Raw genomic sequence first — 57,671 nt, 5'->3', positions numbered from 1 at the left:
TTTGAAAGGTTTTTCTTCTTTAAAAAATGCTAATTATTATTAGAAAATCGTTTTCGTATTTCTGAATTTTCTATTAATTCATCTTATACTTTCGAAATTCGAAAAAATGCACATAACATTCTGATTGTTATTGTTTTATAGGGTTTTATTATTTTAATTTGAAGCATGAATTATTAAAAAAAGTAGTCATGCCAATTACAAAACAGTACCTAAAATCTAAACCGGAATGCAAGATCACATTTTGTGTACCTGCAAAAGACGCCAGCAAAGTTGAAGTTGCCGGTGATTTTAATGATTGGAATTCATCAGAATTGAAAAAATTTAAGAATGGTAATTTCAAGGCTCAGTTCAATTTACCTGTAGATCAGAAATATCAGTTCAAATATATAATAGACGGGAAGTGGGAAAATGAAATTGAAGCAGACGGATATCAATGGAATGATTTCGCAGCTGCCGAGAACAGCGTGCTGGAAGTTTAATTGAACTTCATGGTTGCTGAGGTTATTATAAATTGTATTTACTCAGTGACTTTTACACCGTTCCAAAAGGCAACATAGTTCTCGATGGGTTTCGCAGCATGGCTCGACTCTGGATAATACCAGGCAGCATCCTTATTGAGCTCCCCATCAATTTCTATATGAAGGTATGAAGCCTTGCCTTTCCATGGGCATCTGGTGTGTGAGTCACTGGGTTTAAAGAATTCCTCTTTAATATCCTCTCGTGGAAAATAATGGTTGTTCTCCACGATCTTTGTATTAGAACTTTCAGCGATAACTTTATCTTTCCAGATAGCTTTCATCTAATTTCTTATTTAGAATTTACTTTCTTCTAAATATATAATTTTTATAGGAGTTTTCCTTGTCGGCGAAAGACTTCTCTACGCTGAGGCCAGCCTCATCGGCAAGCCATTTTACGACAGAATCGTCATATTTCTGAGAGATCTCGGTGTGAATGGTTTCCCATGGAGCAAAATTGATCTTTAGATCGAGTTTCTGAATGCTCACCTGTTGTTGTTCCTTGCTTACCAAAAAGCTTTTAGCAGTACCGGTTTCAGGATCATAGGTTTCCCAGTGCAGAAATTTGTCAGGATCAAAATTGCCTTGTAGTTCAGAATTTATTCTAACCAGAAGATTTTTGTTGAATTCTTCGGTGATTCCTGCAGGATCATTATAGGCGTCCAGAATCTTCTGTGGATGTTTCTTTTGGTCGAATCCCATGAACAACATGTCTTCCTTGCTCATCGCCCGGGCAATATGTTCCAGAAAATCGACTGCTTCTTTATGAGAAAGATTACCAATATTACTTCCCAGCACCAGGATAACCTTTTTCCTGGTATTGTATTCTGAGAGCTTTTCCAGGGTTTTAAAGTAAGTTCCCTGTTGTACTCTAACCTTGGCCTCGGGGATTTCCTTTTCCAGAGATTCTTTGAGCTCGTCTAGTACATTCTGGCTTATATCTATTGGTAGATAATCAAATTTATGTCCTTTCTCAACTAATTTCTTCAGGAGTATCTTGGTCTTTTTTCCGTCTCCCGCACCAAGTTCAATAAGGTCTATACCTGATTCATTGCTGAAAGATGATACTATATCTTCAGCATTTAACTCTAAGATATTGAACTCGCTGGTAGTTAAATAATATTCGGGCATATCCATGATCTGTTGAAAAAGCTTATCGCCCTTTTTATCATAGATATACTTAGACAATAAATATTTAGGATCACTAGTAAGTCCTTTAAAAGTATCCTCAGCAAAGGCCGATTCAAACATGATTTCTGGTTGATTTTTCATTTAAATCTACTAATTATTTTACCAGTCTGAAGCCTGTGAATTGCCATCTGAGCTGTGGATGAAAGAAATTTCTATATGTTGGTCTGGTATGGTCTCGCGATGTGGCTACAGATCCCCCTCTAAGTACCTTTTGATTCACCATGAATTTACCGTTGTATTCGCCAAGGGCACCATCCGGTTTTTGATAATTAGGGTAGGGGGAGTAGGCGCTTTCTGTCCATTCCCATCGACTTCCCCATTGAAAATTTTTCTGAGCGGTTTCCCATTCTTCTTCTGTAGGAAGTCTCATTCCTTTCCATTGGGCATAGGCGAAAGCTTCATAATAGGAAATATGGGTGACCGGGGCTTCTGGAACTAATTTCACCAGTCCGTTTAGAGTATATTGGTGCCAATTTCCTTCAATTTTGTGCCAGTAACTGGGACGATCAATTTTATTCTCGTTGACCCAATCCCAGGCTTCTGCATGCCATAGAAGTACATCTTCATAGCCTCCAGCTTCAATAAATTCAATAAACTCTTTATTGGTGACCAGTTTACTTGAAATACTGAAATCACACAGATAAGTCTTATGCACACCCTTTTCATTGTCGTAACAAAAACCATCAGATTTATATCCAATTTCATAAACCCCTTCTGATATATCTATCCACTCCCGTTCAAAATCCTGAACAGGATTTTCTTCAAAATCATCATTGTACTTTGGCAATAACGGGTTGTTACCGAGGATATATTTAATGTCTGTATAAAGTAATTCTTGGTGCTGTTTCTCATGATGGCAACCAATTTCTATCACCTCCAAAGCTTCATTATCCAATTCTTTATTGGTCATGAGGTCTATGATCTTACCGGTGACATATTCTCTGAAATCATAGATCCAGGCAACCGTTGGGCGTGATAGGTTACCACGATTGGTCCGTATAACTTTTTCGCCTACACTTTCATAATAACTATTAAAAACATAAGCCGTATTCTTATCGAATAAGGTATGTTCTGAAGAGTATTTTTTTAATACGAATTCCTCAAAGAACCAGGTGGTATGGCCTAAATGCCATTTGGGAGGGGAAACATCTACGATTGGCTGAACCACATAATCTTCAGTTTCCAGAAAGGAACAGATCATTTCTGAATCTGCCCTGGTCTCTTTAAATAATTGTAGTAATTGATTTTGTGAAAGCATAAAAAAAGAGTGACACTTTTGGGTATCACTCAAATTTACAATTTTTTAAAAACGACGTAGATAATCAGTCGTTAAGGTGGAGTTAAAACTCCGCTCTTAGAACGTAAGAGGAATAGTATATTTGATAGCTTTAGCTTTGCCACCAAGTTTTCCTGGGGTCATAGGAGGTATGGATTCCATCAATCTTTGAGCTTCCTTTTTCAGTACAGGAGATTTACTTTCTACCGAGTTAACCACTACTTTGCCTTCTTCATTAACCTCCATAGAAACGGTTGCTTTACCTCTTATATACTCACCCTTTTCATTTTTGGAATATTTGATATTTTCTTTAATATGCTTTGATAGCATTTTATTGAAACAGGCTTTTTTGTCTGCACTATCCTCACAGCCTTGCCAAACCGGTGCTGTCTCTTTCATCGTGACCTTGTTACCTTTAACTTCAACATCATCCTGGGCGAAGCTGGTCATTCCGGTTAGCATTAAAGCTATTATCAGTAATTTTTTCATAATATTTATTCGTTAAGTATTCAATTAGAGATTAAAAGGAACGGTAAATGTTCTCGAATCGGGTTCTCCATTCAGTGTTCCAGGTTCCATTTTTGGTATTTTTATGATCATTTCCCTGGCAGCCTGATTTACCTGTGGTTCAGATCCTTCAATAGAATTTACAACAACCTCGCCATTTTTATTTATATCGAAAGAGATGGTCACTTTCCCCCGTATATATTCACCAGCATCGTTTTGAGGATACTCGTAGTTCTCACGAACGTGTTGAGATAGTTTCTGGTTGAAACATTTTTTTACATCTTCGGCATTTTCGCAGCCAGGCCAAACCGGGGAAGTTTGCTGAGCACTGGCCAGGCTAATTCCTCCAATCATAAAAATGGCTATAACTACTAACTTCTTCATAATTATTTAAATATTTTAAAGGTTAAACTATACCGCAACACGGGCTTTAATCCCCGGATACGGATCATAATCCTCTAAAATAAAATCTTCAAACTTAAAATCAAAAATATCTTTGATCTCTGGATTCAACTTCATGGTTGGAAGTCGTCTCGGTTCCCTGCTTAACTGAAGTTCTACCTGCTCCATGTGATTGCTGTAAATATGCGCATCACCAAGGGTGTGAATAAAATCTCCGGCTTCATAGCCACATACCTGGGCCATCATCATGGTAAGTAAGGCGTAGGAGGCGATATTAAAAGGCACTCCAAGGAAAATATCGGCACTTCGCTGGTATAGCTGGCAGGATAATTTACCATCTGCTACATAGAACTGAAAAAAGGCATGGCAGGGAGGAAGAGCCGCTTTACCATTGGCAACATTTTCTGAAAATGAAACCGAGGTGTCTGGTAACACTGAAGGATTCCATGCAGAAACTAGCATTCTTCTGCTGTTCGGGTTGGTTTTTAAGGTTTCCATGATCTCTTTGATCTGGTCTATTTCTTCACTATTCCAGTTTCTCCATTGGTGGCCGTATACCGGTCCCAGGTCGCCATTTTCATCTGCCCACTCGTTCCAGATGCGCACACCGTTTTCTTTAAGATACTCAATATTGGTATCACCTTTAAGAAACCAAAGCAATTCGTAAATTATAGACTTTAGATGTAGTTTTTTTGTGGTCACCATGGGGAAACCTTTGCTGAGGTCAAACCGCATCTGGTAGCCGAAGACACTCTTAGTGCCGGTTCCCGTACGGTCGCCTTTTTGGGCTCCGTTTTCTAATACATGTTTAAGAAGGTCGTGATACTGTTTCATTTTCGGGCACTTTTAAACTGGAATTGCTTCAATTTTAATTCCAATAAAAATAACAAAACAGGTAAAATTTGAGGTCTTATTTTAAACTGAATCGGGAATAGTTATCAACTTTGTATCAACGAAAAGGATCAGTCATCGCAATCTACGGCACAGCGGTCAGCATGATAAGCATTGCGTTCACCCATAGGTTTTTCCTGTCCTATCGTGGTGTCGTACCTGGTTTGATGTTCCATTTCTGAATTTATTTCGGCACCCATTAACACGATAAAGGCGGTTAAAAAGAGCCAAAGCATAAGAATGGCCACAGCAGCAAAACTGCCGTATAGGTCATCATAACTTCCAAAGTTGCCCACATACCACGAGAATAGCATAGATCCCGCCAACCATAAAATGGTTCCCAGGATCGCTCCCCAGCTAACCCACCTGAACCTTGGGCTTCTTCGGTTTGGAGCTATCTTATACACCATACTTAAAGTTGAAATTAGTATAAGCCCTAAAATTACCCAGCGAAACCAGGTAAGTGTCTTTTCAATTTGCGTGGGAAAGCCAATTTTATCTATCAGTAACGGGAAGAAGATCACGATTAACAGACTAATAAGTCCCAAGACCAATCCTCCTAATGTGAACAATAAAGTAATAAGGTTCTTTTTAACAATATTCCTGTTTTCCGGTTGATCATAGGCGATATTCACTCCTTGAAATAAAGCATTAGTTCCTTTGTTCGCACTCCAGATACTAATTAGGATACTTATTATCAAGCCCCAACCGATCTCTTTTCTTGTTTGTTGAATCACTGGATCCAGTATATCTGAGATCATTCCAAAAGCTTTTGGAGGCATGATGAGATCCAATCTTGATATCTGTGCTTCTATTTGAGAAGGATCCAGAACCAGGCTGTAGATAGAAATAGCAGCAACTATGGTTGGAAAAATAGAGAGAAAAAAATAAAAAGCGACTCCTGCAGAAACGATCTGGACATGATCCACCTTCATTTCGTGCCACACCCGTTTACCGATATCTATCCATCCCTTTAATGGGATCTGGTGAGGCCATTGAGCCTCTTCACCACGGTAAACTGTCTTTTTATTGTTGTTGTTCATTCTTTAAAATATAATAAACATCTGCTATGCTCTACTTTTTCAGTCTGGAAAAAGCTAAGGAGCAATTTAGAGCTTATCTATTACCTTAAAGAAAATCAAATTAGAAAGTTTTCTAAAAACTTAGGCTGACTTCAGTTTTTATCCAATGATCATACCGGCGATGGTAGCTGAAAGTAACGATGCTAAAGTACCACCAATTAAAGCTTTCATCCCAAATTCAGAAAGGGTTTTTCTCTGCCCTGGTGCCAGTGATCCAATTCCACCAATCTGAATACCTATGGAAGCGAAATTTGCAAATCCACAAAGCATGTAGGTTGCCATGATCACCGATTTCTCGTAATTAAGACTTAGCGCATTAGCTGGGTTTTTAAGGTCTGCCAGCTGCACGTAGCCTACGAACTCACTCGCTGCCAGTTTAATTCCCAGTAGTTGTCCCATGAGCATCATGTCTTCTTTGGCGACTCCAATAACCCACATCAATGGCGCGAAAATGATTCCCAGAATAGATTCAAGGGAGAATTTGGAATAGGGTGTATACTCGGCCATTACGCTATTCAATGTGGTTAGTCCGCCAATATATCCAAGGATATAATTGATCATGGCAATGAAAGCGATAAATACCAGGAGCATAGCCGCCACGTTAGCCGCAAGTTTCAAACCTTCAGTGGTTCCATTCGCGATTGCATCAAGGATATTAGAACCTATCTTTTCCGAGGAAACTTCCACATCTGTGTTCACAGCTTCCTGTTGCGGATATAAAATTTTTGAAATTACGATCGCCCCGGGAGCAGCCATTACAGATGCGGCAAGAAGGTGCTTCGCAAATTGCAGTCTTAATGCAGGGTCATCGCCTCCAAGAAATCCAATGTAAGCAGCGAGCACACCACCGGCTACAGTGGCCATACCTCCAACCATAACCAGAAGGATTTCAGACCTTGTCATCCTTTCCAGGTAAGCTTTGATCATTAATGGAGCTTCGGTTTGTCCAAGGAAAATATTACCTGCAACGCTTAAACTTTCAGGGCCCGAGATCCCGAGTAATTTTGTGAGTATCCACGCCATTCCTTTTACTACGATCTGGATCACGCCAAGATAGAAAAGGACAGAGGTTAATGCAGAAAAGAAAATGATGGTTGGTAATACCTGAAAAAGGAAAATAAATCCAAAACTGTCCACATCCATCATCCCGCCAAGCAGGAATTCACTACCTGCAGCGGTAAAGTCCAGGATTAGAACGAAAATATTTCCAACAAATTCGAAAACCTTCTGAACCACAGTGATCTTTAAAACTCCAATAGCTAGGATCAATTGTGCGGCTAGGCCCAGGCCAACGGTCTTCCAGTTAACTGCCTTTCGGTTACTGCTAAAAAGAAAAGCGATGATGATTAGAACCATCATTCCAATTATTCCACGAATCAGGCTTGAAGTGCTTATCCCTGCACTTGGGATCATTTTTTTGGCAGTTTTCGCCGGAATTACCTCTTTTGCAGATTGATCTGTAGCTTTTAAATTGAAAACCGAACCATTAGAGGAAATCGCCATAGTGGAATCTGTAAGAGCAGAAACCCTAAGGTTTTGAATGGTATCTTTAGGAGTGTTATAGAATAATACCAGAAGTTTATTCTGATATAAGTAGTCTCCAGAGGCAATAGTATCGTTGCCGGAGGCGTCTAAAAATTCAAATCTTCCTTCCTTGAAATTTAACTCTTTGGCGTTTCCAAAAGTCTGTTCCTGCAAGGAAACATCCTGAGTGGAGTCGAGTTGCCAGTTCTTTGAAATAGTTTGAGCGGAGGCTGATGTAATAGAAAATACAATCAGGAGTAGGCAACACCAGATTTTGTTCATTTCGGGTTATTTTCTTTTGGAAATTTCGTCCCTGATACGGGCCGCTTTTTCGTAATCTTCCTGATTAACAGCTTGAGAGAGTAGTTCATTTAATTCTTCCAGAGACATTTTCTTGTAATCTGAAGTGCCTTCTGAAGGTAGATCTATTTCTTCATTCAGAAGTTCTTCTTCGATGATCTCTTCTTCCTTCCCTTCCTTTTCACGCTGCTTTTCATCAGCCTTCAAATAAATTCCAGCTTTATCAAGAATGTTTTTATAGGTGAATATTGGTGCGTTAAATCTTAAGGCCAACGCAATAGCATCACTGGTACGCGCGTCAATAATTTCTTCAATCCCGTCCCTTTCGCAAATAAGGCTGGAGTAAAAAACACCATCAACCAGTTTATGAATGATGACCTGTTTCACCACGATCTCAAACCTATCTGAAAAGTTCTTGAAAAGGTCGTGGGTAAGCGGTCTTGGGGGTTTTATTTCTTTTTCCAGAGCGATGGCAATTGATTGTGCCTCAAATGCCCCTATCACAATAGGCAATTTACGCTCGCCCCCAACTTCGTTGAGGATCAATGCGTAAGCTCCGTTTTGTGTTTGACTATAAGATATTCCCTTAATATTCAGTCGCACTAAACTCATACTTAAGTAAATTAAAAAGGCTGTCTAAAATAAGGACATTCACCATATTTAGACAGCCCCTTTATGGGTCGCAATTTATGAAAATTATGCGTTTTTCTCTTTAAATTCCTTCAATTTTTCATTTAGCTTCGGTACCACCTCAAAGGCATCACCAACAATTCCGTAATCTGCGGCCTTAAAGAATGGCGCTTCCGGATCATTGTTGATCACAACTTTGGTTTTAGCAGCGTTAATTCCTGCTAAATGCTGGATAGCTCCTGAAATTCCAACAGCGATATATAAGTTTGAAGCTACCGGTTTACCGGTCTGGCCCACGTGTTCACTGTGAGGTCTCCATCCCATATCACTCACTGGCTTAGAGCATGCAGTTGCCGCACCAAGGATATCTGCCATTTCTTCGATCATTCCCCAGTTTTCTGGACCTTTAAGTCCACGACCTCCGGAAACAACAACTTCTGCATCTGCGATAGTTACCTTATTAGTAGCTTTATCAACAGATTCAACGTTTACAGAGAAATCCTCTTCAGATAGGCTTGGGCTAAAATCTTCAGCTGCAGCATCTCCCTGAACTTCCTTGATGCCGAAGGCATTCTTAGAAAGTCCAATTACCTTCACATCTGTATCGATCTTTGTGAAATTGAAAGCTTTATTGGTGAAAGCAGTTCTTTGAACTGTAAAAGGATCTGTACTTTCTGGTACTGCTACCACATTAGAAGCATAACCTGCTTCAAGTTGTACCGCCAATAATGGCGCAAGATATTTACTATTCGCGCTCTGGCTAAGAACAACAACTTTGCTTCCTTCTTTCTCTGCTGCCTGTTTGATGGCATCAGAATATGCTTCTGCGTTGAAATTCTTAAGTTTCTCGTTGCTTACTTTTAGAACCTTGTCTACTCCATAAGTACCAAGTTCTGAAACGTCTTCTGCATTAAAAGTGATCGCAGTAACCGATGTTCCCATCATTCCTGCAACTTCCTTCGCATAAGAAGCAACTTCGTAAGAAGCTTTTTTAAATTTTCCTTCTTCTGATTCTATATATACTAAAACTGACATTTTCTTCTGTTTTTTAATTTTTGAAATTCCTTTTTGACCTTATCTGTCTTGAAATTAGATCGCTTTGGCTTCGTTGTGAAGCAGATCGATCAATTCGTCAAGATTATCTGGGTCAATAAGTTTTACATCTCCTTTTGGAGCAGGTTTTTCAAATTTTACAGCCTCTGTCTTGGTAGCGGTTTCTGCCGGTTCAACCACGTTCAATGGTTTTTTACGAGCCTGCATGATACCTCTCATATTAGGGATACGAAGATCGCTTTCTTCTACAAGACCTTTTTGACCACCAATAACCAGTGGAAGGGAAGCGGTTAAAGTTTCTTTACCACCGTCAATCTCACGAATTGCTTTAGCTTTTTCTCCTTCGATCTCTAAACTGATACAGTTGTTCACGAAATTAGCTTTGATCAATTGAGCTAACATTCCTGGTACCATTCCTCCGTTATAATCGATAGATTCTCTTCCAGCGATCACTAAATCATACTCACCATCTTTTACCACTTTAGCTAATTCTTTAGCCACCTGGTAACCGTCTGTAGCTGGAGTATTCACGCGAATTGCGCTATCTGCACCAATAGCCAGAGCTTTTCTTAGAGTAGGCTCGGTTTCAGCTCCTCCAACATTTACAACATCTACACTCGCGCCTTGTTTTTCCTTGAACCACATTGCCCTCGTTAAACCAAATTCATCGTTTGGATTAATTACAAACTGAACACCGTTAGTGTCGAATTTAGTATCTCCATCAGTGAAATTGATTTTTGATGTAGTGTCAGGCACGTGACTAATACATACTAAGATTTTCATATATAAGTTTATTTTTTTAATAAAACGTTTTCGGAGACGAAGGTAAGTATTTTTATCTGAAAAATGCTATGCATGCATAATAAATTTGATTAAAAAATTGGGTTGAATTTTAAGTAATATTTAATGTTTCATCCATATAATCTTTTATCGTTCATAATTATCTGTCAAAAATTGAGAATATTGTTAATAGCGTTTTCAGAGTTTAAGATATTGCAGAAGAAGCGAAAATTTTAATCTTCAAATATGGTATATACCTTAATGAATTACTATTTTTGCTGTGCAGGAATAAAAAATAAGATTTTATATAATGAGGACAATTCAATTTAGAGAAGCCGTTGCAGAAGCGATGAGCGAGGAAATGCGTCTGGACGACAGCATCTATTTAATGGGAGAAGAAGTTGCTGAATATAATGGAGCTTATAAAGCTTCAAAAGGAATGCTAGACGAATTTGGTCCTGAAAGAGTAATAGATACTCCTATTTCCGAGCTTGGTTTTGCAGGTATTGGAGTTGGATCTGCGATGAATGGTAACAGGCCTATCATCGAGTTCATGACCTTCAACTTTTCTCTTGTTGGAATTGACCAGATCATAAATAACGCCGCTAAGATGAGACAGATGAGCGGTGGGCAATTCAATATTCCAATTGTTTTTCGTGGGCCAACAGGTTCAGCGGGTCAGTTAGGGGCAACGCACTCTCAGGCTTTTGAAAGCTGGTTTGCTAACACTCCCGGACTAAAGGTAATTGTTCCTTCTAATCCTTATGATGCTAAAGGCCTTTTAAAATCGGCAATTCGTGACGACGATCCGGTGATCTTCATGGAAAGTGAGCAGATGTATGGGGATAAAGGAGAAGTGCCGGAAGATGAATATCTAATTGAAATTGGTAAGGCTGATATCAAGAGAGAAGGTACAGATGTAACTATCGTATCTTTTGGGAAGATCATAAAAGAAGCCTATAAGGCTGCTGAAGAACTGGAAAAAGAGGATATCTCTTGTGAAATTATTGATCTTAGAACAGTTCGTCCTATGGATCATGATACCATTCTTGAGTCTGTTAAGAAAACCAATCGCTTAGTGATTCTTGAAGAAGCATGGCCATTTGGTAACGTTGCTACAGAAATTACATATCAGGTTCAATCGAAGGCATTTGATTATTTAGATGCTCCGATCGTGAAGCTTAATACTGCCGATACTCCGGCTCCATATTCACCAGGTCTTTTACAGGAGTGGTTGCCTAATAGCGACGATGTTGTTAAAGCTGTGAAAAAGGTAATGTATAAGTAACCTTAATCAACCTATATTTGAAACTTCATCTTTAGGATGAAGTTTTTTTTTATCCAATAATGAACAAACTTTCATATTTAATACTTTTTATATTTTTCGGATTTAACCTTGTAAATGCTCAAACCAAGGTTGGTGGTATCGTGAATGATAGCTCCGGGAAAACCGTCCCATTTGCCAATGTGGTATTTGCAAATTCAAGTAGCGGTACCACTACCAACGAGGATGGAGAATTCTATCTTCAAACCGATCAGAACTTTGATACTATTGTAGTGTCTTTTATAGGTTACAAGACCTTAGAGGTTCCATTGAAAAGTTCAGTTAATTTAAATATGAAGATCACCCTGGAGGAGGAAGCTGCCAGCCTGGATGAAGTGGTGATCTATCGGGGTAAAACTTCAAAAAAGAATAATCCGGCAATAGATATTCTTAAGAAGGTCTGGGCTAACAGAAGGAGTAATGGGGTAAGAGCCTTCGATCAATATTCATATAAGGAGTATGAAAAACTTGAATTCGATATTAATACCATAGATAGTACGCTTATTGAAAGCAGGATTTTCAATGGTATGGAGTTCATCTTTGATTATGCCGATACCAATAAGGTAACCGGAAAGACCTATCTGCCGATGTTTATCAATGAATCGGTAAGTGAAGTTTATGGTGACAACGTCATTAATGAAAAAAAAGAGGTTTTATTAGGGAATAAGAATTCCGGATTTAGCCAGAACAGGAATCTCATAGATTACGTAAAGGATATCTATGACGATTATGATATCTACAAGAACTATATCAAATTTTTCGATAAGAGTTTTGTAAGTCCAATTTCCACTACGGGAATCGACACCTATAATTATGTATTGTCTGATAGTGCTTATATCGATAATAAATGGTGTTATAATATAGTCTACTACCCGCGTCGCGAAAATGAGCTCACCTTTAAGGGGGATTTCTGGGTGAACGATACTACCTGGGCTGTGAAGAATATTAATCTTGAGACCACAAAGGATGTAAATATCAACTGGATCAAACAGGTTTATATTGAGCAGGATTTTAAGGTTTTAAGTGATTCCATTTTTCTGATCACCAAAGACTTTTTTATGGCCGATTTTGGTTTGAACAAAAAGAAAAGTTCCCGTGGGATCTATGCCAAAAGAACTCTGTTATATGACGAATATGAATTCAATCAGGAGAAACCGGCATCCTTTTATCAGCAACCGGTTTATAATCCACAATCTGTAGCTTATAACAGGAGCGAAGAATTCTGGGCAGAGAATCGACTTGAAGAGTTGAACAAGGACGAAGAAGGAGTTTATGTGATGCTGGATAGTCTTACCAAGACGAGGGCTTTTAACAGGCTATACGATATCGCTACGGTGATCCAGTCGGGTTATGTTGAATTTGATGGCTGGGATTACGGGCCTGTTTATTCTACTTTCGGATTTAATGATGTGGAAGGCGTGCGAACCAGGTTTGGAGGAAGAACTTATTTTGGGCAGAATGATCCATGGAGAATAGAGGCTTATGGAGCCTATGGCTTTGAAGATAATAAATTTAAATATGGGATTGCAGGAAAGGTTCTGCTGGATCCAAAGTCGAGATTGATCATTGGAGGAGGGAACAGGCGTGATGTAGAACAGCTTGGTACCAGTCTAACCAATTCAACAGACGTGCTTGGTAGAAGCCTTGCATCCTCCTCACTTCTAAATGTTGGAGATAACGATAAACTAAGCTCGATCAATCTAAGTGTTTTTGCCGTAGAACTGGAACCACTTAAGAATTTCACTGTAAGGTTTGGTGCGAATTACAGGGAATTAAAACCGGCGTCGCCAGAATTCAGCCTCGATTATTATGTTGATGAAGAAAGAACGATAATCGATTCTGAGATCAACCAAACAGAATTTTCAACTATCCTAACCTGGATGCCGGGAAGAAAGGTTTCAGGTTTTGGGGTGGAAAGGAACGTGGTGAACGAAGAGGATTTTCCAACCTTGTTCCTTAACTACAGTCTTGGGGTCAAGGATATTTTTAATAGCGATTTTGATTATAAGAAACTTCAGTTTTTCTATAATCAACCGTTGCTAATTGGTGGGTTTGGTAGATCAAACGTTAGTTTGGAAGCTGGAAAGACATTTGGTGCTGTTCCTCTTGGACTGCTGAGTGTGGTTCCGGGTAACCAGACCTATTTCGCTTTATATAATACCTTTCCAACCCTTGATTTCTATGAATTTGTGACCGATGGCTACGCGGCTGTCCATCTGGATCATAATTTTAACGGAAGATTATTTTCAAGAATTCCGCTTTTGCGTGAATTGAACCTGAGAGAGTTAATTGGTTTCAGGGCAGTCTATGGTGATATTTCAGAAGAAAGCAAAAGGATAGATGCCTCTGGTTTACCGCTGATAGCTCCAGATTCAGACCCCTTCTATGAATATAGTTTCGGGATTGGTAACATCTTTAAGGTTCTGAGATTTGATGTTCATTTTAGAGGTAATTATTTCGATAATCCCGATGCCAGATCCATGGCTTTTACAATTGATTTCGGATTTCACTTTTAGTTAATGATTTAGATATCAGAAATAACTATATTTGCAGCCCTTAATTTTAATGAAGAAAATAAAGAAAAATGTCTGATACTTTTGATGTATTGATCGAGATCCCGAAAGGGAGTAGAAACAAATATGAATACGATTTTGAACTGAAAAAAGTTCGTTACGACAGGATGATCTTCTCTTCGATGATGTATCCTGCAGATTATGGGTTTATTCCCAATACTTTAGCCCTGGATGAAGATCCGCTTGATGTACTTGTACTGGTGACTGAGCCTACTTTCCCGGGGATTGTTATGGAGGTTAAACCAATAGGTGTTTTCCATATGGCAGATGAAAAAGGACCGGATGAGAAGATCATCTGTGTACCGGTTTCAGATCCTATCTGGAACAGATTGAATGACCTTAAAGAACTGAATGGCCACATGATCAAGGAGATCGAGCATTTCTTTAAAGTTTATAAGGATCTTGAGAAGAAAAAAGTTGATACTGGTGATTTTGGAGATGCTAATGAAGCAAGAGAGATCATTAGACAATGTGTAGAGCGATTTGAGAATTATGAAGGTGATAAATCTCGCTTCGGTATATAATCCTAAATATTTCTTATAAATATTGATATATTAAAAGCAATAACCTTAAAAAGTTATTGCTTTTTTAATTATTGCTGAATTTACTACATTAGCTGGCATTAATAAATAATTAACAAATTAACCTAGCTAAAATATGGAAGCAATAATGATTTATATGCCTGCAGTGCTGGCAATAATCGGACTCATTTATATGTGGGTCAAAAGATCCTGGGTAATGAAACAGGACGCCGGTGACGGTAAAATGAAAGAGATTTCGTCTCATATCTATGAAGGTGCTCTCGCCTTTTTAAAAGCAGAATATAAATTATTGACTCTTTTCGTGATAGGCGCTAGTATCGCATTGGCTGCCATCGCTTATTTTGTCCCCACTACCCACTATTTAATAATCGTAGCATTTATTTTTGGAGCCTTTTTCTCGGCCCTTGCAGGAAATATGGGGATGAAGATTGCTACCCAGACCAATGTTAGAACCACACAGGCTGCTAAAACCAGTTTGCCAAAAGCCTTAAATGTGTCTTTTGGAGGAGGAACCGTTATGGGACTTGGAGTTGCTGGTCTGGCTGTTTTAGGTCTAACCGGATTTTTTATTCTATTCTTTAATTATTTCATGGGAGGAGAATGGACCAATACAGAACAAATGACCATTGTTCTTGAAACTCTTGCGGGATTCTCCTTAGGTGCTGAATCTATAGCATTATTTGCCCGGGTAGGCGGAGGGATCTATACAAAAGCGGCAGATGTAGGAGCCGATCTAGTTGGAAAAGTTGAAGCTGGTATCCCGGAAGACGATCCAAGAAACCCTGCAACAATCGCAGATAACGTGGGAGATAACGTTGGTGATGTAGCTGGGATGGGAGCCGACCTTTTCGGTAGTTACGTAGCGACCGTTCTTGCCGCCATGGTTCTTGGAAATTATATCATCAAAGACATGGGTGGAGATATAACTTCAGAAGGTTTTGGAGGTATTGGGCCTATCCTTTTACCAATGGCTATTGCCGGTGCCGGGATCATAATTTCTATTATAGGAACCTTATTGGTAAGGATTAAATCTAATGACGCTAAGGAAGCTGAGGTTCAGAAAGCTTTGAATATTGGGAACTGGGTTTCCATTATCCTAGTGGCTATCGCAAGTTACTTTTTAGTGACCTGGATGTTACCCGCTAATTCCATGACTATGGGATTCTTTGTTGGTGGACAGGAAGGTTTCGAAATGAAAACTATAAGTTCATTAAACGTATTTTACGCTTCTCTTGTTGGTATTATCGTAGGAGGAGTAATTTCTGCAGTGACTGAATATTATACTGGGCTTGGTAAAAAACCCGTCATGAGCATTGTACAGAACTCCAGCACAGGGGCTGCAACCAATATAATCGCCGGGCTTTCTACCGGGATGATCTCAACATTTTATTCAATTTTATTATTTGCCATTGCGATCTGGGCATCTTATGCCTTTGCAGGATTTTATGGAGTTGCTTTGGCGGCTTCGGCTATGATGGCAACTACTGCAATGCAATTGGCGATCGATGCTTTTGGTCCTATTGCAGATAACGCTGGAGGAATCGCAGAAATGAGCGAGCAAGACCCAATTGTAAGAGAGCGTACAGATATTCTGGATTCTGTAGGTAATACAACCGCGGCAACCGGAAAAGGTTTCGCTATCGCTTCGGCTGCGCTTACCTCGCTGGCTTTATTCGCAGCTTATGTGACCTTTACCGGGATAGATGGGATCAATATTTTCAAAGCGCCTGTACTTGCCATGCTATTTGTGGGAGGAATGGTGCCGGTAGTTTTTTCTGCTCTTGCCATGAGCTCGGTAGGGAAAGCAGCCATGCAAATGGTGCGTGAGGTAAGACGACAATTCAAGGAAATTCCAGGAATTATGGAAGGAACCGGTAAACCGGAATACGATAAATGTGTGGCTATTTCTACGGAAGCCGCGCTGAAGGAAATGTTATTACCTGGAGTTATCACTATTGGGTTCCCAATTTTGATCGCTTTTCTACCAATGTTGTTCGGTTACGAGAATATGCTAATTGCTGAAATGCTTGGTGGATATATGGCTGGAGTGACCGTTAGCGGTGTCCTATGGGCGATTTTTCAGAATAATGCTGGTGGTGCCTGGGACAATGCCAAAAAATCTTTTGAGGCAGGTGTAATGATCAACGGTGAGATGACCTATAAAGGATCTGATGCGCATAAAGCCGCGGTTACCGGTGATACCGTTGGAGATCCTTTTAAAGATACTTCAGGGCCATCAATGAATATTCTAATAAAACTTACCTGTCTTATTGGTCTTGTGATCGCTCCAATTCTGGGAGGTCATACTGAAGGAGATATTCCTAACCTGGATGAAACAGTGATGGTTTCTGAAGGGACAGATTCAAATTTGATTTCCAAAGAAGTGAAAATGGAGAAGAAGTCTGAAGACGACTACGTGACAGCTTATGTTGTGGTGACAAGAACTGTGAAGGGTGAAGAACTTACAGAAACCTTTGAATTTGAAGGCACAGAAGCTGAAGTAAGAAGTAAAGTGAAAGAAATTAAATAATTCTCTATTGTTGAAATAATTAAAACCTCTGCCTTGAAAGCAGAGGTTTTTTTATGCGATAGGAAATTTGGTAAGAGTCATGTTATTCATTTTTTTCAGGTTTTCCTTGACCTGGTACCGATGCTTTAAAAATATTTCTCTTACACAAGCATGGCTGGTCTTAGACAGGTATTTGGTATACTTTTGTAGACTCTTGGATTCTCGCTCATGTATATCGGCGTATCTCTGAAACATTTTATATTTTAAAAAATGCTTAGATAATTCACACTTCTTTCTTTTATAAAAAGAAAGCATTTGAGGATCTTTGGTAGGTGAAATTTCTCTTTTGATTTGTTCGATCTTATCCTCGATCTCATCTAGAAAATTCAATTTTTGTTTATACAATTGGTAATAAAAGTTCCTAAGCACCAGGCGCTTTTCTTTATCTGCTGCGATCTTATATAAATAAGTGCTTTTTTTATTGAATACCCGTTGCTTTTCCAGTAACTCAATTGTCTTTTTCTTCTCCAATCTGTGCATAGCTCTTCCTCCAACGAATTGATTTTTTCTTATATTTTTCCAGAATTTAGTTACTTAGTAAATGTAGTTTTCGAGGTGTTTTTTCGCTAGTGATTTAACCTTATTAACTAAATTTTACATTTTTGAAAATTGCTGGTAGACTTTAATTTTTCCGACCTCAAGAAATATGTGGATTTTGAAGAGCTCTAATTTTCACATTTTCTTAAAAAATGTTTAAGGGTGTTAAAATTCTGCGTTAAACTCTAGTTAATCACATTTCTCACTTTTTAGGATCATAACCGAAATCGTAATTTTAGTAGGTAACCAATAAATATTAGCATCATGGCAAAAGATCACGGACCACAGATCAAGAATGACGAGCAATACGAAGAATTACGGGATAAAGGTATGAGTAAGGAAAAGGCAGCCAGAATTGCCAATGATTCAAATTCCGGAGAAAAAGGAGGGAGTTCTAAGAAATATGAAAATAGAACCAAGGAAGAATTATATGAAAAGGCTAAGGAAATCGGGATCGAAGGGAGAAGCGAAATGACCAAAGAGCAACTTATCAAGGCCCTTAGAAACCATTAGGATGAGATCGATCTGGAATGGCTCAATAAGTTTCGGACTGGTTTCTATACCAGTAAAACTTTACTCAGGTTCTGAAGACAGAAAACTCGACCTGGATATGTTAGACAGGCGCGATACCGGCCGAATAAGGTATAAAAGAGTTAATGAAGATACCGGTAAGGAAGTAGAATGGAAAGATATTGTAAAAGGCTTTAAACAGGAAGATGGTTATGTAGTCCTGGAGAAAGAGGATTTTGAAAAGGCCAATATGAAGAAGAGTAAAACCATCGATATAGAAGAATTTATTGATGAGGAGGCAGTTGCCGATGTTCTTTTTAAAAAGCCTTATTTCCTGGAACCTCAAAAGGATGGAAAGAAATCTTATAATCTCTTACGTGATGCTCTAAAAAAAACTGAAAAACTTGGTGTAGCCACATTTGTTATGCGGCAAAAGGAGCACTTAAGTCTTGTTGGAGTTTATAAAAATGCCCTGGTCTTACATGTGATAAGATTTGCGGATGAGATCAGAGATCCAGGCGATCTCAAATTATCTAAAACAAAGGTTACAAAGAAAGAAGTGGATATGGCTGTTTCCCTTATTGATCAATACACGACCGACTTCGATTTTAAGAAGTACAAGGACATTTATAATGATCAATTAATGAAGATCATTAATTCCAAAGCAACCGGTAAAAAAGCTAAGGTGGAGGAGTTTGAAAGTAAACCTACCCCAGCAAAAGATCTTATGTCTCAACTGAAGGCCAGCCTGGAGAAAAAGAAAAAAGGTAAAGCTTCCTGATAATGGGACTCGAAGATTACATCAAGAAAAGAAATTTTGAGGATACTCCTGAACCTTCTGGCGAAATCAATAACGAAAATAAGGGTCGATTCGTTATTCAAAGGCACAAAGCGAGCAGACTGCATTATGATCTTCGCCTGGAGATGGACGGTGTTTTAAAAAGCTGGGCGGTACCCAAAGGGCCGTCCATGAATCCTACAGATAAACGGTTGGCAATACAAACCGAGGATCACCCTATTAAATATTTAAGTTTTCAAGGGACTATTCCTAAGGGAAATTACGGCGCCGGTGAAATGAAGATCTGGGATGAGGGTACCTACAAAACTGCTGTGGATAAGGAATTGATGAAACAGCATGAAGAGGGAAATATCAAAGTTATTTTCTCCGGAACAAAATTAAAAGGAGAATTTGCCTTAGTTCATACAAAAAGGGGAAAGGAAGAAAATCAGTGGTTACTCATAAAGAAAAAAGATTCCTATTCTACAGATCTTAACTATGATGCAGAATTTTACAAAGGTTCTACGAAATCTAATACAGAAGCCAGGGTTAGGGAATTAAATCCCCGAGCTACCGTAAAACCTATGCTTGCAACCATAAAAAAAAAGATCTTTAATGATCCCGGTTGGATCTTTGAGTTGAAATGGGACGGGTACAGGATGATCGCCAATATTGAAAACTCTGAGGTTTCAATTCGTTCCAGAAACGGTATCTCTTATAATTCCAAATTCCCCAATCTGGTGAAAGATCTGGAATTAATTCCTCACGATGTGATCCTGGATGGGGAGGTTGTAGTATTGGATAAAAAGGGGTTGCCATTGTTCCAGGAACTTCAAAATTATGATTCTTCAACTAAAGGTAGTCTTAAATTCTATGTGTTCGATATGCTCTACCTTAATGGTCATAGTATGCTGGAACTTCCGCTTTTGGAAAGAAAAAGTCTGATTCCTGAAGTTCTTGAAGATACTGTGATCACAGAATATTGCGATCACATAGAAGGAATGGGAACAGCTTTCTATAACAAGGCTGTTGAAGCTGGAATGGAAGGTGTAATTGCGAAAAAAGCAGATTCTACGTATAACCCAGGTTCCCGGTCTGAAAAATGGTTGAAAGTAAAGGCGCATGAAAGTATGGAAGCTCTAATCTGTGGATATACAGATTCTGAAGGCTCCATTTTTGGATCCTTAATTCTCGGTGCAGAAAAGGATGGCAAGCTTACCTATGTTGGAAATTGTGGTACTGGCTTTTCTAATAGTCAGCAGAAAGAACTTCATAAAAAAATGAAGGAGCTTAAAACGGTGAAAAGTCCATTCTCTAAAGATCCGAATTTAAAAGGAAGAAAAGCGAACTGGATATTACCTGAGTTGATCTGTGAGATCATTTTTTCTGAATGGACTAAGGCAGGCAGAATGCGTCATCCTGTTTATAAAGGTCTTAGGGAAGATAAGATAGCGACGGAAATTACAGTAGAGCAGAACAAAACGGAGAAAAATCTGCCCGATAAAAGATCTTCCAATGCCTTGGAAATCAATGGTAATCTGGTAAATTTTACTAACCTCGATAAAATATACTGGCCAGATTCAGGTTTACGCAAGTATGATCTGATAGATTACTATCTAAAGATTTCAGAATATATTCTACCTTATCTTAAAGACAGACCCGAGAATCTGCATCGACATCCTAATGGCATTAAACGCCAGGGATTCTACCAGAAGGATAATGAAGGACTTCTGGAAAAGTGGATTAAAACAACCAGGATCTACTCAAAATCCTCAGATAAGAATATCGAATATCTTCTATGCCAGAATGAGGCCAGCCTTTTGTATATGGCAAATTTAGGTTGTATAGAGATTAATCCCTGGAATTCTAGAATTGGCAATCTGGAAAATCCTGATTATGCGGTCATAGACCTGGACCCTTCAGATAAGAATTCATTTGATGAAGTGATAGACGTAGCTTTAATTGCCCGGGAAATACTTGATTCCGCTGCAATTGATTCTTGTTGTAAAACTTCAGGTTCTACAGGACTTCATATCTATATACCTCTTGACGCCAAGTATACTTATGAAGAAGCTCGGGATTTCACTAAACTTATCTGCTACTTTATTCAGGAAAGAACAAAAAAGCTTACCAGCATGGAACGCGCGGTGAACAACCGGAAGGGTAAAATTTATCTTGATTATCTACAGAACAGACGTGGGCAGACTTTAGCTGCTCCTTATTGTGTGAGACCCAGGAAAGGTGCTCCTGTTTCTGCACCCATCGAATGGGAGGAGTTAAAATCAGGCTTGAAGATCACAGATTTTAATCTTAGAAACATGCCGGAAAGGTTAGAGCAGAAGGGAGATATTTTTGAGAGGATACTTGGTGATGGAATTGATATGGAAGCTGCCCTGAATAGGCTGAATGAGCTCTAGATATTAAATGTTTTATAAATCTTCGCCCTGAAATTAAGGGTTTTCAGAATAAAACCTAAATTGGAAGAAACCACCAACCTTAATGCAAAAACGTTTCAAGAAATTTTTAGGCAGATACAAGAATCTGGATCAGGTTTACGTGCTGCCATATAGAAGTTATGGTACTTATTCTCATTTATATGTAAAAGGTCGGGTTCTGGACAATGAACCTCTGCATATTGTAAAAGATCAGTCTATCTGGAAAACGATAAAGAACACCTGGAAACAATTTGACAGTTTTGAGATTCCTGATGCGAAAATGCAATTGATCGTAAAAGATAAAGTAGATCTTAACGGTATCACTAACGACGAGGGTTACTTTCTTTTTGATAAGACCATAGAAGAAAACCTTTCTGAACATGCAGACAAGGAAGGCTGGTTAAATTACCAGGTTTATTATAAAGAAGAACTTTCTGCTAAAACCGAATTAATAAATCATCCAGCCGAGGGTGAATTCCTAGTGCCGCCGGTAGATGCTGAATATGGGGTGATAAGCGATATAGATGATACTATCCTGCAAACTGGCGTTACCTCATTTTTGAAATTACGATTGCTGAAGAATTCGTTGCTTACCAATGCTTATGAAAGAATTCCGTTCAAAGGTGCTCCAGGTCTGTATCAAAAAATGCATGAGGGGATAACAGGAGAATCAAAAAATCCTATATTTTACCTGAGTAACAGTCCTTGGAATTTATATGAATATTTGAAATTATTCCTTGATCATAATGGCTTCCCAAAAGGGCCAATTTTGCTACGCGATTTTGTAACTCCTTTTGACCGCTCGCTAAAACCTGAAAAGCCACATAAACAAAAAGAGATCACCAATATTCTTAATACCTATCCAGATATGAAATTCATTCTTATTGGTGATAGTGGTGAACATGACGCAAGTATATATACAGATATTGCGGCCCAATATTCAGACAGGATACTTGCGATCTATCTAAGAAGTGTAAAGCATAAGAAACGTATGGACCGGGTGCGAAGCCTGATCGATAATTTTGATACCGTTCCAGTATTACTAGCAGAGAATTCTAGTGAAGCCTTAAAACACGCCAGGGAGAATAATTTCATTAAATAATAAAAACAGTTTAAAATAAAAGATCCCGGTATTTCCGGGATCTTTTATTTTATGTATGATCTTAGATCTTAGCTGGGATCAATGCTTGTTCCTACCGCAGCACGCTGACTCTTAGGTGCTTTTCTCGGCATAGTTCCGAAGATATGGTCCCATAGAGGTGAAGACACTCCAAAAGCTCTGTCCGGCTCTCTGTAATGGTGAATACTGTGATGGTGCCATAATATTTTCAGAAAATTGTTCGGCACTTTAAAAGCATGTACAGAATAGTGTACCGCAAGATACCCTGCATATCCAATTAAAAATCCTGCAAGGAATCCAAAAACATAATCTCCAAGTACCGCGCGGTAAATGATAAATAACACCGTAGAAATTACCAGGCTAAGAACCGGTGGCATTGCCAGTCTCGATTTATCTTTTGGATAATCATGATGTACCCCGTGCATGGTGTATGATAATTTCTGTTTTCTCGGAGTGGTTGCAGGGATATGGTATAGATACCTGTGCATCACATACTCAATTAAAGTAAAGAAGAAAAGACCTGCCAGAAATAAACCTATCATGGCCGGAGCCTCAAATCCTTTTTCAATTATTCCGTAATAGACCAAAGCAGTAGCAATGATTCCGAAGATAATTAGCGGAATAGATATATGGGTATGAGTTAATTTTTCTAAGATTGGGTTGTCGAACAACTTTGGAGAACCCTTATGCTTAGGTCTTTTTAGCTTTGTTGATTCCATAATATAATTCTGTTAAAAAAGTCCGTGTAACTCTCCATCGATCCGGTTGATGATATCTCCAAGGTCTTCAGGATTGTCTACAAAGTTAATATTATCTACATCAATTATCAGTAAATTGCCCTTGTCATAATTATGCACCCAGGCTTCATAACGCTCATTTAGTCGGCTTAAATAATCGATGGAGATCGTGTTTTCATAATCTCTACCGCGGCTGTGAATTTGAGCCACCAGGTTTGGGATACTACTTCTAAGATAAATAAGAAGGTCTGGTCCCTGCACCACACTTTCCATGAGATCGAAAAGTGATTTATAATTCTCAAAATCCCTGTTTGTCATCAAACCCATCGCATGAAGGTTTGGTGCAAAAATGTAGGCATCTTCATAGATCGTTCTATCCTGAATGATCTTTTTGCCGCTTTCTCTAATTTGCAATATTTGTCTGAACCTGCTATTTAAAAAATAGATCTGTAGGTTAAACGACCAGCGCTCCATTTTGTTGTAGAAGTCCTCGAGATAGGGATTCTCAAGTACATCTTCAAACTGTGGTTCCCATTTATAATGTTTAGCGAGCAATTTGGTAAGCGTGGTTTTTCCTGCACCAATATTCCCGGCGATGGCTACATGCATAATTTGATTTCTTAGGCTGAATTAAGGAGTGTAAAGATAAAATAATTGAATTAAAATGGGAGTGATAGCCTCTTCTGTGTCAATAATTTTTTAAGCTGCTTAACAAATAAGAGTTAAAAATTATTAATTAATTGATAATGAATTTATTATAAGTTTAAATTATTGATACAATCAGCCATTATGAAAAAAATTCTCCTTTTAGTAGCGATCATCTTTGTATGTGTATCCTATTCTCAAACTGGATCTGAAAGAACTGATACTAATTTCGACCAAATTCAGGGTGACAAGGAGGTTCAAATGCAAGCTGATTCATCTCCTGGCGTCAACTATGCCTTTTCTAAAGTTGATCTTCCTCAAGCCTATGATCACCTGAAGCAGAAATTGAAAAATAACGGGGGTATAGGTATTATTGCAGAAATTGATCACGCAGAGAATGCCAAATCTATAGGCGAAAAGCTAGATTATAGCAAAATAATATTCTTCGGTAACCCAAAACTTGGAACTCCGTTGATGCAGAAAAATCAGCTTGCAGGTTTAGATCTACCTCAGAAAATATTGTTCTTCCAGAATTCTAAAAAGCAGAATATGCTGCTCTTTAATAATATCGATTATTTGAGATCGCGCTACTCTCTGGAAGGAGTTCCAACTTTAGATAAAATTTCAAATGCCCTGGAAAGCCTGGTTAGTGAGGCTGCGCAAAATGTAGTTCAGCAGCCCGAAAAAATGAAGGTGAATTATAAAGAGGGTGTTGTAACCTTAGAAAGTACCCGAAGTTTTGAAGAAACTTATGCCAATTTGAAAAATGCGATTATGGTAAATCCTGGAATACATATAATGGCTGAACTGGATCACCAGCAGAATGCGAATAGAGTGGGGATGGAACTGCATCCTACCAGGATCATCATTTTCGGTAATCCAGAATTAGGCACACCGCTTATGCAGGAACAGCCAGGTATCGCTCTTGACCTTCCGCAGAAAATATTGGTTTGGGAAAATTCTGAAGGAAAGGTTTTCGTCTCTTACAACGATCCTTTTTACATAGCAAAAAGGCACTCCTTAGAAAACAAGGAAGAAATTCTGGAAAAGATCGCTGGGGCATTGTCTAAACTGGCCAATGCTGCTACTGGCAATTAAAATATATCCTGGAGACAGGTGGCACATTTAGCATAGGTCCAGATACAATCTACTAAATCTGTGAACATATGGAAGAATAGGCCAATGCAGATCAACCGTAGTATTTTATGTTTGATGAAGATCATTCCCAGTACATAACCGGTAATGGCAATTTCTGAATGTAGCGGATGAAAACCAATACTGCAGCGATCGGGATCAAACATGGGTACAGCTACTAAATGGTCCAGGTCTACCAGCATAGTTAATGCGAGAATAGCCCAGTATTTCAGCCAGTTTTTCTTATCATATAAATAAGCAATAAGGCCAATGGCCATAAAATGAAGAGAATAATGAACTATTTGCTGCAAGTAGGATCGAGGTTTTTATTGTCTTTGATTTTCCCTGTTTTCATCTGAATCATCATCTGGCTGTAAGAGTTTATTCAGTTTTCTTTCCAGTGCAATATACCTCGAAAAACCTACGATGAGAAATAGTACACAGATGAGTAAAGATAGATAACCAACCCACATAAGGCTTATTCCCTGATATTCTTTGATCTGTAATAATGCCAGTCCGCTAATTAAAAGATAGATAGATGCACGTATGTAAGAAAGTAAAGTTCTTTCATTTGCCAGTTTTGTTCTTTCCAAAGCCAGATGCTCCCGAACGAGCTTTTCATCTATTATTCTTGTTTTAAACGGGTTGTGGAGTTTTACTCTTCTCATATTCAAAAAGGAAAAAATATTGGGATCACAAAAGATGCTGCGATCCAGATGATAAAGTTAAGGGGTGTGCCGAACTTTAAGAAATCTCTGAACCTATAATTTCCCGGTGCGTACACCATTGTATTCACAGGATAACTTACCGGAGTCATAAAAGTTAGAGAGCAGGCGAACATTACCCCAATTAAAAATGGCTTTTCGCTAACCTGCATGGCGGCAGCAAGACTTATGACAATAGGGGTCATTAAGGCCGCGGCAGCCTTGCTGGAGAGGACATTCGTCGATAAAAAGGTGAAAAGGAATATTAAACTTAACGTCCAGCGAGGATCAAGCCCTCCGAGTGAATCATAAATATATTGCGAAATGATGTCTGAACCCCCAGTCTTTTCCAGGGCCTTACCCATGGAGAGTACCCCTGCGATCATAAATATGACCTTCCATTCTATTGCTTCGTACGCTTCCTGGGGTTTCAAAATGGTTAAGGTCACCAGTAAAAGACTACCAATCATAGCACTTATAAGGATGGAGGTAAGGTTAAATGCGGCGGCACTCACAACCCCAATAACAATTAGCAGAGCGGGAATCGCTTTTTTATAATCTACCTGGCGTCCCTGATATTCAGAAAGAGTAACGATCAGTTTTTCAGAAGTTAGAAGGGAAATGGCTTTTTCTGAAGCAAAAAGCAACATCATATCTCCTTCCTTCAGGACCACGTGAGACACATCTTCGGTAATGGTTTCTTTTCGATGTCTAATTGCCAGAACCGAGGCGTAATATGTACTTCTGAAATTCAGTTGCTTAATAGATCTTCCTGCAATTTCAGATCCATAAGGGATCATGACCTCATAGATCTTTTTTTCTTCGTTTAGTGGGGTAGTTTTGGGATCAATTTTATCATTCGGTTTTGAATCACCAACATTCTCCTTTTCTCCCCTTATCGATAATCCTTTTTTTACTTTTAATTTAGCAAGGTTCACGGGATCAACAAGGATCCTTACGAGATCGTTTTCCCTTAATACAGTTTCCCCGTTAATTTCATAGACCCGGTAATGTTTTCTTTTAATCCGGAGTATCTGAACCTTATAGTCATTCACAAGTTTAGATTCTGAAATGGACCTGTCTACATCATCATACTCTTTATGCAATTCGATTTCTGCCATATATTTTTCGGCCTCTTTCTTAAAACCAGCATCTTCAGGCAATCCCCGTTTTGGTAATAGAATTGGCCCCATGATGAAAATATAGGCCATCCCGATACTTAACAGGCATAAGGCAGCAAATGAAAATTCGAACATTCCGAAAGCTTCAGATCCAAGTTTTTCAGCATAACTACTTACAAGGATGTTCGTGGAAGTACCAATCAAAGTACAGGTTCCTCCAAAAAGAGCCGAAAATGAAATCGGAATAAGTAATCTAGCCGGACTTATATTTGCTTCCCGGCATACCAGAAGTGCGACGGGGATAAGAATGGCGACTACCGCAGAATCGTTTATAAATGCTGATAGAACTGCGGCCGTGGTGCTTAAAGATACCAGCGCGAGAAAATAATTGATCTTGGCAATTTTTATCAATTTAGCACTCAGCCCATCAATTATACCAGATTTAAAGACTGCCGCACTTACTACGAACATACAACCAAGAGTGATCGTAGCGGGATGGTTAAATCCGGAAAAACCTTCTTCGGGACTTAATACTCCAGATACAATAAACAACGCCATTATAACAATAGAAGTGGTATCTATGGAAAAATAATCGCGCACGAACAGAATGATTCCTATGATGATGATCGCAACCGTGAGATACAATTCCATTTGGCAACCTGTTGGTTAGTTTATATTTTGGCTTAATTAAAGATAGTATTTCTTTTATTTATTGATATAAAAAACTAAAATTCAGTAAAATAAACGGTTGAAATGAATAAGGACAAAAGATTGGAAAACTGGTTGAGGGGAAAAATAGATGGAGTTCCAGACCTGCTTCAGCCGGCAGCACACGCTCTGCTTCAAACAAAGGAAGAAGCATCGATCTATCTTGAGGATTTTCCATCTCACCTTCTTTGGGAAAAACCGGCAGGGAGAGCTTCGGTGGGTTTCCATCTTCAGCATATTACCGGTGTTACCAACCGACTTATCACCTATGCTAAGGGACATCAATTAGATGATGAGCAGTTGAATTATTTAAAAAGGGAGGGTATTCCTGATCATGATCTAAGCCTTTCTGTCCTTCTTGAAAATCTGAACAATTCTATAGATGAAGCAATAGAATATCTTAAGGTTTTGCAGAATGAGGACCTAACAAGAAAGGTTGAAATTGGTAGAAAAAAGATTGAATCTACTTTAATAGGTGTTTTATTTCATGCCGCGGAACATTCCCAAAGGCATATTGGCCAGATGCTGGTAACCATATCTGTAGTTAAAGCGGGATAAAATTAAAATGGGAGGTTGGTTAGATCAACATTTCCTCCTGAAATAATAATGCCGATCTTTTTATTTTTAAAGCGCTTTTTCTCTTTAATAACAGCTGCTAGGGGAACTGCACTGGACGGCTCCACAACGATCTTCATACGTTCCCAGATGAGTCTTAATGCAGATTTTATCTCTGCTTCTGAAACTCTTATTATTTCATCAACATTTTCCAGAATTATAGGAAAATTAATATGTCCCAGTTGAGTTTTCAAACCATCTGCAACCGTATTGGCAGTTTCATTTACTTCTATCTTTCCACTTATTAGAGAACGCCAGGCATCGTCGGCTTCTAAAGGTTCCCCACCAATACATTTACAATCATTGCCAAAGTACTTTACTGCTAATGCCGTGCCTGCTATAAGGCCACCTCCGCCAACAGGGCAGAAGACGATTTCAAGATCTGGTTGGTCTTCAAGTAATTCGAGAGCTGCAGTCCCCTGTCCCAGGATTACCTCCATATCATTTGAAGGATGTATAAAAGTCGCACCGGTTCTTTGTTGAATTTCGTCTGCCGTTCTTTCCCGGTCCTTTAGGGTGGATGGACACTCCGTGATTTCTCCACCGTATGTTCTAACTGCTGCTTTCTTTACCTCTGGAGCGGTATCGGGCATTACTATATATGCAGGTACCTTCAAGCTTTTGGCGGCAAGTGAAAGTGCCTGGGCGAAATTTCCTGATGAGTGGGTAACAACACCTTTAGCTTTTTGTTCTTCAGAAAGATTGAGAATTGCGTTCGTAGCCCCACGCATTTTAAATGCTCCCATTCGTTGAAAATTCTCGCATTTAAAATAAAGATCTGCACCAGTGATCTCGTTTATTAAATGAGATGTAAGCACCGGGGTGCGATGAATATGAGGTTCAATTAATTCAGATACCTTTTCAAGTTGGGACTTTTCTAATTTCAAAATCAGTCAATTTTGATTGAAAATAAAAATTCCCCGTGAAAACGGGGAACTTATTTTTCTTTTATTCGTCTATGGGAATGGTAAGTATTGGAATTTCAGCTTTTTTGATCAATTCCATGGATACACTTTCCTGCAAAAGATTATGGAGAAAACTATGTTTATGGGTCCCCACAATAAGCATATCTATATTTAGCTTCTTTGCTTCTTCCACAACGGTTTCTACGGTAGAACCCTGTATTAATAAGGCTTCTTTATTGGTGTCTTCACTCAGGAAATTTTTGCAGACCTCTTGAAGATTATGATGTTCTTCACGGTATTCTTCTGCTTTAATATCACGAATATATTGTGGCCCGGGTTCATAACCTACAAAATCGGGTTCGGGATCTGCCACATGTAAGACCCATACTTTAGAACCAAATTTTTCAGCGAGGGTATCGGCATAGACCATTAACTCCCCAATGCTATCATTAAAATCGACAGCCACCATGATATTTTTTAAATTATCCATCTGTAAAAGATTTAATTATCAATAACCTTTATCCAGCTCTACCTTGTTTTTAAGAGGTTCCTCATCTTTCATTCTGTCATAATTTTCGGCAATCTGGCCGGCAACAGACTCAGGTTTCGTTAAACTGGCAATGTGGGGGGTAATGTTGATCTTCGGATGATCCCAAAACGGGTGGTCCTCCGGTAATGGTTCTTCTCTGAAAACATCTAAAGAAGCGCCTGAAAGATGACCATTATCTATCATCTCCATGAGATCGTGTTCTACCAGGTGTTCGCCTCTGGCAACATTGATCACGTAAGCTCCTTCTGGCAGCATATCAAATAGATCTGCATTCAGGATATTTTCAGTTTCTTCAGTTAAAGGTAATAAACAAACCAGAATTTCTGAATTATGAAGGAAATCTTCAAGTTGATCTTTTCCGTGAAAACTGGTCACATGGTCACAAGACTTCTCTGTTCTGGACCAACCATATACGTTGAAATAATTTTTATGAAGTTTATCTGCTACTTCATTACCCAAAACTCCGAGGCCCATGATCCCTACTTTGGTATCCTGAGGTCTTTTATATTGAAATTTCTCCCATTTCTTTTCCTTCTGGGCTTTTACATAATGGTGCAGCCCTCTAATATGGTTCATCACCTGGCTCAAAACAAAGTCTCCCATATCCTCGGTAAGGGTTTCATCTACCACTTTAGTGATCTCAACTCCTTCCGGTAAGGCATCGTCGCTAAGAATATGATCTACTCCTGCTCCCATACTTGCAATTACTCTAAGGTTAGGATAATTTTTGAATAATCCTCGTGGGTGATTCCAAGTGAGAGCGAACTCTACTTCTTCATTATCATGATCTTCGGGATAAACATATATGTTCATCCCCGGATGCTGATTCTTTAATGCATTTACCCAATTTTCCGGATCCTTCCCCGGACATACAATCAATACTGACATAAAATTTTTCTTTTTCTTTTTAACTTACAAAGGCGCTATAGCCAGTTATGGCCCGCCCAACAATGAGTGAATTAATTTCTTTTGTTCCTTCATAACTATAGATCGCTTCAGCATCTGCCACAAAACGAGCTACGTCATATTCTAATAAAATTCCGTTACCACCAAGAACTTCCCTGGCCCTGCTTACCACATCGCGCATTCTCATACTACAATAAACTTTAGCCAGACTGGCGTGTTCATCTGTAAGTAGTTCCTGATCCTGCATTTCTGAAAGTCGGAAACACAGGGTTTGCATTGCGGTAAGGTTTGAAAGCATTTCAACTAAATGATTTTGGATCAATTGGAAAGAAGCAATAGGTCTTCCAAATTGTTCCCTTTTTTTAGTGTATTTCAATGCGCTTTCATAGGCTCCTCTGGCACATCCAACTGCCTGCCAGGCGACTCCCGCTCTGGTCATTCTTAGAACATTAGCAGTGTCTTTAAAAGAATTCGCATTCTGAAGCCTGTCGCCTTCGGGAATTTTACAATCTGTTAAAGTAATAATGGCATTCTGAACAATTCTTAGCGCCATTTTATCTTTGATCTTTTCAGTTTTAAAACCTGGATTTTCCTTTCTTACCAAAAACCCTTTCACCTGGTTAGAATCCAGATCTCTTGCCCAGATAATGGTAACATCGGCGAAAGTGGCATTCCCGATCCATTTTTTCTGACCGTTCAATACCCAGTTCTCTCCATCAAACTTGCAGGTAGTCTCAAGTCCGCCGGCGACTCCCGATCCCACATTTGGTTCGGTAAGACCAAAGGCGCCGATCTTTTCCATTTTCTGCATCTTCGGAAGCCATTCCTGTTTCTGTTCCTCACTTCCACACAGATAAATAGAGCCCATAGCTAAACCACTGTGGACACCAAAAAATGTTGAAATGGAAACATCTACACGTGCAATTTCCTGTGCGATGATCCCTTCCATTAAAAATGGCAGATTTGGACAACCGTATCCTTCATAAGGAACTCCAACAATATTTAGATCCCGGAACTTTCCAATTACCTCAAAAGGAAACTGGTCTTTTTTCCAGTATTCGTTTACCAGAGGTTTAATTTCATCTTCCATGAAATTGCGCACTTTCAATTGAATTTCACGCTGTTCCTCGGTCAATTTCAGGTCCAGATTATAAAAATCACCATCGATGGGAGGGAGGTCATGTTGACCCTTTTTACGTTTTGTTTTTAACATTTTCATCAATCCGGCCAATTGACGGTCGTCTAATTTCCCTAAAGTTTTCATTGCGTCTGCCAGATCTATCTTTTCGTTGATCTTGGCCAATTGATCCATGTCAACCGACTTTAGAAGGTTGATCGTGTTTCTTACTTTTTTAAATAAAGACATAGGAAAATCTCTTGGTGAGTTTTAAAAGTAGGAATTATTAAAGCTCGCCGCTGTTAAGGTTTTCCGAAGAAATGATAAAAAAAGCTGCTATACGCAGCTTTAGTATTTTCAACTTATTCCTTAAGTGATAAAATTGGATCTTCTAATTCTTCAGAGTATTCAGCTTTTTTGTTATGAAGATTCACCACAAAGGTCTCTTTGACCCTTTTTGAAACTAGGAGATATGGCACCCATATTAAGACCCTGATTAAGCTTTTTCCAATTTCAGAATAGCTCTCAGAAATTTCTGCCTGAGAGTGCATATCCGGTGCAATTTGAAAAGTGATAACTGTATCGAAAATGAGAAGAAATAAGGTCGAACTCAGATATATCGCGGTAATTTTTGGAGCAATGGTTCTTCTTTTAAAAAAGATTATCAATACAAAAATGGACAACACCAGGACCAGTGAATTTGAAATTAATTCAAATATTATAAGTAAGGTCATTTCTGGAAAACCAGAGCTCCACAGATACCATACCTTCGGACTTAAAAAATCTTCTGTTCCAAAAAATTCAATGAATATAAAAATGGGGGAGAGTACTAATCCTATAGATAATAGCGAAAGCCATCCACCAATGCCATCACGATAACTTATTTCGGGAACCTTTGCCGGTATATCGTAGTTGTGGTATATTTTATAGCACACAATGGTTCCGAGAGTGATCGTGAAAAGGATAATAAATACGGATGCCCAGCTAATTTTAGAACTATTTTCTGCCTGCGCGAATAAGGTGTTATAGGTTAGGTAATAATTTAAATGTTCTTGGGCCTTTTTTATATCGCTTATAAAATCGTCATAATCCTCAGGCCTAACGTGATCTTTTAGGTTTTTATAATTATGTGTAACTACAAACTTTCGATCTGAAGGGACAATAGAATTTGAATATTCAAAATATTCATTTTTTATCTCGATATTATCGGGCTCAATGTTCCATTCTTCTGGTAAGATTACCGTGATTTGATGGTTTATATTCAGGTTTTGGTCTAGATGATAAGGCATTTTTCTATTTCTGTCCTCTGCAGGAAAAAGATGTGTATCCAGGGAAAGAGGATAAATCTCAGCAATAATATTTTTATCATTTTGAGGTTCGGCAGTCCAAAGGCTATCTATGAGGTACTTTTCAGTAACTATAAATTTACTTTCCATATCCCTGAAATCATCATACATGATCTCATCTTGTGCCTTAATATCTGGATATAATGAAGAATAAAATTCGAGATACCTGTCTTGTATCTCATCTAAAGTGCTTTCATTAAATTCACGGCGCCTGGCATCGGCTTCAGCCCCATAGTATGTAGTGGAAACGCTTAAGGTGGCATCACCACCTATACTATTTATCTTTAGGGTTTCGAAAATTTCTACCGGCTTTATATCAGGTTTCGGTAATTCAATAATTTCGGTGCTGTTTTTACTTAAAACCAGGCCATAACGATAATCGGGAAAATATCTGAAATTAATATTTGCTCCCTGGGAACTAATAGTTGGATCAATATATTTAATCTCGTCTCCAATTTTAACCTGAACAATGCAATGATCAAATAGACCTGGAGATGGTAACTTCTCACTTATTTCCTTTCCATTATATGAATTAACCAACACGGGATTGGCCTCGATCCCTTTTAAACGAAGCAATTCGCTTAACAAAAGGGACTTGTCTTTGCAATCTCCATATCTCCTTTCAAAAACCTCTTTTGGATCACTTGGAGCATGGGAATTGAGACCTCCTTCAAATCCTAAATATCTTATTTCATCCTGAACAAAGTCTATAATAGGACTTATACTGTCATCATACCTGGGAGTCAGTGTCTTGTTAGATTTATTTTTTAACCAGTTACTTGTCGATTTTGAAACTGTGTAATAATTGTAGTAGTTGTCTACTACTTCTTTCCAGTTTTTGAATTGCGAAAATTGAACATAGGCATTACTATCATACCAGCCTGGAGTATTGGATTCATACTTTACGATTTCTGGATCCTGAATTTCGAAACTGTAATTTTTCAGGTTATTCTTTACCGAAATTTCTGGTTTGAGATCTGTATTGAAGGTGCGGTAAAAAAGAGGTTCATCCTTGGAAATTGCAACCCGGTAATAAATCTTCTTGAGAGGAATTGTGTAGTTGAGATAATAGGAACTCTGATATTTACCGTGATGCACAGGGTTGGAGCCTACGATCGTATAGGAATAATTAATGATATCATTAACTCTTACGTCTGAAATATTGATTATTGCAGAAAGACTCCCATCGTATAGATGCCTTTCCATATTAGTTTCTCTCTGGACCAGCTGGACTTTGTCCATTTCCAGTTTATTTAATGTTTTACCATCTCTTATGATATCAACATTATGAATAAGTACCTTTTGATAGGTGGGGTCGAAGCTTATGTTCACATCACTAACTTCCTGGATTCCTTCGGTATTGTAAACCTTTAAACTGCGGTGGCGGTAGAATTCTTTCCGGTCTATATGATCCTGGTTATCCAGAAGTAAATAGAGAAAACTTCCTGCGTTTTTCTCATCATTTTCTGAACTTTCGTTGGATTTTATAGTCTTTACCCAATCTGGTTGGTTGGCTAATTTAATTTCTCCCTTTTGCGAAAAAGCATAGGAAGAGATCAGGCAGATCATTATGATCTGCATTATTCTGGCTAGTGACATAAAAAGTGTTAAAGAATTCTAAATAAAACAATTTTTTTCACAAATGGAAATGATTTATAGGAAAGATGGGTAATTCTAAAAATATCTGAGAATCAGATATTAAAAAAGCCGCTGCAAAGCGGCTTTTTTAATTGTAAGGTGATATTTGATCAAATTAATTTTCTAATTCAATTAATTTGAATGTTTTAATTGATCCCAAACTCTTCTTTCACTTTGTCTACATAATCCAGTTTCTCCCAGGTAAACAATTCAACTTCTTTGGTGATCTTTCCTTTGTATGGGCTGTTGAAAATTTTAGTAACCGTTCTAGGTTCTTTTCCCATATGCCCGTAAGCTGCTGTTTCCCTGTAAATAGGATTTCTAAGTTTTAGTCGGTTTTCTATTGCTGAAGGTCGCATATCGAAGATTCCTTTTACCTTTTCAGCAATCTGGCCGTCGCTTAGATCGATGTTTTTCTTTCCGTAAGTATATACAGATATCGAAGTTGGTTCAACCACTCCAATCGCATAGGAAACCTGAACTAGGATTTCGGGAGCTACACCGGCAGCTACTAAATTTTTTGCAATGTGCCTTGAGGCATATGCAGCAGATCGGTCAACTTTCGAAGGATCTTTTCCTGAAAATGCTCCACCTCCGTGAGCGCCTTTTCCACCGTAAGTGTCCACGATGATCTTTCTTCCGGTTAGACCAGCATCACCATGAGGTCCACCAATTACGAATTTCCCGGTTGGGTTAATATGGTATACGATATCGTCATTGAACAATTTCTGAACATACTCCGGTAATTGTTCTTTCACTCTAGGGATCAGGATCTCGATGATATCTTTTTTGATCTTGGTGAGCATTTTTTCGTCATCGGCATCAAAATCATCATGCTGAGTGGAAACTACGATCGCCACAATTCTTTGCGGAACGTTTTCATCGCTGTATTCTATTGTCACCTGACTTTTGGAATCGGGTCTTAGGTATTCGATCTCTTTTCCTTCTCTTCTTAACTTTGCAAGTTCGATCAGGATCTTATGAGAAATATCAAGTGCCAGAGGCATATAATTTTCAGTCTCATTGGTGGCATAACCAAACATCATTCCCTGGTCGCCTGCTCCTTGATCGTCTTTATTTCCACGGTCTACTCCCTGGTAAATATCCTGGGATTGCTCATGGATTAAAGAGATGACCCCGCAGGAATCACCACTGAATTTATATGCGCCCTTGGTATAACCTATATCGTTGATCACATCCCTGGCGATGTTTTGCACATCTAGATAAGTATTACTTCTTACTTCACCTGCAAGCACCACCTGTCCTGTTGTTACCAGGGTTTCGCAGGCAACTTTAGACTCCTCGTCGAAGGCGAGAAAATTATCTAATAAAGTATCACTAATCTGGTCTGCAATTTTATCCGGGTGCCCTTCAGAAACACTTTCTGAAGTAAATAAATAAGCCATTCAATTTCTTTTTTAATTAATACGAATGGAAAAATTTGACGTGAAGAGCTAAGAGAGGTGTATCTACATTCTGCTTTAGCATTTGCTATACTTTAAAAGTATAAGGGTTGCAATCAGTCAAATCTATCCCTTTCAATAACTTGGCTACAAATGTATAAAAATTCATTTCATCCCAAATGCTTTTAACGTCATTTTATCCAATTTCGAATCTGGTAATTTTTGTTTGGGCATTGCGCTTCACCAAAACTGGCTCGCGCCGGGCTTTCACGGCTCGCTTCCCGAGGAAAAATCGGGAGAGCTCAAACAACCGTTCGATCCCTAACGCAACTTTATTTTTGGAAAAATATTGAATCAAAAAAATTACGTCTCGGAAGGCCAGTAAAATCAGTAGCTGAAATAATTTTTTAATTTTTTTTCAGCTAAATACTTGGATATTAAAAATTTCCGTGCATATCTTTGTAATTCAGAAACGAGAAAAAATGATCAGTATAATTTGTAATATGATGTGTATGATGCCGGAGACTTCCGCAGCGCACTCTATTGCATAAACTGAAAAGATATAATTGCAAAAAGCCGCTGCCAACCGCAGCGGCTTTTTTTATATCCTGATTTTTAAGTTGAAGTAAAAGCTCTCAGATCGAGTTTAAATTTTTAAAAAGAAACAAATGAAAATTTTTGGCAAAGTAAATATGATCATGTGTATGGAGATGATGTGTATGTGTCGCATGAAACGCTATTGCCAAAACTTGAGAATTTAAATTAGTTATAAAGTTCAATTCAAAAAGTCCCCCTGGTAATAGCAAATCAGGGGGACTTTTTTATTAGGGTGAAATCAACATTAAAAAATCAATATTATGAGTACTAAAAATTTTTCAACGAAAGCATTACATGCTGGTCATGATGTAAAACAGAATGGTGGAACCAGGGCAGTGCCGCTTTATCAAACAACTTCATACGTATTTAATAATTCAGATCACGCAGCCGCTCTTTTTTCCTTAGCTGAACCGGGATATATTTATACAAGAATTAACAACCCGACACTGGATATTCTGGAGCAAAGACTGGCTGCCCTGGAAGGGGGGATTGCCGCGGTAGTAACTGCATCTGGTACAGCAGCAACCAGTACAGCGCTGTTAACCCTTTTAAAAGCTGGAGATCATATAGTTTCATCAAATAGCCTTTATGGCGGAACTTACAATCTCTTCAAGAATACCTTACCCCGCCTCGGAATTACCACCACCTTCGTAGACCCAACAGATCCTGAAAATTTTACAAAAGCAGCAAAGGAAAATACAAGAGTATTTTTTGCTGAATCTGTGGGAAATCCAAAACTTGATGTATTAGATCTTAAAGGCATTTCTAAAGAAGCAAAAGCTTTTAAAGTTCCTTTCATCGTAGATAATACGGTTGCAACGCCATATCTGTTGAACCCTATCGAGCACGGTGCAGATATCGTGCTTCATTCACTTACAAAATATATAAACGGTAACGGAACGGCCTTAGGTGGAGCCATCATCGATGCCGGTAAATTTGACTGGGCTAATGGTAAATTCCCTGAATTCACTGAGCCTTCTCCTGGTTATCACGGACTCGTTTACCATGAAGCTCTTGAAGAAGCTGCATTTATCGCCAAGGTGAGAATCGAAGGATTGAGAGATCACGGTGCGGCACTAAGTCCGTTCAATGCATTCCAGATCATTCAGGGATTGGAAACTTTAAAGATCAGAATTAAAGAGCATAGTAAAAATGCGCTTGAACTGGCCAAATGGCTTCAGGAGCAGGAAGAAGTAGAATGGGTGAATTACCCAGGACTTGAAAACAGCAAATATCATAAACTGGCTAAAGAATACCTTCCTGAAGGACAAAGCGGACTTGTAACCTTTGGTGTTAAAGGTGGATTTGAGGCTGCTAAAACTGTGGTAGACGAAGCTAAAGTATTCTCATTACTTGCAAATATTGGAGATACTAAATCGCTGATTATTCATCCGGCGAGTACTACCCATCAGCAGTTAACAGAGGAAGAGCAGGCATCTACGGGAGTGACTCCAGATCTTATCAGGTTATCGGTTGGTCTTGAAGATGTGGAAGACCTCAAAGAAGATCTGAAAGAAGCCTTCTCACAAATTAAAAAGAAATCATTGGTTTAAAATGTTGGTTTGGTTAACAGATCCGGGGGAAGCTGAAAATACTTTTCCCGGATTAAATTAAAAGAAATGCTCGAAGAGATTAAAATAGAAAACTTTAAAAATTCCGCAGGAACTGTCCAGGATATTCACCTGAGTTATCAATTCTTCGGAAAAAAACCTTCTGAGGCACCTATCATTCTGGTGAATCACGCGCTTACCGGAAACTCTTTAGTGACTGGAAACGAGGGCTGGTGGAAGGATCTTATAGGTGAAAATAAATGCATTGATATTGACAGATTCTGTGTTCTGGCTTTCAATATTCCCGGTAACGGATTTAAAGGACACGAAGATCAGTTCTTTGAAAATTATAAGGAATTCAGATTAAGGGATATTGCAGAGATACAGGCACAGGCCATAGAAAAACTAGATATCACTAAACTTTTTGCCATCATCGGCGGAAGTATTGGAGGAGCTTTAGCCTGGGAACTGGCAGTTCTTAAACCTGAACTAGCAGAGAATGTGATCCCGATCGCAAGTGATTATAAGTCTACAGACTGGCTTGTTGCGAATTGCAGAATCCAGGATCATATTCTTAATAACTCTTCAGATCCTGTGCACGACGCCAGGATGCATGCGATGACTTTTTATCGTACACCACAATCGCTAGCTCAAAAATTCGAAGGCAAAAGGAATAAGGAAAACCAGGCTTATGAAGTAGAGAACTGGCTTTTACATCATGGTGAAAAGCTGAAGAACAGATTTACTCTTCCTTCCTACAAATTGATGAATCATTTGCTTACCACCATTGATATAAGTGATGGATCTGGAAATTACCTGGAGGCAGCAAGCAGGATCAAAGGCGATATACATATAGTAACGGTAAATTCAGACCTGTTTTTTCTGGCTGAAGAGAACTGGAATTCTTATGTGGAGCTTTCCCTGCTGAAAGGAAATATCAGTATCCATGAGATAAGATCTATCCATGGGCATGATGCTTTTTTAATAGAAACAGATCAACTAAACAGATTTTTAAAACCAATTTTTCAACAAACGAAAAAAAAATATGAAAACGATTCATCTCGCTCTGTTTGGGCCGGGTAAGGTAGGGAGTAAGTTGCTGGAGCAGCTCTCTAACTCTGAAGAACATTTGAAAAAATCTTCAGGCATCACTGTGAAATTGATCCTGGTGGCTAATTCATCTCACGCGCTTCTGAACCCGAATGGAATTAAGTCTGGATGGGATTCTGGATTTAATGAAGGTTCACAGAAGTATTCATTTAATGATGTTGAAGAATATTTCAGAAAAAATGAATTTGAAAATCTTGTTTCTATTGATACTACCGCGAGTGATGAGTTTCCGCAGCAATATTTTAACCTTGTGAAAGCCGGGAGTCATATTATCGCGGCTAACAAAGTCGCTAATACTTTGTCTTCAGAATTTTATGAAGAGTTGAGGAGAGAATTGAAAAAGAATAAGAAGAATTTTATTTACGAAACTAATGTTGGTGCAGGACTACCGATAGTTGAAACTTTGAGAAATCTTCATTTATCAGGAGAGAAGATCACCAGGATAAGAGGAGTATTTTCAGGTTCATTAAGTTACATTTTCAACACCTATTCTAAAGAAGAAAAGGAATTTTCGAAAGTACTTGAGGAAGCCGGAATCCTGGGTTATACTGAGCCAGATGCACGAATCGATCTAAGTGGAAAAGATGTGGGAAGAAAATTATTGATCCTGGCCAGGGAACTTCAATTAAAAAAGGAATTTGAAGAAGTCAGCATTCAATCATTAATTCCATCCCAGCTGAATGGAAACACCACTCTGGACGATTTCAATTCCAGAGTTACTGAACTGGATGAACATTTTCAGGTATATAAATCAAAGCAGCTAAAGGATGAGGTTTTGAGATATATTGGAGAATTGAATGTTGCCTCCGGAACTCTGGAGGCGAAGTTGATAAGTGAACCTAAGACTTCAGTTTTAGGACAGATAGAAGGAGCAGATAATATTTTTGAGATCTATACCGAATCTTATAAAGATCAGCCTTTAGTGATTCGTGGAGCGGGAGCGGGGGCTCAGGTCACCGCAAGAGGAGTATTTGGAGATATTTTGAAAATATCTGAACGATTAAATTAGAACAAAATGGAAAACCTACAAGCTATAGAAACTGAGAAGAACGGACTTAATGGTCATCATCAAGAACATTTTGAGACCATCGCTGTTCGTACACAAAGTGAAAGAACGCAATTTCAGGAGCATTCTGTGCCTCTGTATCTAACTTCAAGTTATTTATTTGAAGATTCAGAAGATATGAGGGCGAGTTTTGCAGAAGAAAAGGAGCGTAATATATACAGTAGGTTTACCAACCCGAATACCTCCGAGTTTGTTGAGAAAATCGTGAAAATGGAATCTGCAGAAGCCGGTTATGCTTTTGCTACAGGAATGGCGGCGGTATTTTCTACCCTGGCAGCTTTGCTGAATAGTGGCGACCATATTGTTGCAGCAAGGTCTGTTTTTGGATCTACTCACGGTCTGTTCACCAAGTATTTTCCAAAATGGAATATTTCGCATTCTTATTTCGACGTAAATGAGCCGGAAACAATTGAGAGTTTGATTAAGCCTGAAACTAAAGTTCTTTTTGCAGAATCCCCAACAAATCCGGGTGTGGATATTCTGGATCTTGAAAACCTGGGCAAAATTGCAAAAAAGCATAATCTCATCTTGATCATTGACAATTGTTTTGCCACACCCTACCTTCAGAACCCGATTAAATTTGGAGCTGATCTTGTGATACATTCAGCTACAAAATTGATCGATGGGCAGGGAAGAGTGCTTGGCGGAGTTACCGTTGGACGGGAAGATCTTATCAGAGAGATCTATTTGTTCAGTAGAAATACCGGACCTGCTCTTTCACCATTTAATGCCTGGATACTTTCGAAAAGCCTGGAAACATTGTCGGTCCGATTGGAAAAACATTGCGAAAATGCATTAAAAGTGGCCGAGTTTCTGGAAGAAATAGAGCAGACCGAGAATGTGAAATATCCATTTTTGAGATCTCATCCGCAATATGAAGTTGCAAAAAAGCAAATGAGATTAGGAGGGAATGTAGTCGCCTTTGAGATCAAAGGCGGAATTGATGCTGGTCGAAGATTCATCGATAATCTGAAACTATGTTCACGCTCCGCAAACCTGGGAGATACCAGGACAATAGTTACTCATCCTGCTTCAACAACTCATAGTAAGTTGAGCGAGAATGAACGTCTGGAAGCAGGAATTAGTGACGGACTTGTAAGGATTTCAGTTGGACTGGAACATGTTGATGATATAATTAAGGATTTAAAAAACGCATTGAACAATTAGAGAAAGCAAAGGGAATATTTTTATATTCGTCCTATGCTTTCCAAAAAGACCAAGTACGGAATTAAGGCGCTGGCGTATATCGCCAGGAAAAAGGACAGGAAACCGGTCCAGGCCTCAGAGATCTCTGAAAGTGAAAATATTTCGCAGAAGTTTCTCGAAAGTATTTTACTGGAGTTAAGAAAATCGGGGTTTCTGGGATCAAAAAAAGGTAAGGGCGGAGGTTATTATCTCATCAAAGAACCAAATGAGATAAGAATGACCGCTGTTATCCGGGTTCTGGAAGGACCTATTGCGATGGTTCCCTGTGTAAGCCTTAATTATTATGAGAAATGTGATGATTGTCCAGATGAGAATACCTGTTCAGTTCATAGGCTCATGATCCAGGTAAGAGATGCGTCATTAAATGTACTTGGCGAAAATACTTTAGAAGATATTGCCTTCACGCAATAGTCAAAAGTGTTAAAATAAAAATTTTATATAGGAAATAATTGGTGTTTAAACAAGTGAAGTCTAGTTTTGCTTAAAACCTAGTAAACCGATAGGATTATAGTTTTATGGAAGCGACTTTGGAAAACAGAGGCATTATGAGAAAGTATTCAGCAAAAGAGTTAAAGGCTTTGAATAGCCAGCTTAAGGGGATAGACCCTTCAGAAGTTATTAGATGGGTTCTGGTAAATAGCAAAAAACCGGTAATTACCACAAACTTTCGTCCGTATGAAGCGGCGATTTTACATGCCGTGGTAAGTGAAAAACCAGATACTACAGTGGTATGGTGCGATACAGGTTATAATACTCCTCAAACCTATAAGCATGCAGATGAAGTAATAAGGCAGCTTAGTTTAAATGTAAAATTATACACACCCAAACAGACTGCTGCTCACAGGGATGCCTTGAATGGTGGAATTCCAGATGTAAACAGTCCGCAACATGATGAGTTTACCCGTCAGGTAAAATTAGAGCCCTTTCAAAGAGCAATGGCTCAGCAGCAACCCGATGTTTGGTTCACTAACTTGAGAAAGGGTCAGACTGCCTTTAGGGATAGTATTGATATACTTAGTTATAGTAAAGATGGACTTTTGAAAGTGAGTCCTTTTTATCACTGGACAGATGAGAAACTGGATGGATACCTTAAAAAGCATGGACTTCCGAATGAGTTCAAATACTTTGATCCAACTAAGGTGTTGTCTAACAGAGAATGTGGTTTACACGCCTAATTAGAATAAACTGATGTTTAAAATTTCTATGAATGCAATCTGTATGATGTGTATGTGCTATTCGCCTCACACTTAGAAGCCTATTTTATAAACTGAATTATAAAAAGTCCTTTTAAGTGAAAAACTAAAAAGGACTTTTTTCATTTTAATCAATTAAATCATGCAAAGTTTTAGAACCGAAATTGAAAATCCCATTGTCGAACAGGACATTCTGGATTTAGAAAAGAAGATAAGGTTGTTCCGGGAAGGAAAGGCTGATGAAGAGAAATTCCGAAGCCTGCGTCTTGCACGTGGAGTATACGGACAAAGACAGGCTGGTGTTCAAATGGTTCGTATAAAACTGCCGTTTGGAAAGGTTACTTCAGAACAGTTACATCGAATTGCCGATGTTTCTGATGAATATTCCAAAGGGCGATTGCATATCACTACGAGACAGGATATACAGATCCATTACGTCAGTCTGGACCGGACTCCTGAACTCTGGGCACAGCTCGAAAAAGATGATGTTACCCTTAGGGAGGCCTGTGGAAATACAGTAAGAAATATTACTGCTTCTCCAACCGCGGGGATAGATCCAAATGAACCGTTTGATGTTTCGCCTTATGCTCATGCTGCATTTCAATTCTTTCTTCGTAACCCGATCTGCCAGGAAATGGGAAGGAAATTCAAAATGTCCTTTTCCTCTTCAGATGAGGATACGGCCTTAAGTTATATCCATGATCTCGGGTTTATTGCGAAACTGAAGGATGGAAAACGCGGTTTTAAAGTAATGCTAGGTGGCGGACTCGGTTCTCAGCCAAGACATGCAGACGAGCTTTATGATTTTCTTCCAGCCGAAGAGATCATTCCGCTAATTGAAGGTGTGCTTCGCGTCTTTGATCGTCATGGCGAACGTGCAAAACGATTAAAAGCAAGAATGAAATTCCTGATCAAGGATATTGGAAAGGAAGCCTTTATGGAATTGGTGGAAGAGCAGAAAACAGCCTTGTCTCAAAAACAACCAAAATTCGAAATTGAAAAATTTGAAGCTGCTCCGCCATTACAGGACGTTGAAGTTCCTTCTGTAGAAATCGAAGATCAGAAGGATTTCGAAACCTGGAAGCAAACCAATGTCTTTAAACAGAAGCAGGAAGGATTATATGCTATTGGAATCCGTGTTCCCTTAGGTGATTTTTATACCGGTGGCGCCAGGAAGCTGGCAGATCTGGTGAAAAAATATGCCGGTAATGAGCTGAGGTTAACCCTAAGACAGGATATTTTGATTCGTCATGTGCGTGAAGAATTTCTGCCATTCTTTTATTCGGAATTGAAAAAACTGGGCTATGCTGAAACCGGTTATAACAAAACGGTCGATATCACCGCCTGCCCGGGTACCGATACCTGTAATCTTGGAATTGCGAGCAGTACCGGAATTGCAGATGTGCTGGAAGATGTCTTAAAAGAAGAATATCCTCAATTCATCAACGGTAAGGATATTACCATTAAAATAAGCGGATGTATGAACGCCTGCGGCCAGCATAATATGGCAGAGATTGGCTTCCAGGGAATGTCTATCAAGGTTGGAAAAACTGTAGCTCCGGCGCTTCAGGTATTGCTTGGTGGCGGAACAATTGGAAACGGACAGGGGAGATTCGCAGATAAAGTGGTGAAAGTCCCGAGTAAGAGAGGACCGGAAACGCTAAGGGTTTTACTTAACGATTTTGAAACGAATTCAGAAGCTGACGAAAAATTCGCGGAATATTACGACCGCAAGGAGAAAACCTATTTCTATGATCTGCTGAAAGATCTGGCAGATACTTCCAATCTCAGCGAAAATGATTTTGTGGACTGGGGCCATGAATCGCCATATATCAAGGCGGTTGGTGTAGGCGAATGTGCAGGAGTGGTGATCGATTTGATTGCGACGCTCTTATTCGAAAGTGAAGAAAAGATCGATAATGCAAAATCTGCACTGGAGAGAAAGGATTGGTCAGATAGCATTTATCATTCCTATACTTCAATTGTGAATTCCGCTAAGGCCTTATTGCTGGCTGAAGATGTGAAAACCAATACTCAGGCTGGCATTATTGCACAATTTGACGAGCTTTTTGTAGAAACCGGAAAGATCGAGTTGTCTACCACTTTCAAGGAATTCACCTATCAATTGAACGAAAATGAGCCGACAGAGGCTTTTGCAAATAAATATTTAGAGGACGCGCATTTGTTCCTGAAGAGGGTGGATGCATTTAGAACAAAGGAGGTACAAAATGTATAATTCACCAAAATTAACCGTAGTTGGAGCAGGACCTGGGGATCCGGAATTGATCACCTTAAAAGCTTTGAATACTTTGAAGTCGGCCAGCGTAATTCTTTACGATGCCTTGATTAATCGGGATCTACTGGAATATGCGCCACAAGCGGAACATATTTTCGTCGGAAAACGAAAAGACAAACATCGTTTTTCGCAGGATGAGATCAATGAACTTATTGTAAAATATGCTTTGGAAAGAGGCCACGTAGTAAGACTCAAGGGTGGTGATCCATTTATTTTCGGAAGAGGATCTGAAGAGATCAACTATGCGAGGAAGAACGGATTGGAAACAGCAGTCGTTTCAGGAATTACTTCTTCAATTGCGGTACCGGCAAATGCTGGAATTCCACTCACGCAAAGAGGAACTTCGGAGAGTTTCTGGGTGATCACGGGAACTACTTCTCAGAAAAATTTATCGAATGACGTTCGTCTGGCGGCTCAATCTACTGCAACGGTTGTGATATTAATGGGAATGGGAAAACTCAAGGAAATTGTTGAGGTTTTTAAAGGTTTCGGAAAACAGGATGTTCCGGTGGGAATTATTCAGAATGGAACCACAGTGAATGAAAGATCAGGTTTTGGAACTATCGAATCCATTGAAAAGGTCGTTTCAGAAAAACAACTGGGAGCTCCAGCAATTATAGTAATTGGTGAGGTGGTGAATGAAGCGAATGCTTTACAGAAAGTTTTTCAGGATGTGAAAAGCATTTCAAAGCAATCGAATTTTATAAATGCAGGAGCGGCTTAAATAAAAACACGTCAAGCTGAACTTTTTTCAGCTTCTCTATTTGAGATCCTGAAACAAGTTCAGGATGACGAATCAATAATAGGTGTGAAATAATGGAAGAAAGAAACGAACTATACCCGGTTTTCCTAAAAGTCAATAAACTGAACATTCTGGTGGTTGGGGGCGGAAATGTGGGTCATGAAAAACTTCATTTTCTGTTCAAATCGAGCCCGAATGCACAGGTTGAGATCGTAGCAAAATGGTTTTTACCGGAAACGGAAGAACTGGCAAAGAAACACGGCGCGAAATTGATCAAAGGCAGGTATAAAAGAAAATATCTGAGAAAAAAACATTTCGTGATTGCCGCGACCAACGATGCGAGACTTAATAAACGGGTTCACCGCCACGCGAAAAAGAGATTTTTACTGGCAAATATCGCCGACACCCCCGAACTCTGTGATTTTTATATGGGCGGAATTGTGAATAAAGGCCATGTGAAAATCGCGATTTCAACCAACGGGAAGTCGCCAACCACGGCAAAGCGGTTACGGCAGTTCTTTGAGGAGGTGATCCCTGAGAATGTGAACCAGATGGTCGAAAATTTAAATGAATATAGAAAGTCCATTAAAGGTGATTTTGAAGCCAAAGTGGAACAGATGAATACAATAACAGAATCCTTAATCGTAAAAAAAGAGAGTGATGATTAAAACAGATATCCTGATAATCGGGGCCGGACCAACCGGATTGTTTACCGTTTTTGAAGCGGGATTATTAAAGCTGAAAACGCATTTGATAGATGCGCTTCCACAACCTGGTGGGCAATGTTCAGAAATTTACCCAAAAAAGCCCATTTATGATATTCCGGCTTTTCCGGAGATCCTGGCGGGAGATCTGGTGAAAAACCTCATGGAACAGATCAAGCCCTTCGAACCCGGATTCACTCTTGGTGAGCGTGCCGAAACTCTGGAAAAACTTGATGATGGAACTTTTATCGTGACCACGAATAAAGGAACTCAGCATCATGCACCAGTAGTAGCAATTGCCGGCGGACTTGGTTCTTTTGAACCTAGAAAACCACCTATTGCCAATATTTCAGACTTTGAGGATAAAGGAGTTTCATATTTTATTAAAGATCCTGAAGTCTATCGCGATCGAAAAGTAGTTATTGCCGGCGGTGGGGATTCCGCTTTAGATTGGGCAATTTATTTATCGGATGTTGCTTCAGAAGTTGCCCTGGTGCATAGAAGGGAAGAATTCCGGGGAGCACTGGATTCCGTAGAAAGGGTTTCAGAACTGGCGAAACTTGGAAAAATTGAAATGATCACTAATGCTGAGGTCGTAGGATTGAGAGGAGAAGATGAGCTTGAGCAGGTGGTAATTCGCCATAAAGACAAGGCTCGTGGAGAAGAGTTCAGGGAGGTAGATGATTTTATTCCGCTCTTTGGATTATCACCAAAACTAGGGCCTATTGGTAACTGGGGACTTGAGATTGAAAAGAATGCCATTAAAGTTGATAATTCTTATGATTATCAAACTAATATTCCCGGCGTTTACGCGATTGGTGATGTAAATACATATAAAGGAAAACTGAAGCTGATCCTTTCCGGTTTTCATGAGGCGGCGATCATGTGTCAGAGTGCTTATCAACGAATTTATCCGGATAAAAAATATGTTTTAAAGTATACCACTGTTGGCGGTGTGGAAGGATTTGACGGATCCAAGAAGGAGGCCAAAAGAGAAGTCGTTCAGAGCATCAGTGTTTAATCAAATATGGTATTGTCAGCTTAAGCGAAGTCGAAAGCTGACATCACTGATTTTTAAAACTGAATTATGGTAACCAATGTTACCTGCAAGAAAAAGCAGAATTCCTATCTTTGATGAAAATTCGAGAATATGAAGATCAGCTTAAAAAGAATCAACGATAATTACCTTTTTGAAACTGTAAACGAACGTGGCAATATTGTTCTTTTAGATAATAAAACCGATGATGAGCCTAAGGGATCAAGTCCGATGGATCTTATCCTTCGTGGTATCGCCGGTTGCAGTAGTATAGATGTGGTGATGATCCTGAGAAAGCAGCAGCATGAGCTGCAAGATCTTCGGGTTGAAGTAGATGGCTACCGCGAGGATGGGGCTATTCCGAATGTATTCAAAAAGATACACCTTGATTTTATTTTGGAAGGCGATGTGCCTCCGTCAAAAGTGGAAAGAGCCGTAAAATTATCGATGGATAAATATTGCTCGGTTTCTAAAATGCTTGAAAAGGCTGCAGAGATCAGTTATTCCATTCAGTTAAATGGAGAAAAGGTTTTATAGAAAATTTTCTTAATTCCTTGCTATTGGGTGTATTATAAGTTTATATTTGCCCTGTAAGTTCATTGTTTACTAACATTCGTTATCAAGAAAGGTTGAGGGATTAGACCCTGTGAAACCTTAGCAACCCTCCTTTGGAGAAGGTGCTACATTCTACTGATCTTAATATCAGATAGATAACAAGTAAGAATTCTTTTCTGTCTTCTTTTTTTGATAGCGTTTATTTAATAGAACATGTCAAAAATTGAAGAGTTACTCTCACAAAAAATTTTAATATTAGATGGTGCCATGGGGACCATGCTTCAGGAATATAAATTTTCTGAAGAGGATTTCCGTGGAAAACGTTTTGCCGACTGGCCGGTTTCTCTAAAGGGAAATAACGACCTGCTGTCTATTACGCAGCCCGAAGCCATTGCCACTATTCATCGTAAATATTTCGAAGCCGGAGCCGATATTGTGGAAACCAATACTTTCTCGGGAACTACCATTGCTATGGCCGATTATCAAATGGAGGAGCTCGTTTATGAGCTTAATTACGAATCGGCCAGGATCGCTAAGAAGGTAGCGCAGGAAGTCACTGCTGACAATCCTCAAAAACCTAGATTCGTAGCAGGAGCTATAGGTCCCACGAACAAAACGGCCAGTATGAGCCCAGATGTGAACAATCCTGGTTTTCGTGCCATTTCATTTGAAGAATTGAAAGTAGCTTACAAACAGCAGGCAAAAGCACTGATAGATGGTGGAGTAGATGTACTTTTAGTAGAAACGGTATTTGATACCCTGAATGCCAAGGCAGCACTTTTTGCAATTGACGAATTGAAGGAAGAATTGAATGTTGATATTCCGGTAATGGTAAGTGGAACGATTACCGATGCTTCCGGAAGAACACTTTCTGGGCAGACCGCTGAAGCTTTTTTGATCTCGATTTCTCATATTCCGCTTTTAAGCATAGGTTTTAACTGTGCTTTGGGAGCTAAACAACTTACTCCTCATCTAGAAGCGGTTGCAAGGAACACCGAATTTGGTGTCTCAGCCTATCCCAATGCCGGACTACCAAATGCCTTTGGAGAATACGACCAGGATGCGCAGGAAATGTCCAATCAAATCAGGGAATATCTGGAAAAAGGCCTGGTGAATATTCTGGGTGGTTGCTGCGGAACCACTCCGAAACATATTAAAGCGATCGCGGAAATTGCCAAAGATTACCAGCCAAGAAAACTTAAAAGAACTCTTCAAACTCAAAGTATTTAAGAATGTCAGAAATCAGACCGTTAAAATTATCCGGACTGGAACCTCTGGTGATCACACCCGAAACCAATTTCGTGAACGTAGGCGAACGTACTAACGTTGCCGGTTCCCGAAAATTTCTTCGTCTAATTAAAGATGAAAAATTTGATGAAGCCCTTGAAGTTGCCCGCGAACAAGTAGATAATGGAGCACAGATCATTGATGTGAATATGGATGATGGCCTTATTGAAGGCAAGGAAGCCATGGTTAAATTCCTGAATCTTGTAGTTGCAGAACCCGATATTTCCAGGGTTCCTATTATGATAGATAGTTCCAAATGGGAAATTATCGAAGCCGGCCTGCAAGTGGTACAGGGAAAATGTGTGGTGAATTCTATCAGTTTAAAGGAAGGGGAAGAAGAATTCATAAGTCATGCGAAAAAGATCAGGCGTTATGGAGCCGCTGTAATTGTGATGGCATTTGATGAAGTTGGCCAGGCAGATAATTATGAGAGGCGAATTGAGATCGCAAAAAGGTCCTATGATATTCTGGTCAATCAAGTGAAATTCCCTCCTGAGGATATCATTTTTGACCTCAATATTTTCCCGGTTGGGACCGGAATGGACGAGCATAAGAGAAATGCGATAGATTTTATTGAAGGTACACGTTGGGTAAAACAGAACCTTCCACATTGTAGTATTAGTGGTGGTGTAAGTAATGTTTCATTCTCTTTCCGGGGAAATAATCCCGTACGGGAAGCGATGCATTCAGTTTTCCTATATCATGCCATCAAAGCCGGGATGAACATAGGGATCGTAAATCCATCGATGCTGGAAGTTTATGACGAAATCCCGAAAGATCTACTGGAACATGTTGAAGATGTAATTCTCGACCGAAGAGATGACGCAACCGAGAGACTTCTGGATTTTGCGGAAAACGTAGTAGGACGGAAAAAAGAGAATAAAATTGATCTTTCATGGCGGGAAAAACCACTTCAGGACAGGATCACTCATGCCCTGGTAAAAGGAGTTGACGCATATATTTTAGAAGATATCGAGCAGGCACGTATTGAAGCTGAAAAGCCTCTGGATGTTATTGAAGGTCCTCTTATGATAGGAATGAATGTGGTTGGAGATCTTTTCGGAAGCGGGAAAATGTTCCTTCCACAGGTGGTGAAGTCGGCAAGGGTTATGAAAAAGGCGGTAGCCCATCTTTTACCATATATCGAAGCCGATAAATCGAATAAAAGACAATCGGCGGGGAAAGTATTGATGGCTACGGTAAAAGGCGATGTACATGATATTGGAAAAAATATCGTGAGCGTGGTATTGGGCTGTAATAATTATGAGATCATCGATCTCGGAGTGATGGTGCCACCGGAAGAGATCATTGAAATTGCCAAAAAAGAAAATGTAGATGTGATAGGCCTTAGCGGACTTATTACTCCGTCACTTGACGAGATGGTTTACCTGGCTAAGGAAATGCAACGACAGGATTTTTCTGTTCCTCTTTTAATTGGAGGTGCAACAACTTCCAAAGCTCATACCGCGGTGAAGATAGATCCACAATATAAACATGCCGTGGCCCATGTTAATGATGCGTCCCGGGCGGTAACCGTAGTTGGCGATCTGCTTAAGGATAGCACAAGGGAAAAATATAAAACAGATCTGAAGGTACAGTATGAGGATTTTAGGAAAAACTTTAAGAAGAGAAGTAAGGTTAAATCCTTTTTAAGTATCAACGAAGCGAGGGAAAATAAATTTAAGATCGATTGGAAACAGACTCCTATAATAAAACCTAATGAACCCGGCATTCAGGTTATTGAGGATTTTGATCTGAATAAACTGGTTGATTATATAGACTGGAGTCCGTTTTTCAGAAGTTGGGATCTGCATGGCAGATATCCGGATATTCTGAAGGACGAGAAAGTAGGCGAGCAGGCACAGATCTTATTTGACGATGCACAGGTTTTACTTCAGCGAATTCTAGATGAAAAGTTGCTGAATGCAAAAGCGATCTTCGGATTGTTTGAAGCGAATACAGTGAATCACGATGATATCGAAGTGAAGTATCAGCAGGATTCTGTTGAGAAAACAGCAATTTTCAGAACACTTAGGCAGCAACTAAAGAAGCACGGGGATCAGCCGAATTTTGCACTTTCAGATTTTATTGCGCCAAGAGAAACAGGAGTTCAGGATCATATTGGCTGTTTTTGTGTGAGTACCGGTTTTGGAACTCATGAGCTTGCAGCACAATTTGAAAAAGAACATGACGATTATAACTCGATCATGATCAAAGCGCTGGCCGATCGACTGGCGGAAGCTTTCGCGGAATATCTTCATAAAAAGGTAAGAACTCATCATTGGGGATATGCTTCAAATGAAAGTTTGAGCAATGAAGAGTTGATTAAGGAAGCCTACAAAGGAATTCGTCCCGCACCGGGTTATCCCGCCTGTCCTGATCATTTGGAGAAACTAACCATCTGGGAAATATTGCAGGTAAAGGAGAAGATAGGTGTAGAACTTACCGAAAGCCTGGCAATGTGGCCGGCAGCCAGTGTAAGTGGGTACTACTTCGCCCATCCTGAAGCCAGGTATTTTGGCCTGGGGAAAATTAAAGAAGACCAAGTAAGGGATTTTGCCAAAAGAAAAGGAATAGAATTTAAGAAGGCAGAAAAATGGCTGAATCCGAATATTGCCGATGAATAAATACGTCAAGCTGAACTTGTTTCAGCTTCTCTTGAGACTCTGAAACAAGTTCAGAATGACGAGAAATTAAAAAAGTTAATGCGTTAGGGATTGACGCGGTATCCTTTTTCTTAAATACTGAGCCTGTCGAAGTATAAAGGAAAAGATAAAGCGAAAAGCCCGGCCTGAAAGGAAACGCCAGAATAGTAATAGAAAAAAGTTTCAATGAAAATTACCGAACATTTAGAAGCAGCGAAGGATAAAACCTTATTCTCTTTTGAGATACTCCCGCCATTGAAGGGACAAAATATTAATTCCATCTACGAGAGCATAGACCCGTTGATGGAATTTAATCCGCCGTTTATTGATGTGACCTATCACCGGGAAGAATACGTGTATTCGGAAAAGGAGAACGGACTTCTGGAAAAGAAGATCGTAAGAAAACGTCCTGGAACCGTAGGCATCTGTGCTGCTATCCAGAGCAAATATGGTGTTGATGCAGTGCCGCATATCCTGTGTGGCGGTTTCTCTAAGGAGGATACTGAAAACTTCCTGATCGACCTGGATTTCCTGGGGATTAAGAATGTGATGGCATTGCGCGGTGATGCGGTAAAAAGTGAAACCTACTTTAAACCTGAAAAGAACGGAAATTGCTTCGCCAAGGATCTGGTAGACCAGATCTACGATCTTAATGCAGGGAAATACCTTGATGAGGTGATCGAAAAGGGTCATAATACTGATTTCTGTGTGGGTGTTGCCGGATACCCAGAGAAACATATGGAAGCACCGAGTATAGATAAGGACATTCAGCGGTTAAAAGAAAAGATCGAAGCGGGTGCAGAGTATGTGGTTACCCAGATGTTCTTTGAGAATGACAGGTATTTCGATTTTGTGGAGAAATGCAGGGAGAGCGGGATCGATATTCCTATTATTCCTGGTTTAAAGCCTATTGCCACGAAGAAACAATTAAGTGTAATTCCGCATAGGTTTCATGTAGATATGCCAGATTGTTTGATCAGGGAAGTTGAAAAGTGTAAGGATAATGCTGCAGTTAGACAGGTAGGAATCGAGTGGTGTATTCAGCAAAGTAAGGAACTTATTGCTGGTGGTGCCCCGGTATTACATTATTATTCAATGGGTAAAAGCACGAATATCCAGAAAATTGCCACTGCAGTTTTTTAGAGTTTTATGGCTTCAACTAAAAGGTAGTTTTTTTCGTAAATATGTTAGATTTGCTTTCGTATGAAAAGAATTGCCCCGTTCCTGCTCATTCTATGCAGTTTTATATCCATGGCCCAGGAAGAAAAACCTGAAAAGTATTTTTCTTTAGATGCCAGTTATTTTTACGGTTCTGTTATTGAGCATAATCCCGATATAGCTCATTTGATCACCGATCATCCAAATGGATTTTTTCTGAGTTTCAACAGGAAAACCTATGGCCTGGAAAAGTGGGAACGCAGATATAATTATCCAGATTTTGGGTATTCTTTTATCTACCAGGATATGAAGAATCCTAATCTTGGTGAGAATTATTCCTTATATGGTCATTTTAGCTTCTATGCTTTAAAGAGGTTGCTAATGTTCCGGATAGGGCAGGGGGTTGCCTATACTACGAATCCTTATGACCCTGATACCAATTTTTTAAACAATGCATACGGTACCAGGTTTTTAAGCTCTACTTACCTCGTAGGGAACATACAAAAGGAGAACATCATTGGCGGTCTAGGTTTAAATGCCGGAGTTACCATTATACATTATTCAAATGCCGATACGGGATCACCAAATCATAGCACCAATACTTTTACTTTTAACGTGGGATTTAACTATCTGCTGGATCATGAGAATCATCCCGATTATATTCCGCGAGGAGTTGAAGAAAAATATACAGAACCATTTCATTACAACTTTACCTTGCGCAGCGGGGTTAATACGTCCGGGGTGGTGGGCTCGCCTACGCTTCCTTTTTTAACGTTCTCTGCTTATGCCGATAAAGTATTGAATCATAAAAGTACTTTGCAGGGAGGAGCCGAATTATTCTTTTCCCGATCACTCGAAGAATTTATAGAATACCAGTCGGTGGCTTTTCCGCAGAAAGGAACCACCGGTGATGAAGATGCGAAAAGAGTTGGAGTATTTCTTGGACATAAGCTCACCTTTAATAAAATGTCCCTGATCACTCATTTAGGTATTTACGCCTACTATCCTTATACAGATTATGTGGAACAGGTCTATAACAGGGTAGGACTTCAACGTGAAATTACCGACGACTGGTGGGCATCGGTGACCGTTCGTTCCCATGGTGCAAATGCTGAAGCAGTTGAATTTTCAATTGGATACAGATTATGAAAAAGTTATTCCTCCTTATAATAATAATTGCCTTTTCCGGTTGTGATTCTGAAGATACCGACGATTGCTTCCAAAAGGCCGGCTCCATTGTACAGAAAGAAATTGAAGTATCCGATTTCGACGAAATAATGGTCTACGACAAGATCAAGCTCTTTATTGAACAGGGGCCTCAACAAAAAGTAGTCATCGAAACCGGGGAAAACCTGCTGAACGAAGTATTTGCAGAAGTTACCGAAGGCCGTCTTATTTTAAGGAATGAGAACAGGTGTAACCTGGTTAGGGATTATGGAATAACCAAGGTCTTTGTGACAGTGCCAGATTTAACCTATTTACGCCATGCCGGAAATATACCTTTAGAAAGTATCGGTACTTTAGAATTTGAAAACCTTTGGCTGTATTCTGCAAACCAGGAATTAGATCCGGAGATACTTACTAATGGAAACTTTATACTGGACCTGAAGGTGAAAGATCTGCGAATCACCAGCGATAATTATTCTCATTTTTTCCTTACCGGAGTAGTTGAAAGGTTTGATGGTTTCTTTGCTGCAGGTGATAGCAGACTTGAAGCAAGAGATCTTGAAGTGCAACATTATGATCTTTTTCATCGTGGGACCAATAAATTAATTGTGAATCCGCAGCAGAGCTTAAAAGGTGATATCTATAGTTATGGAGATATAATTTCTGTAAATCGTCCTCCGGTGGTAGATGTTGAGGAGCATTTTAGAGGTAGGCTTATATTTGAATAATTATTGAATTTTCAAATTCCACTTAAGTTTCAGGCTTTACCGAATACATTTTTCAGCTTCTAAATATTGAAATCCTGAATCTCCCCAGACTTCGGGGCACGATAACAATTGTTCTGTAAGGATTTTATTTATTCTGAAGCTGTTAATTCAGCAAACAGGCTTTCCAGGTTCTTCGTTTTTTGATTTAGCTGAAGGGTTTTGAGTCCGTTATCATGGGCAAAATCAAATACCGCCGGCCGCATGTCTTTATTGGTGTCGAATATCAATTCATAATGGAAGCCACCAACATTCTTTGCTGAAATAAGATTAGGAAGTTCTTTTAGCGCCACTTCTTCTATACGGTAATCGAATTCTACGGCAATAATTTGTTCTTTTTCATCGCGCAGATCTTTCAATTTCTTATCTGCAACAATCTTACCTTTATTTATAATGATAACCCGGTCGCAGATCGCTTCTACTTCCTGCAAAATATGAGTGGATAGAAAAACGGTCTTTCCTGAATTTTCTTCGGAAGCTTTTTTACCTATGTTCTTGATCAGGGATCTTATTTCTACAAGCTGATTTGGGTCCAGTCCCGTGGTTGGCTCATCAAGGATGAGTACTTCGGGATCATGGAGCAAAGCTGCGGCTAGTCCCACACGTTGTCTATATCCTTTAGATAGTTGCTCTATCTTTTTATTCGCTTCAGGAGAAAGACCGGTGAGTTTAATTACTTCTTCAACCCGGGCTTTGTCTATTTTATAGACGGAAGCATTAAACCTTAAATATTCCCGTACAAACATCTCAGTATATAAAGGATTGTGTTCAGGTAGATATCCTATGCGTTTCTGAATTTCGGCAGTATTGTCCTTTAGTTCTAACCCATCGATAAAGGCATTGCCTTCATCTGGAGTTAGATAACCGGTGAGAATCTTCATTAAAGTGGATTTTCCGGCACCATTTGGTCCCAAGAATCCAACGATCTCACCTTTTTTAATCTCAAAATTCACCTTATTCAGCGCTTTCTGGCGGCCAAAGTGTTTCGATATGTTATTTACGATTATAGACATAGCTTTCAAATTCAAAATTAGGAATAAAAAATCAGGGATGCCGCTGAAAATTTTTCAAAGTTCCAACGAAAATGAGGAAGGATAAATTGTTATTGCTATTAAAACATTGACAATATTCCGAATACTTAAAAACTGAAAATTTTAATCAGAAAAGATTTTGAATATAAAATTATTGCGCTACTTTAGTCATTCGTAAATATTCGAAATGACAACTTTAATTAACTGGAACGCATTCTTTTATTTTTATTTCTATACCAGAGATAGGATCGGGAATGCTATATGATTAATTAAAACACAAAATTATATAAAAGTCTCGATCTAAGATCGGGACTTTTTTTATTGGTAGCTATATGAATAAAAAAGTCGGAATTCAGGGAATTAAAGGTTCTTTCCATCATTTGGTGGCGATGGATTATTATCACAAAGATGTTGAAGTGATGGAGCATATGTCCTTTCATGAACTTGCCCAGAAGTTGGCTGCAAAGGAGACAAATGAAGCGGTGATGGCTATAGAAAATAGTATCGCCGGGTCGATCCTGCCAAACTATGCCCTGATGGATGAATACAATCTTAGTGTGATCGGGGAACATTACACCCCGGTGAATATGAATTTGATGGCGGTAGAAGGGCAGAGAATCGAGGATATAAAAAAGGTGTTTTCTCATCCAATGGCATTGCTGCAGTGTAAAGAATTCTTTAAAAAACATCCACATATCAAATTGATCGAAGATGCAGATACAGCTGAAGCGGCTAAAAGAATATCAGAAGAAGGAAAATTGAAAGTTGCGGCCGTGGCCAGCCCTGCCGCTGCTGAAATGTACGGACTGGAAATTCTGGCTAAAGAAATTCACACTATTAAAAGTAATGCTACCCGGTTTCTGGTTTTGGGTACAGAAAGACAAAAGCCCAACGGAGAAAAACTGGATAAGGCTTCTCTAAAATTTGATCTTAAAAGTGAAAGAGGAAGCTTGGTATCTGTACTTAATATTATAAGGGATTGCTACCTGGATATGACCAAGATCCAGTCGCTGCCAATAATCGACGAGCCCTGGAAATATTCTTTTTTCGTAGATGTGATCTTTGAAAGATTTGAAGACCTGGAAAAGGCGATCGATGTATTAAAATTAATGACCGAAGAATTAAAGATTTTAGGTATCTATAAAAATAATCTAGTATGATAACCGCAAAAAGACTTGATACAGTTCAGGAATACTACTTTTCGAAAAAACTTCGTGAAGTGGCAGAACTCAGAGCGGAGGGAAAGCCCATCATCAACCTGGGAATTGGGAGCCCCGATCTTGCCCCGCCGGCACAAGTAGTGGAAGCTTTAAATAAGGCTCTTTCTTCTAATGGAGCTCACCAGTATCAACCCTACAAAGGAATTACCGAATTAAGAAATGCTATTGCCGGTTTCTACAAAAAGTTCTATGATCGTATCCTCGACCCGGAATCGGAAATCTTACCACTTATGGGCAGCAAGGAAGGGGTCATGCATATTTCCATGACATTTTTGG

Annotated in this window: 53 protein-coding genes and 1 riboswitch (1 of these 54 only partly in view); of the genes, 29 read left to right on the top strand and 24 right to left on the bottom strand. The window is 39.2% G+C overall.

Annotation, left to right across the window (positions count from 1 at the left end; translation table 11 throughout):
* The first annotated feature begins 188 nt into the window (after positions 1 to 188).
* Positions 189 to 479, top strand: coding sequence for an isoamylase early set domain-containing protein (locus tag G3I01_RS01565; protein ID WP_219550512.1), 291 nt, complete (start codon positions 189 to 191; stop codon positions 477 to 479).
* A 38-nt stretch (positions 480 to 517) separates the two neighbouring features.
* Here G3I01_RS01565 and G3I01_RS01560 read toward each other — a convergent pair whose 3' ends face one another.
* From G3I01_RS01560 to G3I01_RS01510, 11 genes are all read right to left on the bottom strand, one after another.
* Positions 518 to 799: a DUF427 domain-containing protein gene (locus G3I01_RS01560; protein ID WP_219550511.1), complete on the bottom strand. Its 282-nt coding sequence runs from the start codon at positions 797 to 799 to the stop codon at positions 518 to 520.
* A 19-nt stretch (positions 800 to 818) separates the two neighbouring features.
* Positions 819 to 1,787: an L-histidine N(alpha)-methyltransferase gene (locus G3I01_RS01555; RefSeq protein WP_219550509.1), complete on the bottom strand. Its 969-nt coding sequence runs from the start codon at positions 1,785 to 1,787 to the stop codon at positions 819 to 821.
* Positions 1,788 to 1,800: 13 nt separating this feature from the next.
* Positions 1,801 to 2,964: an ergothioneine biosynthesis protein EgtB gene (egtB, locus tag G3I01_RS01550; protein ID WP_219552741.1), complete on the bottom strand. Its 1,164-nt coding sequence runs from the start codon at positions 2,962 to 2,964 to the stop codon at positions 1,801 to 1,803.
* Positions 2,965 to 3,060: 96 nt separating this feature from the next.
* A complete protein-coding gene (locus G3I01_RS01545; protein ID WP_219550508.1) occupies positions 3,061 to 3,471 on the bottom strand; it encodes an energy transducer TonB in 411 nt (136 codons plus the stop codon).
* A 24-nt stretch (positions 3,472 to 3,495) separates the two neighbouring features.
* A complete protein-coding gene (locus G3I01_RS01540) occupies positions 3,496 to 3,873 on the bottom strand; it encodes a TonB family protein (protein WP_219550507.1) in 378 nt (125 codons plus the stop codon).
* 27 nt (positions 3,874 to 3,900) lie between these two features.
* Positions 3,901 to 4,725 carry a thymidylate synthase gene (locus tag G3I01_RS01535; RefSeq protein WP_219550505.1) on the bottom strand — a complete coding sequence of 275 codons (825 nt, stop codon included), beginning with the start codon at positions 4,723 to 4,725 and terminating at the stop codon, positions 3,901 to 3,903.
* 128 nt (positions 4,726 to 4,853) lie between these two features.
* Complete coding sequence (locus G3I01_RS01530) at positions 4,854 to 5,825, bottom strand: YihY/virulence factor BrkB family protein (RefSeq protein ID WP_219550503.1); 972 nt, start codon at positions 5,823 to 5,825, stop codon at positions 4,854 to 4,856.
* Positions 5,826 to 5,963: 138 nt separating this feature from the next.
* Positions 5,964 to 7,670: a nucleoside transporter C-terminal domain-containing protein gene (locus G3I01_RS01525; RefSeq protein WP_219550500.1), complete on the bottom strand. Its 1,707-nt coding sequence runs from the start codon at positions 7,668 to 7,670 to the stop codon at positions 5,964 to 5,966.
* Between the two features lie 6 nt (positions 7,671 to 7,676).
* The gene (locus G3I01_RS01520; protein ID WP_219550498.1) at positions 7,677 to 8,300 is read right to left on the bottom strand and encodes a bifunctional nuclease family protein; all 624 of its coding nucleotides are present in this window, start codon (positions 8,298 to 8,300) and stop codon (positions 7,677 to 7,679) included.
* An 84-nt stretch (positions 8,301 to 8,384) separates the two neighbouring features.
* Complete coding sequence (locus G3I01_RS01515; protein ID WP_219550496.1) at positions 8,385 to 9,353, bottom strand: electron transfer flavoprotein subunit alpha/FixB family protein; 969 nt, start codon at positions 9,351 to 9,353, stop codon at positions 8,385 to 8,387.
* 54 nt (positions 9,354 to 9,407) lie between these two features.
* Entirely contained in the window at positions 9,408 to 10,154 is a 747-nt protein-coding gene (locus G3I01_RS01510; RefSeq protein WP_219550494.1) for an electron transfer flavoprotein subunit beta/FixA family protein, read from the bottom strand.
* A 307-nt stretch (positions 10,155 to 10,461) separates the two neighbouring features.
* Between G3I01_RS01510 and G3I01_RS01505 the strand changes: the two genes are divergently transcribed.
* The 4 genes from G3I01_RS01505 to G3I01_RS01490 all read left to right on the top strand — a co-directional run bounded on the left by G3I01_RS01505 (position 10,462) and on the right by G3I01_RS01490 (position 17,120).
* Positions 10,462 to 11,439: a pyruvate dehydrogenase complex E1 component subunit beta gene (locus G3I01_RS01505; RefSeq protein ID WP_219550492.1), complete on the top strand. Its 978-nt coding sequence runs from the start codon at positions 10,462 to 10,464 to the stop codon at positions 11,437 to 11,439.
* A 59-nt stretch (positions 11,440 to 11,498) separates the two neighbouring features.
* Complete coding sequence (locus G3I01_RS01500) at positions 11,499 to 13,991, top strand: DUF5686 and carboxypeptidase-like regulatory domain-containing protein (protein ID WP_219550490.1); 2,493 nt, start codon at positions 11,499 to 11,501, stop codon at positions 13,989 to 13,991.
* Positions 13,992 to 14,059: 68 nt separating this feature from the next.
* Positions 14,060 to 14,572 (top strand): inorganic diphosphatase, encoded by a 513-nt coding sequence (locus G3I01_RS01495; RefSeq protein WP_108170287.1) that lies wholly within the window; start codon positions 14,060 to 14,062, stop codon positions 14,570 to 14,572.
* A 133-nt stretch (positions 14,573 to 14,705) separates the two neighbouring features.
* Positions 14,706 to 17,120, top strand: a complete 2,415-nt coding sequence (locus G3I01_RS01490; protein WP_219550489.1) for a sodium-translocating pyrophosphatase — start codon at positions 14,706 to 14,708, stop codon at positions 17,118 to 17,120.
* A 51-nt stretch (positions 17,121 to 17,171) separates the two neighbouring features.
* Here the strand turns inward: G3I01_RS01490 and G3I01_RS01485 are convergent, their stop codons facing one another.
* Positions 17,172 to 17,639 (bottom strand): hypothetical protein, encoded by a 468-nt coding sequence (locus G3I01_RS01485; RefSeq protein ID WP_219550488.1) that lies wholly within the window; start codon positions 17,637 to 17,639, stop codon positions 17,172 to 17,174.
* Between the two features lie 321 nt (positions 17,640 to 17,960).
* Between G3I01_RS01485 and G3I01_RS01480 the strand changes: the two genes are divergently transcribed.
* From G3I01_RS01480 to G3I01_RS01465, 4 genes are all read left to right on the top strand, one after another.
* Positions 17,961 to 18,209, top strand: a complete 249-nt coding sequence (locus G3I01_RS01480) for a Rho termination factor N-terminal domain-containing protein (protein WP_219550487.1) — start codon at positions 17,961 to 17,963, stop codon at positions 18,207 to 18,209.
* A gap of 1 nt (position 18,210) precedes the next feature.
* Positions 18,211 to 18,987, top strand: a complete 777-nt coding sequence (locus G3I01_RS01475; RefSeq protein ID WP_219550486.1) for a Ku protein — start codon at positions 18,211 to 18,213, stop codon at positions 18,985 to 18,987.
* 2 nt (positions 18,988 to 18,989) lie between these two features.
* The gene (ligD, locus tag G3I01_RS01470) at positions 18,990 to 21,401 is read left to right on the top strand and encodes a DNA ligase D (protein ID WP_219550485.1); all 2,412 of its coding nucleotides are present in this window, start codon (positions 18,990 to 18,992) and stop codon (positions 21,399 to 21,401) included.
* Between the two features lie 82 nt (positions 21,402 to 21,483).
* Positions 21,484 to 22,521, top strand: coding sequence for a phosphatase domain-containing protein (locus tag G3I01_RS01465; RefSeq protein ID WP_219550484.1), 1,038 nt, complete (start codon positions 21,484 to 21,486; stop codon positions 22,519 to 22,521).
* A 68-nt stretch (positions 22,522 to 22,589) separates the two neighbouring features.
* Here the strand turns inward: G3I01_RS01465 and G3I01_RS01460 are convergent, their stop codons facing one another.
* Both G3I01_RS01460 and G3I01_RS01455 read right to left on the bottom strand, forming a co-directional pair.
* Positions 22,590 to 23,258, bottom strand: coding sequence for a sterol desaturase family protein (locus G3I01_RS01460; RefSeq protein ID WP_219550483.1), 669 nt, complete (start codon positions 23,256 to 23,258; stop codon positions 22,590 to 22,592).
* Between the two features lie 12 nt (positions 23,259 to 23,270).
* The gene (locus G3I01_RS01455; RefSeq protein ID WP_219550482.1) at positions 23,271 to 23,885 is read right to left on the bottom strand and encodes a deoxynucleoside kinase; all 615 of its coding nucleotides are present in this window, start codon (positions 23,883 to 23,885) and stop codon (positions 23,271 to 23,273) included.
* 180 nt (positions 23,886 to 24,065) lie between these two features.
* On the opposite strand from G3I01_RS01455, the gene G3I01_RS01450 reads away from it, so the two are divergent.
* Positions 24,066 to 25,019: a DUF302 domain-containing protein gene (locus G3I01_RS01450; RefSeq protein WP_219550481.1), complete on the top strand. Its 954-nt coding sequence runs from the start codon at positions 24,066 to 24,068 to the stop codon at positions 25,017 to 25,019.
* Here the strand turns inward: G3I01_RS01450 and G3I01_RS01445 are convergent.
* From G3I01_RS01445 to G3I01_RS01435, 3 genes are read right to left on the bottom strand one after another with little or no spacing between them, the layout of a single operon-like run.
* Complete coding sequence (locus G3I01_RS01445; protein WP_257710675.1) at positions 25,016 to 25,366, bottom strand: DUF6122 family protein; 351 nt, start codon at positions 25,364 to 25,366, stop codon at positions 25,016 to 25,018. The genes G3I01_RS01450 and G3I01_RS01445 overlap by 4 nt on opposite strands.
* Positions 25,367 to 25,381: 15 nt before the next feature.
* Complete coding sequence (locus G3I01_RS01440) at positions 25,382 to 25,723, bottom strand: DUF202 domain-containing protein (RefSeq protein ID WP_219550480.1); 342 nt, start codon at positions 25,721 to 25,723, stop codon at positions 25,382 to 25,384.
* A gap of 2 nt (positions 25,724 to 25,725) precedes the next feature.
* Positions 25,726 to 27,531, bottom strand: coding sequence for an SLC13 family permease (locus G3I01_RS01435; RefSeq protein ID WP_219550479.1), 1,806 nt, complete (start codon positions 27,529 to 27,531; stop codon positions 25,726 to 25,728).
* Positions 27,532 to 27,633: 102 nt separating this feature from the next.
* Between G3I01_RS01435 and G3I01_RS01430 the strand changes: the two genes are divergently transcribed.
* Positions 27,634 to 28,146 carry a DinB family protein gene (locus G3I01_RS01430; RefSeq protein WP_219550477.1) on the top strand — a complete coding sequence of 171 codons (513 nt, stop codon included), beginning with the start codon at positions 27,634 to 27,636 and terminating at the stop codon, positions 28,144 to 28,146.
* Positions 28,147 to 28,148: 2 nt separating this feature from the next.
* Here the strand turns inward: G3I01_RS01430 and G3I01_RS01425 are convergent, their stop codons facing one another.
* The 6 genes from G3I01_RS01425 to metK form a co-directional block, all read right to left on the bottom strand.
* Positions 28,149 to 29,036: a pyridoxal-phosphate dependent enzyme gene (locus tag G3I01_RS01425; protein ID WP_257710848.1), complete on the bottom strand. Its 888-nt coding sequence runs from the start codon at positions 29,034 to 29,036 to the stop codon at positions 28,149 to 28,151.
* 115 nt (positions 29,037 to 29,151) lie between these two features.
* Positions 29,152 to 29,598 (bottom strand): universal stress protein, encoded by a 447-nt coding sequence (locus tag G3I01_RS01420; RefSeq protein ID WP_219550473.1) that lies wholly within the window; start codon positions 29,596 to 29,598, stop codon positions 29,152 to 29,154.
* Positions 29,599 to 29,616: 18 nt separating this feature from the next.
* The gene (locus tag G3I01_RS01415; RefSeq protein WP_219550471.1) at positions 29,617 to 30,546 is read right to left on the bottom strand and encodes a glyoxylate/hydroxypyruvate reductase A; all 930 of its coding nucleotides are present in this window, start codon (positions 30,544 to 30,546) and stop codon (positions 29,617 to 29,619) included.
* Positions 30,547 to 30,565: 19 nt separating this feature from the next.
* The gene (locus G3I01_RS01410) at positions 30,566 to 31,930 is read right to left on the bottom strand and encodes an acyl-CoA dehydrogenase family protein (RefSeq protein WP_219550468.1); all 1,365 of its coding nucleotides are present in this window, start codon (positions 31,928 to 31,930) and stop codon (positions 30,566 to 30,568) included.
* Between the two features lie 113 nt (positions 31,931 to 32,043).
* Entirely contained in the window at positions 32,044 to 34,626 is a 2,583-nt protein-coding gene (locus G3I01_RS01405) for a DUF3857 domain-containing protein (RefSeq protein WP_219550466.1), read from the bottom strand.
* Positions 34,627 to 34,811: 185 nt separating this feature from the next.
* Positions 34,812 to 36,071 carry a methionine adenosyltransferase gene (gene metK, locus G3I01_RS01400; protein ID WP_219550464.1) on the bottom strand — a complete coding sequence of 420 codons (1,260 nt, stop codon included), beginning with the start codon at positions 36,069 to 36,071 and terminating at the stop codon, positions 34,812 to 34,814.
* Positions 36,072 to 36,925: 854 nt separating this feature from the next.
* Between metK and G3I01_RS01395 the strand changes: the two genes are divergently transcribed.
* From G3I01_RS01395 to G3I01_RS01320, 16 genes are all read left to right on the top strand, one after another.
* On the top strand, positions 36,926 to 38,218 hold the full coding sequence (locus G3I01_RS01395; RefSeq protein WP_219550462.1) for an O-acetylhomoserine aminocarboxypropyltransferase/cysteine synthase family protein: 1,293 nt from the start codon (positions 36,926 to 36,928) through the stop codon (positions 38,216 to 38,218).
* 66 nt (positions 38,219 to 38,284) lie between these two features.
* Positions 38,285 to 39,298 carry an alpha/beta fold hydrolase gene (locus tag G3I01_RS01390; protein WP_219550460.1) on the top strand — a complete coding sequence of 338 codons (1,014 nt, stop codon included), beginning with the start codon at positions 38,285 to 38,287 and terminating at the stop codon, positions 39,296 to 39,298.
* Positions 39,261 to 40,334: an aspartate kinase gene (locus tag G3I01_RS01385; RefSeq protein ID WP_219550458.1), complete on the top strand. Its 1,074-nt coding sequence runs from the start codon at positions 39,261 to 39,263 to the stop codon at positions 40,332 to 40,334. The genes G3I01_RS01390 and G3I01_RS01385 overlap by 38 nt, the downstream gene beginning before the upstream one ends.
* A 6-nt stretch (positions 40,335 to 40,340) precedes the next feature.
* Positions 40,341 to 41,558: an aminotransferase class I/II-fold pyridoxal phosphate-dependent enzyme gene (locus G3I01_RS01380; RefSeq protein WP_219550456.1), complete on the top strand. Its 1,218-nt coding sequence runs from the start codon at positions 40,341 to 40,343 to the stop codon at positions 41,556 to 41,558.
* A gap of 33 nt (positions 41,559 to 41,591) precedes the next feature.
* Positions 41,592 to 42,008, top strand: coding sequence for an Rrf2 family transcriptional regulator (locus G3I01_RS01375; protein ID WP_219550454.1), 417 nt, complete (start codon positions 41,592 to 41,594; stop codon positions 42,006 to 42,008).
* 134 nt (positions 42,009 to 42,142) lie between these two features.
* A complete protein-coding gene (locus G3I01_RS01370) occupies positions 42,143 to 42,772 on the top strand; it encodes a phosphoadenosine phosphosulfate reductase family protein (RefSeq protein WP_219550452.1) in 630 nt (209 codons plus the stop codon).
* A 160-nt stretch (positions 42,773 to 42,932) separates the two neighbouring features.
* Positions 42,933 to 45,026 carry a HEPN domain-containing protein gene (locus G3I01_RS01365; RefSeq protein WP_219550450.1) on the top strand — a complete coding sequence of 698 codons (2,094 nt, stop codon included), beginning with the start codon at positions 42,933 to 42,935 and terminating at the stop codon, positions 45,024 to 45,026.
* Positions 45,019 to 45,810 (top strand): uroporphyrinogen-III C-methyltransferase, encoded by a 792-nt coding sequence (gene cobA, locus G3I01_RS01360; protein WP_219550448.1) that lies wholly within the window; start codon positions 45,019 to 45,021, stop codon positions 45,808 to 45,810. Before G3I01_RS01365 ends, cobA begins: the two co-directional genes overlap by 8 nt.
* A 92-nt stretch (positions 45,811 to 45,902) precedes the next feature.
* Complete coding sequence (locus tag G3I01_RS01355) at positions 45,903 to 46,496, top strand: bifunctional precorrin-2 dehydrogenase/sirohydrochlorin ferrochelatase (RefSeq protein ID WP_219550446.1); 594 nt, start codon at positions 45,903 to 45,905, stop codon at positions 46,494 to 46,496.
* A complete protein-coding gene (locus G3I01_RS01350; RefSeq protein WP_219550444.1) occupies positions 46,489 to 47,553 on the top strand; it encodes an NAD(P)/FAD-dependent oxidoreductase in 1,065 nt (354 codons plus the stop codon). The genes G3I01_RS01355 and G3I01_RS01350 overlap by 8 nt, the downstream gene beginning before the upstream one ends.
* Before the next feature lie 129 nt (positions 47,554 to 47,682).
* Positions 47,683 to 48,105 (top strand): OsmC family protein, encoded by a 423-nt coding sequence (locus tag G3I01_RS01345; protein ID WP_219550442.1) that lies wholly within the window; start codon positions 47,683 to 47,685, stop codon positions 48,103 to 48,105.
* Between the two features lie 76 nt (positions 48,106 to 48,181).
* Positions 48,182 to 48,285: riboswitch (SAM riboswitch) on the top strand.
* Between the two features lie 51 nt (positions 48,286 to 48,336).
* Positions 48,337 to 49,353, top strand: a complete 1,017-nt coding sequence (locus G3I01_RS01340; RefSeq protein ID WP_219550440.1) for a homocysteine S-methyltransferase family protein — start codon at positions 48,337 to 48,339, stop codon at positions 49,351 to 49,353.
* A 2-nt stretch (positions 49,354 to 49,355) separates the two neighbouring features.
* On the top strand, positions 49,356 to 52,037 hold the full coding sequence (metH, locus tag G3I01_RS01335) for a methionine synthase (RefSeq protein WP_219550438.1): 2,682 nt from the start codon (positions 49,356 to 49,358) through the stop codon (positions 52,035 to 52,037).
* Positions 52,038 to 52,241: 204 nt separating this feature from the next.
* Positions 52,242 to 53,198 (top strand): methylenetetrahydrofolate reductase [NAD(P)H], encoded by a 957-nt coding sequence (metF, locus tag G3I01_RS01330; RefSeq protein WP_219550436.1) that lies wholly within the window; start codon positions 52,242 to 52,244, stop codon positions 53,196 to 53,198.
* 60 nt (positions 53,199 to 53,258) lie between these two features.
* Positions 53,259 to 54,362 carry an acyloxyacyl hydrolase gene (locus tag G3I01_RS01325; RefSeq protein WP_219550434.1) on the top strand — a complete coding sequence of 368 codons (1,104 nt, stop codon included), beginning with the start codon at positions 53,259 to 53,261 and terminating at the stop codon, positions 54,360 to 54,362.
* The gene (locus tag G3I01_RS01320) at positions 54,359 to 55,108 is read left to right on the top strand and encodes a head GIN domain-containing protein (RefSeq protein ID WP_219550432.1); all 750 of its coding nucleotides are present in this window, start codon (positions 54,359 to 54,361) and stop codon (positions 55,106 to 55,108) included. Before G3I01_RS01325 ends, G3I01_RS01320 begins: the two co-directional genes overlap by 4 nt.
* A 128-nt stretch (positions 55,109 to 55,236) precedes the next feature.
* Here G3I01_RS01320 and gldA read toward each other — a convergent pair whose 3' ends face one another.
* Entirely contained in the window at positions 55,237 to 56,157 is a 921-nt protein-coding gene (gene gldA, locus G3I01_RS01315) for a gliding motility-associated ABC transporter ATP-binding subunit GldA (protein ID WP_219550430.1), read from the bottom strand.
* Between the two features lie 350 nt (positions 56,158 to 56,507).
* Between gldA and G3I01_RS01310 the strand changes: the two genes are divergently transcribed.
* Both G3I01_RS01310 and G3I01_RS01305 read left to right on the top strand, forming a co-directional pair.
* A complete protein-coding gene (locus G3I01_RS01310) occupies positions 56,508 to 57,335 on the top strand; it encodes a prephenate dehydratase (RefSeq protein WP_219550428.1) in 828 nt (275 codons plus the stop codon).
* A protein-coding gene (locus G3I01_RS01305; protein WP_219550426.1) for an aminotransferase class I/II-fold pyridoxal phosphate-dependent enzyme crosses the window boundary here: on the top strand, positions 57,332 to 57,671 show its start. 806 nt of this gene lie beyond the right edge of the window; 340 of the gene's 1,146 nt are visible here — the first part of the coding sequence; the start codon lies at positions 57,332 to 57,334; its stop codon lies off the right edge, out of view. Before G3I01_RS01310 ends, G3I01_RS01305 begins: the two co-directional genes overlap by 4 nt.

The organism is Gramella sp. MT6, assembly GCF_019357415.1.
Taxonomy (GTDB): Bacteria; Bacteroidota; Bacteroidia; order Flavobacteriales; family Flavobacteriaceae; genus Christiangramia.
The sequence above is the reverse complement of the archived record's forward strand: the minus strand, read 5'-3'. Positions and strand labels throughout refer to the sequence as shown.

Excerpts from the sequence above, each read along its gene's own strand:
- G3I01_RS01455 (WP_219550482.1), bottom strand. The coding sequence starts at position 23,885 with ATGCATGTAGCCATCGCCGGGAATATTGGTGCAGGAAAAACCACGCTT.
- G3I01_RS01500 (WP_219550490.1), top strand. The coding sequence starts at position 11,499 with ATGAACAAACTTTCATATTTAATACTTTTTATATTTTTCGGATTTAAC.
- metH (WP_219550438.1), top strand. The coding sequence starts at position 49,356 with ATGTCAGAAATCAGACCGTTAAAATTATCCGGACTGGAACCTCTGGTG.
- G3I01_RS01515 (WP_219550496.1), bottom strand. The coding sequence starts at position 9,353 with ATGTCAGTTTTAGTATATATAGAATCAGAAGAAGGAAAATTTAAAAAA.
- G3I01_RS01530 (WP_219550503.1), bottom strand. The coding sequence starts at position 5,825 with ATGAACAACAACAATAAAAAGACAGTTTACCGTGGTGAAGAGGCTCAA.
- G3I01_RS01365 (WP_219550450.1), top strand. The coding sequence starts at position 42,933 with ATGCAAAGTTTTAGAACCGAAATTGAAAATCCCATTGTCGAACAGGAC.
- G3I01_RS01385 (WP_219550458.1), top strand. The coding sequence starts at position 39,261 with ATGAAAACGATTCATCTCGCTCTGTTTGGGCCGGGTAAGGTAGGGAGT.
- G3I01_RS01565 (WP_219550512.1), top strand. The coding sequence starts at position 189 with ATGCCAATTACAAAACAGTACCTAAAATCTAAACCGGAATGCAAGATC.
- G3I01_RS01555 (WP_219550509.1), bottom strand. The coding sequence starts at position 1,787 with ATGAAAAATCAACCAGAAATCATGTTTGAATCGGCCTTTGCTGAGGAT.
- G3I01_RS01535 (WP_219550505.1), bottom strand. The coding sequence starts at position 4,725 with ATGAAACAGTATCACGACCTTCTTAAACATGTATTAGAAAACGGAGCC.
- G3I01_RS01320 (WP_219550432.1), top strand. The coding sequence starts at position 54,359 with ATGAAAAAGTTATTCCTCCTTATAATAATAATTGCCTTTTCCGGTTGT.
- G3I01_RS01370 (WP_219550452.1), top strand. The coding sequence starts at position 42,143 with ATGAGAAAGTATTCAGCAAAAGAGTTAAAGGCTTTGAATAGCCAGCTT.
- G3I01_RS01510 (WP_219550494.1), bottom strand. The coding sequence starts at position 10,154 with ATGAAAATCTTAGTATGTATTAGTCACGTGCCTGACACTACATCAAAA.
- G3I01_RS01405 (WP_219550466.1), bottom strand. The coding sequence starts at position 34,626 with ATGTCACTAGCCAGAATAATGCAGATCATAATGATCTGCCTGATCTCT.
- G3I01_RS01490 (WP_219550489.1), top strand. The coding sequence starts at position 14,706 with ATGGAAGCAATAATGATTTATATGCCTGCAGTGCTGGCAATAATCGGA.
- cobA (WP_219550448.1), top strand. The coding sequence starts at position 45,019 with ATGTATAATTCACCAAAATTAACCGTAGTTGGAGCAGGACCTGGGGAT.
- G3I01_RS01350 (WP_219550444.1), top strand. The coding sequence starts at position 46,489 with ATGATTAAAACAGATATCCTGATAATCGGGGCCGGACCAACCGGATTG.
- G3I01_RS01540 (WP_219550507.1), bottom strand. The coding sequence starts at position 3,873 with ATGAAGAAGTTAGTAGTTATAGCCATTTTTATGATTGGAGGAATTAGC.
- G3I01_RS01420 (WP_219550473.1), bottom strand. The coding sequence starts at position 29,598 with ATGGATAATTTAAAAAATATCATGGTGGCTGTCGATTTTAATGATAGC.
- G3I01_RS01450 (WP_219550481.1), top strand. The coding sequence starts at position 24,066 with ATGAAAAAAATTCTCCTTTTAGTAGCGATCATCTTTGTATGTGTATCC.
- G3I01_RS01415 (WP_219550471.1), bottom strand. The coding sequence starts at position 30,546 with ATGTCAGTATTGATTGTATGTCCGGGGAAGGATCCGGAAAATTGGGTA.
- G3I01_RS01340 (WP_219550440.1), top strand. The coding sequence starts at position 48,337 with ATGTCAAAAATTGAAGAGTTACTCTCACAAAAAATTTTAATATTAGAT.
- G3I01_RS01310 (WP_219550428.1), top strand. The coding sequence starts at position 56,508 with ATGAATAAAAAAGTCGGAATTCAGGGAATTAAAGGTTCTTTCCATCAT.
- G3I01_RS01410 (WP_219550468.1), bottom strand. The coding sequence starts at position 31,930 with ATGTCTTTATTTAAAAAAGTAAGAAACACGATCAACCTTCTAAAGTCG.
- G3I01_RS01430 (WP_219550477.1), top strand. The coding sequence starts at position 27,634 with ATGAATAAGGACAAAAGATTGGAAAACTGGTTGAGGGGAAAAATAGAT.
- metK (WP_219550464.1), bottom strand. The coding sequence starts at position 36,071 with ATGGCTTATTTATTTACTTCAGAAAGTGTTTCTGAAGGGCACCCGGAT.
- G3I01_RS01475 (WP_219550486.1), top strand. The coding sequence starts at position 18,211 with ATGAGATCGATCTGGAATGGCTCAATAAGTTTCGGACTGGTTTCTATA.
- ligD (WP_219550485.1), top strand. The coding sequence starts at position 18,990 with ATGGGACTCGAAGATTACATCAAGAAAAGAAATTTTGAGGATACTCCT.
- G3I01_RS01485 (WP_219550488.1), bottom strand. The coding sequence starts at position 17,639 with ATGCACAGATTGGAGAAGAAAAAGACAATTGAGTTACTGGAAAAGCAA.
- G3I01_RS01560 (WP_219550511.1), bottom strand. The coding sequence starts at position 799 with ATGAAAGCTATCTGGAAAGATAAAGTTATCGCTGAAAGTTCTAATACA.
- G3I01_RS01440 (WP_219550480.1), bottom strand. The coding sequence starts at position 25,723 with ATGAGAAGAGTAAAACTCCACAACCCGTTTAAAACAAGAATAATAGAT.
- egtB (WP_219552741.1), bottom strand. The coding sequence starts at position 2,964 with ATGCTTTCACAAAATCAATTACTACAATTATTTAAAGAGACCAGGGCA.
- G3I01_RS01390 (WP_219550460.1), top strand. The coding sequence starts at position 38,285 with ATGCTCGAAGAGATTAAAATAGAAAACTTTAAAAATTCCGCAGGAACT.
- G3I01_RS01395 (WP_219550462.1), top strand. The coding sequence starts at position 36,926 with ATGAGTACTAAAAATTTTTCAACGAAAGCATTACATGCTGGTCATGAT.
- G3I01_RS01505 (WP_219550492.1), top strand. The coding sequence starts at position 10,462 with ATGAGGACAATTCAATTTAGAGAAGCCGTTGCAGAAGCGATGAGCGAG.
- G3I01_RS01380 (WP_219550456.1), top strand. The coding sequence starts at position 40,341 with ATGGAAAACCTACAAGCTATAGAAACTGAGAAGAACGGACTTAATGGT.
- G3I01_RS01545 (WP_219550508.1), bottom strand. The coding sequence starts at position 3,471 with ATGAAAAAATTACTGATAATAGCTTTAATGCTAACCGGAATGACCAGC.
- G3I01_RS01435 (WP_219550479.1), bottom strand. The coding sequence starts at position 27,531 with ATGGAATTGTATCTCACGGTTGCGATCATCATCATAGGAATCATTCTG.
- G3I01_RS01520 (WP_219550498.1), bottom strand. The coding sequence starts at position 8,300 with ATGAGTTTAGTGCGACTGAATATTAAGGGAATATCTTATAGTCAAACA.
- G3I01_RS01495 (WP_108170287.1), top strand. The coding sequence starts at position 14,060 with ATGTCTGATACTTTTGATGTATTGATCGAGATCCCGAAAGGGAGTAGA.
- G3I01_RS01325 (WP_219550434.1), top strand. The coding sequence starts at position 53,259 with ATGAAAAGAATTGCCCCGTTCCTGCTCATTCTATGCAGTTTTATATCC.
- metF (WP_219550436.1), top strand. The coding sequence starts at position 52,242 with ATGAAAATTACCGAACATTTAGAAGCAGCGAAGGATAAAACCTTATTC.
- gldA (WP_219550430.1), bottom strand. The coding sequence starts at position 56,157 with ATGTCTATAATCGTAAATAACATATCGAAACACTTTGGCCGCCAGAAA.
- G3I01_RS01480 (WP_219550487.1), top strand. The coding sequence starts at position 17,961 with ATGGCAAAAGATCACGGACCACAGATCAAGAATGACGAGCAATACGAA.
- G3I01_RS01465 (WP_219550484.1), top strand. The coding sequence starts at position 21,484 with ATGCAAAAACGTTTCAAGAAATTTTTAGGCAGATACAAGAATCTGGAT.
- G3I01_RS01460 (WP_219550483.1), bottom strand. The coding sequence starts at position 23,258 with ATGGAATCAACAAAGCTAAAAAGACCTAAGCATAAGGGTTCTCCAAAG.
- G3I01_RS01345 (WP_219550442.1), top strand. The coding sequence starts at position 47,683 with ATGAAGATCAGCTTAAAAAGAATCAACGATAATTACCTTTTTGAAACT.
- G3I01_RS01355 (WP_219550446.1), top strand. The coding sequence starts at position 45,903 with ATGGAAGAAAGAAACGAACTATACCCGGTTTTCCTAAAAGTCAATAAA.
- G3I01_RS01525 (WP_219550500.1), bottom strand. The coding sequence starts at position 7,670 with ATGAACAAAATCTGGTGTTGCCTACTCCTGATTGTATTTTCTATTACA.
- G3I01_RS01375 (WP_219550454.1), top strand. The coding sequence starts at position 41,592 with ATGCTTTCCAAAAAGACCAAGTACGGAATTAAGGCGCTGGCGTATATC.